The sequence below is a fragment of the Terribacillus sp. AE2B 122 genome, assembly GCF_902497585.1.
Taxonomy (GTDB): domain Bacteria; phylum Bacillota; class Bacilli; order Bacillales; family Amphibacillaceae; genus Terribacillus; species Terribacillus saccharophilus_A.
The window spans coordinates 217,901-263,800 of record NZ_LR700943.1 but is presented as its reverse complement, the minus strand read 5'-3'; the positions used below and the strand labels follow the sequence as shown (position 1 = coordinate 263,800).

General features: G+C 43.7%; 44 protein-coding genes. 16 read left to right on the top strand and 28 right to left on the bottom strand.

Translation table 11 applies throughout. The annotated features are described in order from the left end of the window. Positions 1 to 170: 170 nt before the first annotated feature. From AE2B122_RS06570 to rsgA, 5 genes are all read right to left on the bottom strand, one after another. The gene (locus tag AE2B122_RS06570) at positions 171 to 1,034 is read right to left on the bottom strand and encodes a class II fructose-bisphosphate aldolase (RefSeq protein WP_095219315.1); all 864 of its coding nucleotides are present in this window, start codon (positions 1,032 to 1,034) and stop codon (positions 171 to 173) included. Positions 1,035 to 1,157: 123 nt separating this feature from the next. Next, a complete protein-coding gene (locus AE2B122_RS06565; RefSeq protein ID WP_175073434.1) occupies positions 1,158 to 1,535 on the bottom strand; it encodes a response regulator in 378 nt (125 codons plus the stop codon). Between the two features lie 141 nt (positions 1,536 to 1,676). Further along, positions 1,677 to 3,284 (bottom strand): CTP synthase, encoded by a 1,608-nt coding sequence (locus tag AE2B122_RS06560; protein WP_175073433.1) that lies wholly within the window; start codon positions 3,282 to 3,284, stop codon positions 1,677 to 1,679. A 179-nt stretch (positions 3,285 to 3,463) separates the two neighbouring features. Beyond that, positions 3,464 to 4,009, bottom strand: coding sequence for a DNA-directed RNA polymerase subunit delta (rpoE, locus tag AE2B122_RS06555; RefSeq protein WP_095268285.1), 546 nt, complete (start codon positions 4,007 to 4,009; stop codon positions 3,464 to 3,466). Between the two features lie 109 nt (positions 4,010 to 4,118). Next, a complete protein-coding gene (gene rsgA / locus AE2B122_RS06550; protein WP_175073432.1) occupies positions 4,119 to 5,177 on the bottom strand; it encodes a ribosome small subunit-dependent GTPase A in 1,059 nt (352 codons plus the stop codon). A gap of 276 nt (positions 5,178 to 5,453) precedes the next feature. Between rsgA and AE2B122_RS06545 the strand changes: the two genes are divergently transcribed. Beyond that, positions 5,454 to 6,641 carry a phosphatidylserine/phosphatidylglycerophosphate/cardiolipin synthase family protein gene (locus tag AE2B122_RS06545; RefSeq protein ID WP_175073431.1) on the top strand — a complete coding sequence of 396 codons (1,188 nt, stop codon included), beginning with the start codon at positions 5,454 to 5,456 and terminating at the stop codon, positions 6,639 to 6,641. 41 nt (positions 6,642 to 6,682) lie between these two features. Here the strand turns inward: AE2B122_RS06545 and argS are convergent, their stop codons facing one another. From argS to speE, 3 genes are read right to left on the bottom strand one after another with little or no spacing between them, the layout of a single operon-like run. Further along, entirely contained in the window at positions 6,683 to 8,353 is a 1,671-nt protein-coding gene (gene argS, locus AE2B122_RS06540; protein ID WP_175073430.1) for an arginine--tRNA ligase, read from the bottom strand. Continuing rightward, entirely contained in the window at positions 8,350 to 8,790 is a 441-nt protein-coding gene (locus AE2B122_RS06535; RefSeq protein ID WP_095268281.1) for a DUF1934 domain-containing protein, read from the bottom strand. Before AE2B122_RS06535 ends, argS begins: the two co-directional genes overlap by 4 nt. A 55-nt stretch (positions 8,791 to 8,845) precedes the next feature. Further along, complete coding sequence (gene speE, locus AE2B122_RS06530) at positions 8,846 to 9,673, bottom strand: polyamine aminopropyltransferase (protein ID WP_175073429.1); 828 nt, start codon at positions 9,671 to 9,673, stop codon at positions 8,846 to 8,848. A 184-nt stretch (positions 9,674 to 9,857) separates the two neighbouring features. On the opposite strand from speE, the gene AE2B122_RS06525 reads away from it, so the two are divergent. Then, positions 9,858 to 11,891, top strand: coding sequence for a transglycosylase domain-containing protein (locus tag AE2B122_RS06525; RefSeq protein WP_175073428.1), 2,034 nt, complete (start codon positions 9,858 to 9,860; stop codon positions 11,889 to 11,891). Positions 11,892 to 11,932: 41 nt separating this feature from the next. On the opposite strand, the gene AE2B122_RS06520 is transcribed toward AE2B122_RS06525, so the two are convergent. Together AE2B122_RS06520 and AE2B122_RS06515 are read right to left on the bottom strand one after the other, a co-directional pair. Next, positions 11,933 to 12,433 carry a YwhD family protein gene (locus AE2B122_RS06520; protein WP_095268278.1) on the bottom strand — a complete coding sequence of 167 codons (501 nt, stop codon included), beginning with the start codon at positions 12,431 to 12,433 and terminating at the stop codon, positions 11,933 to 11,935. Between the two features lie 49 nt (positions 12,434 to 12,482). Further along, positions 12,483 to 14,447 carry an ABC transporter permease subunit gene (locus AE2B122_RS06515; protein WP_175073427.1) on the bottom strand — a complete coding sequence of 655 codons (1,965 nt, stop codon included), beginning with the start codon at positions 14,445 to 14,447 and terminating at the stop codon, positions 12,483 to 12,485. Between the two features lie 165 nt (positions 14,448 to 14,612). Here AE2B122_RS06515 and AE2B122_RS19150 point away from each other — a divergent pair, with 165 nt between their 5' ends. Both AE2B122_RS19150 and AE2B122_RS19145 read left to right on the top strand, forming a co-directional pair. Beyond that, a complete protein-coding gene (locus AE2B122_RS19150; protein ID WP_254593437.1) occupies positions 14,613 to 14,897 on the top strand; it encodes a hypothetical protein in 285 nt (94 codons plus the stop codon). A 214-nt stretch (positions 14,898 to 15,111) separates the two neighbouring features. Continuing rightward, the gene (locus tag AE2B122_RS19145; RefSeq protein ID WP_254593436.1) at positions 15,112 to 15,345 is read left to right on the top strand and encodes a hypothetical protein; all 234 of its coding nucleotides are present in this window, start codon (positions 15,112 to 15,114) and stop codon (positions 15,343 to 15,345) included. 39 nt (positions 15,346 to 15,384) lie between these two features. Here the strand turns inward: AE2B122_RS19145 and AE2B122_RS06505 are convergent, their stop codons facing one another. Continuing rightward, entirely contained in the window at positions 15,385 to 15,888 is a 504-nt protein-coding gene (locus AE2B122_RS06505) for a YwgA family protein (protein ID WP_175073426.1), read from the bottom strand. Positions 15,889 to 15,900: 12 nt separating this feature from the next. Further along, positions 15,901 to 17,196 (bottom strand): HD domain-containing protein, encoded by a 1,296-nt coding sequence (locus tag AE2B122_RS06500; protein ID WP_095219302.1) that lies wholly within the window; start codon positions 17,194 to 17,196, stop codon positions 15,901 to 15,903. A 186-nt stretch (positions 17,197 to 17,382) separates the two neighbouring features. Here AE2B122_RS06500 and AE2B122_RS06495 point away from each other — a divergent pair, with 186 nt between their 5' ends. Continuing rightward, on the top strand, positions 17,383 to 18,207 hold the full coding sequence (locus AE2B122_RS06495; RefSeq protein ID WP_254593435.1) for a lipoate--protein ligase family protein: 825 nt from the start codon (positions 17,383 to 17,385) through the stop codon (positions 18,205 to 18,207). Between the two features lie 23 nt (positions 18,208 to 18,230). On the opposite strand, the gene AE2B122_RS06490 is transcribed toward AE2B122_RS06495, so the two are convergent. Both AE2B122_RS06490 and pta read right to left on the bottom strand, forming a co-directional pair. Next, positions 18,231 to 19,034, bottom strand: a complete 804-nt coding sequence (locus AE2B122_RS06490; RefSeq protein ID WP_254593434.1) for a PAS domain-containing protein — start codon at positions 19,032 to 19,034, stop codon at positions 18,231 to 18,233. A gap of 113 nt (positions 19,035 to 19,147) precedes the next feature. Then, positions 19,148 to 20,122: a phosphate acetyltransferase gene (pta, locus tag AE2B122_RS06485; protein WP_175073424.1), complete on the bottom strand. Its 975-nt coding sequence runs from the start codon at positions 20,120 to 20,122 to the stop codon at positions 19,148 to 19,150. Between the two features lie 261 nt (positions 20,123 to 20,383). On the opposite strand from pta, the gene hemQ reads away from it, so the two are divergent. Further along, entirely contained in the window at positions 20,384 to 21,130 is a 747-nt protein-coding gene (gene hemQ, locus AE2B122_RS06480; RefSeq protein WP_095268271.1) for a hydrogen peroxide-dependent heme synthase, read from the top strand. Positions 21,131 to 21,364: 234 nt separating this feature from the next. After that, a complete protein-coding gene (gene gerQ, locus AE2B122_RS06475; RefSeq protein ID WP_095219297.1) occupies positions 21,365 to 21,859 on the top strand; it encodes a spore coat protein GerQ in 495 nt (164 codons plus the stop codon). A 31-nt stretch (positions 21,860 to 21,890) separates the two neighbouring features. Here gerQ and AE2B122_RS06470 read toward each other — a convergent pair whose 3' ends face one another. Next, the gene (locus AE2B122_RS06470; RefSeq protein ID WP_095219296.1) at positions 21,891 to 22,259 is read right to left on the bottom strand and encodes a DUF423 domain-containing protein; all 369 of its coding nucleotides are present in this window, start codon (positions 22,257 to 22,259) and stop codon (positions 21,891 to 21,893) included. 17 nt (positions 22,260 to 22,276) lie between these two features. Then, entirely contained in the window at positions 22,277 to 22,585 is a 309-nt protein-coding gene (locus tag AE2B122_RS06465; RefSeq protein ID WP_175073423.1) for a YwdI family protein, read from the bottom strand. Positions 22,586 to 22,730: 145 nt separating this feature from the next. Here AE2B122_RS06465 and AE2B122_RS06460 point away from each other — a divergent pair, with 145 nt between their 5' ends. Beyond that, positions 22,731 to 23,747 (top strand): serine hydrolase, encoded by a 1,017-nt coding sequence (locus AE2B122_RS06460; protein WP_175073422.1) that lies wholly within the window; start codon positions 22,731 to 22,733, stop codon positions 23,745 to 23,747. A 28-nt stretch (positions 23,748 to 23,775) separates the two neighbouring features. Here the strand turns inward: AE2B122_RS06460 and AE2B122_RS06455 are convergent, their stop codons facing one another. The 3 genes from AE2B122_RS06455 to AE2B122_RS06445 all read right to left on the bottom strand — a co-directional run bounded on the left by AE2B122_RS06455 (position 23,776) and on the right by AE2B122_RS06445 (position 25,987). Further along, complete coding sequence (locus tag AE2B122_RS06455; RefSeq protein ID WP_175073421.1) at positions 23,776 to 23,916, bottom strand: hypothetical protein; 141 nt, start codon at positions 23,914 to 23,916, stop codon at positions 23,776 to 23,778. A 113-nt stretch (positions 23,917 to 24,029) separates the two neighbouring features. Beyond that, on the bottom strand, positions 24,030 to 24,335 hold the full coding sequence (locus AE2B122_RS06450; protein WP_175073420.1) for a phasin family protein: 306 nt from the start codon (positions 24,333 to 24,335) through the stop codon (positions 24,030 to 24,032). 2 nt (positions 24,336 to 24,337) lie between these two features. Next, positions 24,338 to 25,987, bottom strand: coding sequence for an AarF/ABC1/UbiB kinase family protein (locus tag AE2B122_RS06445; RefSeq protein ID WP_095268267.1), 1,650 nt, complete (start codon positions 25,985 to 25,987; stop codon positions 24,338 to 24,340). Between the two features lie 223 nt (positions 25,988 to 26,210). Between AE2B122_RS06445 and AE2B122_RS06440 the strand changes: the two genes are divergently transcribed. Next, positions 26,211 to 26,948 (top strand): AraC family transcriptional regulator, encoded by a 738-nt coding sequence (locus tag AE2B122_RS06440; protein WP_095219291.1) that lies wholly within the window; start codon positions 26,211 to 26,213, stop codon positions 26,946 to 26,948. A gap of 36 nt (positions 26,949 to 26,984) precedes the next feature. On the opposite strand, the gene AE2B122_RS06435 is transcribed toward AE2B122_RS06440, so the two are convergent. After that, positions 26,985 to 27,944, bottom strand: a complete 960-nt coding sequence (locus AE2B122_RS06435; RefSeq protein ID WP_175073419.1) for an acyltransferase family protein — start codon at positions 27,942 to 27,944, stop codon at positions 26,985 to 26,987. 149 nt (positions 27,945 to 28,093) lie between these two features. Then, entirely contained in the window at positions 28,094 to 28,942 is an 849-nt protein-coding gene (locus AE2B122_RS06430) for a Ku protein (protein WP_095219289.1), read from the bottom strand. Positions 28,943 to 29,035: 93 nt separating this feature from the next. On the opposite strand from AE2B122_RS06430, the gene ligD reads away from it, so the two are divergent. Next, a complete protein-coding gene (gene ligD, locus AE2B122_RS06425; protein ID WP_175073418.1) occupies positions 29,036 to 30,817 on the top strand; it encodes a DNA ligase D in 1,782 nt (593 codons plus the stop codon). Here the strand turns inward: ligD and AE2B122_RS06420 are convergent, their stop codons facing one another. From AE2B122_RS06420 to AE2B122_RS06395, 6 genes are all read right to left on the bottom strand, one after another. Then, positions 30,818 to 32,062: an aminopeptidase gene (locus tag AE2B122_RS06420; protein ID WP_175073417.1), complete on the bottom strand. Its 1,245-nt coding sequence runs from the start codon at positions 32,060 to 32,062 to the stop codon at positions 30,818 to 30,820. It abuts the gene before it with no gap. A 210-nt stretch (positions 32,063 to 32,272) separates the two neighbouring features. Next, entirely contained in the window at positions 32,273 to 33,292 is a 1,020-nt protein-coding gene (locus tag AE2B122_RS06415) for a metal ABC transporter solute-binding protein, Zn/Mn family (protein WP_217468071.1), read from the bottom strand. 113 nt (positions 33,293 to 33,405) lie between these two features. Next, positions 33,406 to 33,819 carry a Fur family transcriptional regulator gene (locus AE2B122_RS06410; protein ID WP_038563964.1) on the bottom strand — a complete coding sequence of 138 codons (414 nt, stop codon included), beginning with the start codon at positions 33,817 to 33,819 and terminating at the stop codon, positions 33,406 to 33,408. 30 nt (positions 33,820 to 33,849) lie between these two features. Beyond that, positions 33,850 to 34,305 (bottom strand): OsmC family protein, encoded by a 456-nt coding sequence (locus tag AE2B122_RS06405; protein ID WP_095268263.1) that lies wholly within the window; start codon positions 34,303 to 34,305, stop codon positions 33,850 to 33,852. A gap of 118 nt (positions 34,306 to 34,423) precedes the next feature. Next, a complete protein-coding gene (locus AE2B122_RS06400; RefSeq protein WP_095219284.1) occupies positions 34,424 to 35,212 on the bottom strand; it encodes a TerC family protein in 789 nt (262 codons plus the stop codon). 258 nt (positions 35,213 to 35,470) lie between these two features. After that, positions 35,471 to 37,189 carry a phospho-sugar mutase gene (locus AE2B122_RS06395; RefSeq protein WP_175073416.1) on the bottom strand — a complete coding sequence of 573 codons (1,719 nt, stop codon included), beginning with the start codon at positions 37,187 to 37,189 and terminating at the stop codon, positions 35,471 to 35,473. A gap of 172 nt (positions 37,190 to 37,361) precedes the next feature. Here AE2B122_RS06395 and AE2B122_RS06390 point away from each other — a divergent pair, with 172 nt between their 5' ends. The 3 genes from AE2B122_RS06390 to AE2B122_RS06380 all read left to right on the top strand — a co-directional run bounded on the left by AE2B122_RS06390 (position 37,362) and on the right by AE2B122_RS06380 (position 41,056). Then, positions 37,362 to 38,456, top strand: a complete 1,095-nt coding sequence (locus AE2B122_RS06390) for an AI-2E family transporter (protein WP_095219282.1) — start codon at positions 37,362 to 37,364, stop codon at positions 38,454 to 38,456. Positions 38,457 to 38,467: 11 nt separating this feature from the next. Continuing rightward, entirely contained in the window at positions 38,468 to 39,676 is a 1,209-nt protein-coding gene (locus AE2B122_RS06385; protein WP_175073415.1) for an MFS transporter, read from the top strand. A gap of 318 nt (positions 39,677 to 39,994) precedes the next feature. Beyond that, positions 39,995 to 41,056 carry a bifunctional 3-deoxy-7-phosphoheptulonate synthase/chorismate mutase gene (locus AE2B122_RS06380; RefSeq protein ID WP_175073414.1) on the top strand — a complete coding sequence of 354 codons (1,062 nt, stop codon included), beginning with the start codon at positions 39,995 to 39,997 and terminating at the stop codon, positions 41,054 to 41,056. 37 nt (positions 41,057 to 41,093) lie between these two features. Here the strand turns inward: AE2B122_RS06380 and AE2B122_RS06375 are convergent, their stop codons facing one another. Continuing rightward, on the bottom strand, positions 41,094 to 41,930 hold the full coding sequence (locus tag AE2B122_RS06375) for a GNAT family N-acetyltransferase (RefSeq protein ID WP_175073413.1): 837 nt from the start codon (positions 41,928 to 41,930) through the stop codon (positions 41,094 to 41,096). Between the two features lie 63 nt (positions 41,931 to 41,993). Here AE2B122_RS06375 and AE2B122_RS06370 point away from each other — a divergent pair, with 63 nt between their 5' ends. The 3 genes from AE2B122_RS06370 to recQ all read left to right on the top strand — a co-directional run bounded on the left by AE2B122_RS06370 (position 41,994) and on the right by recQ (position 45,866). After that, entirely contained in the window at positions 41,994 to 42,173 is a 180-nt protein-coding gene (locus AE2B122_RS06370; protein WP_095219278.1) for an SE1832 family protein, read from the top strand. Between the two features lie 125 nt (positions 42,174 to 42,298). After that, positions 42,299 to 43,630, top strand: a complete 1,332-nt coding sequence (locus AE2B122_RS06365) for a hemolysin family protein (protein WP_095219277.1) — start codon at positions 42,299 to 42,301, stop codon at positions 43,628 to 43,630. Positions 43,631 to 43,745: 115 nt separating this feature from the next. Next, positions 43,746 to 45,866, top strand: coding sequence for a DNA helicase RecQ (gene recQ, locus AE2B122_RS06360; protein ID WP_175073412.1), 2,121 nt, complete (start codon positions 43,746 to 43,748; stop codon positions 45,864 to 45,866). Positions 45,867 to 45,900 lie beyond the last annotated feature (34 nt).

Below are 45,900 nucleotides of genomic sequence, written 5' to 3'. Positions count from 1 at the left end.
GCGAAAGCCAGAAACTGTGCCGGAAGTGATAAATCCCTGCGAAAGGAAAGACCGCCTTCCTCCGGGCTTTCTCTCTTCCTTCTCCGTTCCTAAACGGCTTTTTCTGCTTTTCGGTCTTAATAAAAAAAGAAAACTGTCCGTGGGGATCAGTTTTCTTTTTATGGTTTTACTTACGCTTTGCCTGAGGAGCCGAATTCGCGCATTTTGCCGATTACTGTTTCTTTAATCGCTTCGCGAGCTGGTCCTAGGTATTTACGTGGATCGTATTCATTTGGTTTTTCTGCCAATACTTCGCGGACGCGTTTAGCAGAAGAAATTTGGTTTTCTGTGTTCACATTGATTTTAGAAGTACCAAGCGTGATTGCTTTTTGGATATCTTTTGTCGGGATACCAGTACCGCCGTGCAATACCAATGGAAGGCTTGTTGTGTTGAAGATCTCTTCCATACGGTCGAAACCAAGGTTTGGTTCGCCTTTATAAGGGCCGTGTACAGAACCAAGCGCTGGTGCGAAGCAGTCAACGCCTGTTTCTTCCACTAGCTGTTTACATTCAGAAGGAATCGCATACGCTGCGTCTGCATCGTCTACGATAAGATCGTCTTCTTGTCCACCAATTCGGCCGAGTTCTGCTTCAACAGATACGCCGTGGAAGTGTGCAAGTTCTACTACCTTCTTCGTAAGTGCGATGTTTTCTTCCAATGGATGGTGGGAGCCATCGATCATTACGGAAGTGAAACCAGCATGGATCGCTTTCGCACATGTTTCGAAACTGGAACCGTGGTCAAGGTGAATTGCTACTGGGACAGTGATGTTATAGTCTTCCAAAAGACCTTTAACCATCAATACAACTGTCTTGAAGCCACCCATATATTTCGCTGCCCCTTCGGATACACCAAGGATGACAGGAGAGCTTTCTTCCTGTGCTGCTTGCAGGATTGCTTGTGTGAATTCAAGGTTGTTGATGTTAAACTGTCCTACAGCATAGTGATTATCTTTTGCTACATCTAGCATTTCTTTCATTGATACTAAAGGCATAACAAAAATCCTCCTTCAAATTTGCACGACGGTCGGCAACTATCTATGTGAAGTCGTGTATTTATCGCTTCCATACATAAGAATACCAACTCACCCGTCATGGTGCAACATTTCCTGCACTTTTTATACTTGATTCGACCCCTGTTTTACTGCTTGATTCACCAGTTTTCGCACATTTAGTATGTCAAAAGGCTTAGCAAGCACACAAATTAGAAAGTCATAATTCTGCAAGAAAGTTTCTGCTTCCTCCGCCAATCCACTCATCATGATTGTCGGGATAGACAAACCCTGTTCCTTCAGCCTATCTAGTACCGCTGGTCCATCGAGCACCGGCAGCTTATAATCGATTAGCAGTAAATCCGGCTTCTGTCTTTTTATCTGATCAAGAGCTTTTGCTCCTGTGCCGACGGAAATCACTTCATGTCCTTCTTCCCGGATGACTTCCTCCAGCAAAATTCTGATACCTGGCTGGTCATCCACGATCAACACGTGCTTACTCATCCGCATATCCCCCTAGAAAACGAAGCAAGCAACAGCTTGCTTCGACATAATGTTCACTGCTGTGACCCAATTACACCTTTTTCTAGTAAAAAGCTCCAAATTCCTGCTTCTCCACTCAAAATATTGTATACGGTCGTACAATCAGTTTTCTTTATGCTGTAAAGATGCTCCGACAAAACCATGGAACAAGGCGTGCGGGCGGTTTGGACGGCTCTTGAACTCCGGATGGTATTGAGAAGCAACGAACCAAGGATGATCCTTGATTTCGACAGTTTCAATCAGGCGACCATCAGGGCTTGTACCAGAGAAGACAAGGCCTTTTTCTTCCATCTGGGCACGGTATTGATTATTGAACTCGAAACGGTGGCGGTGACGCTCATAGATAACATCTTCATTAGCATAAGCTTCTTTTGTTTTCGTACCATCCTGCAGACGGCATGGATATACGCCTAAACGCAATGTACCGCCAAGATCGGAAATATCCTTCTGTTCAGGCAGCAAGTCGATAACTGGATGTGGAGTAAGCGGATCGATCTCACTGGAATGTGCACCTTCAAGATGCAACACATTACGTGCGAATTCGACAGTTGCCAGCTGCATACCTAGGCAGATACCCAGGAATGGAATTTTTCTTGTACGGGCATAGTGAATTGCTTCAATTTTACCTTGGATACCGCGATCACCGAATCCTCCCGGTACAAGGATACCATCTGCATTGCCAAGTAATTCCTCTGCATTATCAGTTGTTACATCCTCAGAATTGATCCATTTCACTTCGATATCTGTGTCATAAGGGTAGCCTGCATGCTTCAGAGATTCCACAACGGAAATGTACGCATCCTGCAGTTCCACATATTTTCCTACTAATGCGATCCGAACAGTTTTCTTAAGATTTGTTACATGCGCTGCCATCGCGGACCATTCTGTCATATCAGCTGGCGGACATTCCAATTTGAAATGATCGCAAACAAACTGATCCAAGTTTTGGCGCTGTAAAGCTAGCGGTACATCGTAAAGTGTATCGGCATCAATACATTCAACAACTGCATTGACTTCCAAATCGCAAGATGATGCAATTTTTTCTTTCATATCCTGACTGATAGGCATTTCAGAGCGAAGAACAATTGCATCTGGCTGGATACCAAGTGAGCGAAGTTCTTTTACGCTATGCTGTGTAGGTTTTGTTTTTAATTCTCCTGCTGCCTTGATGAAAGGTACAAGTGTACAATGCAGATACATCACATTGTCACGTCCGATATCGGATTTGATTTGACGAATCGCTTCCAAGAACGGCAAGGATTCGATATCCCCTACAGTTCCGCCGATTTCCGTGATGACAACATCTGCGTTCGTTTGTTTGCCGGCACGGAATACTTTGTCTTTGATTTCATTTGTGATGTGCGGGATAACTTGGACAGTCCCTCCAAGATAATCTCCGCGGCGTTCTTTTTTCAATACAGTAGAATAAATCTTACCTGTTGTTACGTTGGAATATTTATTCAAATCGATGTCGATGAAACGTTCATAGTGACCAAGGTCCAAATCCGTTTCTGCGCCATCTTCTGTAACGAAGACTTCTCCGTGCTGATATGGACTCATTGTTCCTGGGTCCACATTGATATATGGATCAAATTTCTGAATCGTCACCTGCAAGCCTCTATTTTTCAACAAACGGCCTAGTGACGCCGCTGTGATGCCTTTCCCTAGAGAAGATACAACTCCTCCTGTAACAAAGATATACTTTGTCAATGTAATCCCTCATTTCTAGCATTTATTTATAGAATACCCATGTCCTTAAAAAAGTTTGATAAAAAATAAAAAGCGTCCCCTTTGTTAAGGGAACGCGTCTTCGGACAATTAAAGAGCCCACATAAAATAATACTGATTCTACAGTGTAAAGTCAATAACATTCAGCGATTATAATTCGCTTAGCGGTCTTCCTCATCGTCATCTTCTTCACCAGTTATATGCATGTCTTCTCCGACGATTTCACGAGTATCTTCGTCTGTGTCCTCACTTTGATAATCACCTTCGTAATCATCTTCCGCGGCGTCATCGTCAGCTAGATCGTCATCTTCCTCTTCATCGCCGAAATCTTCGTCAAAGCCTTCTTCGTCCAGTGTGAAGTCTTCTTCAAGATCGTCAAGATCCTCATCTTCCTCCGCCACACGTTTCTTCCTTTTCTTCGTAGGTTCAACTGTAACATCTTCGTCAAATTGATCCACTGTATACCAGCTTTTCAATCCCCAAAGATTGGATCCTGCTGTCATGAAACGACCATCTACGTTCAAGTCCGTATAGAACTGAAGCAAGTATTCTTCACGTAGATTGGAGCTCAATTTTTTGATGTCAGCTACTTTATTGAATAACTCTTTATAATCGGTTGCTTTGTTTTCTTCCTCAAGAATCAGATTCGTCAATTCCACGAGGGAAAAGTCAGCAAGCTCTTCTTTGCTGTATTCTTTCAAACCCACTGTCACAGCACTCCCTTTATCCATAAGTTGGTTATGTTCACGTCTACCGTTTTAGAACCATACCTTACATTATATTGCCAGGCCTATCAAAATGCAATATTTCTTCAGATCAGCGGCGTTTTTTACCTTGTTTGACTTGCTTTGATAGCTGTTTGAACTGTTTTTTCTGTTCCAGCTGTGCTTTGGCAGATGTCTTATTATCAAGATACTGAAGCTCCCGCTGCAGCTTAAAATAGCTGCGGAGCCGCTCTTCCTCCAGCTCACCGGTCTGCACCGCCTCTTGCACTCGGCATCCAGGTTCATTGTTGTGTGTGCAATCACGGAAACGGCATGTTTCTCCCAATTGTTCAATATCGGTAAAAGCTGCTGACACACCAGTGTGCTGCGGATCCCATAGCTGCAGTTCACGCATGCCAGGGGTATCGATAATCATGCCGCCGCCTGGCAGCTGTACGAGCTCACGATGCGTTGTCGTATGCTTGCCTTTGCCATCATCTTCACGAATCCCCCCTGCCAGTTGTACATCTTTTCCATACAGCATGTTGACAAGGGTGGATTTACCTGCACCTGAAGAACCTAAGAAGGCCGCGGTTATACCGGGAGCTAGCTGCTTGCTGATCGCGTCAATTCCTCTTCTGTCAACTGCGCTCGTAACATGGATAGGCACACCTGGAGCTATTGCTTCCACTTCACTATATTTCTCCTCCAAGTTCCTACACAGGTCCCCTTTGCTTAAAACGATGACCGGTGATGCACCACTGTCATAAGCTGCCAATAAATAGCGTTCCAGTCTGCGAAGATTATAATCCTGATTTAACGCCATAACCAAATACACGTAATCGACATTCACTGCGACAATCTGTTCCTTTGTCACCGCTCCTGCCTCTTTGCGGGAAAACTTACTTTTCCGTGGCAGTAAAGCGTGTATTGTCGCTTTCCCTTCTTCATGCCGGGCATCGACTAACACCCAATCCCCGACAGCTGGAAAATCCCCAGTTTGCCGAAACTTCCCTGATGCTGTCGCAAGCATTTCTCCTCGGTCATCCAGCACTCTGTACATATGTTTATGCTCCAGCACGATACGAGCAGGCGTCAAAGCCTTATCATATATTTGCTTTACTGCTTCCAATTCGTCATTCCATCCTAATAAATTCAATGCTTCGTTCATGTTTTCCTCCTAGTGGTTGCTTTTTTAGCCATAATAAAAAGGACTGTTTGCACAGCCCTCCCACTAGAAGTTTAAATAGCAGAAATAATCTGCTACTCCAGACGAGCAGAAGGGATGTGCATAGTGACGGACGGCTTTTTCATCAACGTGTTTGTCAACATAATCATCATCCCTTTCTGCGTCCGGCTTTACCGTTCGCTCTGATTTGTTTATATGATACATGATATTGGCTATATTTGTAAAGCCTATTATTACTTGAGGAAAGGAGGTCAGTATATGTATATCTTTTTCCTCCTGCTGGCTCTCCTGTTCCTCATAATAGTACTTGTATGGGTGGACTTGTCGCTTGGCAGGAAGTACAGCAAAAGAAATGCAGTCAATCAGCTGGTCGGTCATAAGCATGCCTTTGTTTCCAAGTTCGATGACGGAGTCAACTTCTATGACGCGTTGATCCGTGACATAAAAGCTGCACAGATGTCAGTGGATATCCAGTTCTTTCTTGTAAAATGGGACGAACCTACACAGCAGTTGACAGAATTACTGCAAAAACGAGCACTGGAAGGAATCAAAATCCGCTTCCTGCTGGACAGAATCGGCGGCTACCGCTTACCCCGAAAAGAACGAAAGCGTCTGCGCCAATCGGGTGTTATGCTCCGATTTGCTAATATTCCACGTTTTCCTTATTTCCTGTATAACCTGAACTTCCGTAACCACCGGAAAGTGACCATCATTGATCAGCGCAGTGTCTATATCGGAGGATTCAATATTGGAAAAGAATACTTGAGTAAGGAGCCACGTTTTGGTTTCTGGCGTGATTGCGTCGTCAAGCTAGAAGGTGAGGCAGTATACACATTTGTACACTTATTTGCCTCTGACTGGGGAGATCCATTTCACGTATTACCGAAACAATCTCCTGCACTTGATGGAGCGCAGATAGAGGTTGTTATTACAGAGTCAGCTGGCTACGAAGATTGGCTGCTGCACCAAATACATCATGCGAGGGAATACCTTTATATCGGCACGCCTTACTGTGCTCCGACCAGACGTGTCGAGGCTGCCCTCAAACGAGCTTCAGAACGAGGTGTCGATGTCAGGCTGATGCTTCCTTCCAAAGTGGACCATTATGTTGTCAATCAAGTGTCTTTCCACTTTGCCCGACGTCTGCTGCAGCACGGCGTACGAATCAACTTGTATCAGAATGGATTTTATCATGCCAAAATCCTTCTTAGTGACGGATTATGGTGTGCTGTCGGTTCTGCCAATCTGGATGGACGGAGTCTGCTAATTAATAAGGAGCTTACTGTGACTATCAGGGAGAACGACCTCTTTTATGCCCAGCTGCTTGCTCTTTGGAAAAAAGATGAACAATCAAGCATTGCAGCTTCAGTTAAGACTATACAAAAACGCCCATGGATTGCTAAGGTGACCGGTATCCTCTTTAGGCCATTGCGTAATTACCTATAGAAAAAGCCCGCCAGCATTTCTGCTGACGGGCTTTTGTATTTTTACATTTTTTCTGGTGCTTCCACACTGATGAGACGCAGTGCATTTTTAATTGTGATACGAACAGACTTCATCAACGCGATCCGCGCTTTGGTTAGCTCTTCGTTATCTGGATTCAATACTTTCTCCGCATTATAGAAGCTGTGGAGTGCAGAAGCCAGGTCAAAGCTATATTGCGTGATGCGGTGCGGCATGCGTTTTTCAGCCGCGTCTGCGACTACTTGCGGGAATTCTCCAAGACGTTTTAAAAGATCCAATTCTTTCTCTGCAGTCAGAAGACTCGCATCATATGAACCTTCTGTCTGGAATCCTTTTTCAGCAGCCTGCGCGAGCATCGTGCTGATCCGGGCATATGCGTACTGCACATAGAAAACAGGGTTTTCGTTTGATTGTGATTTTGCCAAATCCATGTCGAAGTCAAGATGAGAGTCACTGGAACGCATAACGAAGAAGTAACGCATCGCATCGATGCCGACCTCTTCCATTAATTCACGCAGTGTAACTGCTTTTCCAGTACGTTTACTCATTTTCACCTTTTCGCCATTTTCGAACAGGTTGACCATCTGGATGATCGTAACTTCCAGTGTATCGGCGTCATAGCCTAGTGCTTGAATAGCAGCACGCATACGCGGGATATATCCATGGTGATCGGCTCCCCATACGTTGATTAGCTTGGAGAATCCACGATCCAGTTTTGTTTTATGATAGGCGATATCCGGAGTCAGATACGTATAGCTGCCATCTTGTTTAATAAGTACACGGTCTTTATCATCACCGAACTCTGTTGAACGGAACCAAACTGCTCCATCTTCTTCAAAGACATAGTCAGTTTTACGAAGTGTCGCCAATGCCGTATCGATCTTTCCGTCTTGATACAAAGAAGTTTCTGAATACCACACGTCAAATGGAACACGGAAATCAGCAAGATCCTTCTCCAGCTTTTTGAGTTCATACGTCAATCCATATTGACGGAAGAAAGCAAGGCGTTCCTCTTCTGGCTTCGCTGCATAGCTGTCCCCATACTCTTCGGCAAGCTGTTTCCCGATACCAATGATGTCCTTACCATGATAGCCATCCTCCGGCATCTCGGCATCTTGTCCAAGCGCTTGCAGATAACGCGCCTGCACACTGCGGGCAAGGTTGTCGATCTGGTTACCAGCATCATTGATATAATATTCGCGTCCAACCTCATAGCCTGCTGCATCGAGGATGTTGCAAAGAGAATCCCCTACTGCTGCACCGCGGGCATGTCCAAGGTGCAAGTCACCGGTCGGGTTCGCCGAAACGAATTCAACTTGAACTTTCTCTCCTTTACCTGCGTCCGTGCGGCCAAAATTATCGCCTGCTTCTAAAATAGTGGATACTAGTTCACCAAGATAGCTGTTACGCATGAAAAAGTTGATGAATCCTGGTCCGGCAATTTCAATCTTTTCTACAGGTGCTTGATTATAATCAAAGTTATTCTGCAAGTCCTCTGCAATTGCACGAGGTGCTTTTTTTGCAACACGAGCAAGCTGCATCGCAATATTCGTTGCATAATCGCCATGCGCTTTATCTTTCGGCTGCTCTAAAATGATAGCCGGAATTGTTTCTTTATCAGCTAAGCCAGCCTTTAAAACAGCATCCTGGATCGCCGTTTTTAATTTTTGTTCTGTTTGTTGTACGATATTCATCCGTTACTCTCCTCCTGCACACGCAACGTCAGTGCATGTCTTCTAGACTGCGCCTGATTTAAAGTTACTGTATAGCTTATCGTAAGTTCCGCCGGGCTGCCAGTTGCCAGTGGCGAGAACGTCATCGCGTGTGTGCTTGTTTCCATATGCATTGTACCATAAGGATGGCGGTATACGTTCTCTGTCGGCTGATTCTTTATGAAAACTTGCTTCATTTCAAATCCGCCTGAGCGTTTGATACTCACCTTATCAGCCGTGATGGTAATCAACGTCTTCGTTTCTCCGACTTCTTCGGATTCCTCGGTGAAATGGACGACTGTCAATCCCCCATTTGCGGAATAGGTACCGGCTGCCCGTAAAGTTGTGTATTCGGTGTCGTCTTCCTCCGTTATTGCCGTATTCATCTCGATCCATACCGGAATTTTTGTCTGGCGCATGCAGCTTTCCCCTTTCAGTAAGAAAAACGCTCCCCACGGAAGCGTCTCTCCATTTTTATTTCAATAAGTCCTGTACGAATTTCGGCAGGACAAAAGCAGCTTTGTGCAGCTCGGGTGTATAGTATTTTGTTTCGATTGGCTGGAACTGTTCTTCCTTCACTTCTGTCGGATGATGCACCTTGCTGCCCAACGTGAACGTCCATAGACCACTCGGATAAGTAGGGATATTCGCCGTGTATAGCTCTGTTACCGGGAAGATCTCCTTCACATCTTTGTACACTTGTGAAATCAAGTCAGCTTTGAACCACGGATTGTCTGTCTGCGCAACGAACAAGCCATCCTCTTTGAGCGCTTTTGCAATCCCAGCATAGAAGCCTTTCGTGAATAAGTTAACTGCTGGTCCTACTGGTTCTGTCGAATCAACCATAATGACGTCATAAGCGTTCTCACTTTCAGCTATATGCATGAAACCGTCACCGACGCGCACATCTGCACGAGGATCATCCATTTTACCTGCGATGGAAGGCAAGAACTTCTTGGAATACTCGATAACTTTGCCGTCGATATCAACAAGCGTCGCTTTTTTCACTTTGTCATGCTTGAGTACTTCACGGATAACACCGCCGTCTCCTCCGCCTACAATCAGCACGTTCTCAGGATTCGGGTGCGTGAACAATGGCACATGTGCTACCATCTCGTGATAGACGAACTCATCACGCTCTGTCGTCATAACCATGCCGTCCAATGTCAGCATATTACCCCATTCTTCGGTCTCGAGTATGTCCAATTTCTGAAAATCAGTCTGCTCACTATGAAGGGAACGCTTCACTTTTGCTGTGATACCAAAGCTATCTGTCTGCTTTTCTGTATACCAAAGTTCCATTAGCTGTCAAAACTCCTCTATGTGTAGAATCCTATATCATCTCGCAACTAGTGTTGGTCATTTTTATAGCTTTAAACAATCAAATTATAGAGAAAATCCGAAAAAAAGCAACCCTTTCCGATGTTTATTATCCTACTATAAGCCGATACTGTTTTTGACACCATGAAGGAAGCAGGCGATAGATTTGATTCGGATTCCGATAGCCAGTTGGCAGAAGTGGCTCCGGCCAAAAAGGCTGGCAGCCGTCATTCTCGGAGGCGTGATTACTGCCATCGGCGGACTGCTCCTCATCTGTTATCTGATGGGGCCTCCTCCGATGACAAATAAATGGAGTACGACATTTTATGCGAATGACAGCACAATCCTCGGTGAACAGTACGGCAACACACAAAAACGCTGGATAGCCTTGGATGAAGTCTCTCCTCACTTGATCCATGCAACTATTCTGGCAGAGGACAAGAACTTCTACAAGCATCATGGTTTTGCCTGGAAACGTATATTCGCTGCCGCCCTGCAGGACATCAAGGCTGGTGCCAAGGTTGAAGGAGCCAGCACCATTACCCAGCAATATGCCAAGAATCTTTACTTAACGAATGATAAGACGTGGGCACGAAAATTCAAGGAAGCAATATACAGTATCCGCTTAGAGATGTTTTATTCGAAGGATGAAATATTGGAAGGATATCTTAATACGATTTATTACGGGCATGGGATGTACGGTATCCAGGCAGCGAGCGATTATTATATGGATAAAGATCCTGGCAGTTTAACAGCTGCTGAAGCGGCACTGCTTGCCGGTATACCAAAAGGGCCCTCCTACTACTCCCCTTTTCAAAATAAAGAGCTTGCCGATGAAAGGCAGGAATATATTTACGGACTGCTGCAGAATGAAGGTTACATCACTGAACCCGAATCGCTTCCAGCTGTGTCGCTCTCAACAGAGCAGGAACGGGAAACAGTCAGACGTGCCGGTTACTTCCAGGATTATATTACAGACGAACTAGCCGATGTTCTGGAGATGGACGAGGATCAAGCTGCAACAGCTGGGTACCACGTCTATACAACGATGGATTCTGATCAGCAGCTTAAATTAGAAACACAAATAGCAGATACGATTCCGGCTGATACAGAGCTGCAGACAGGAGCAATTGCTATAGATCCAGATACTGGTGCAATCACAGCTATGGTCGGCGGAACTGATTACAAAGCGAGTACGTATAACAGAGCTACTACTTCTAAACGTATGCCAGGCTCCGCATTTAAGCCTTTTGTTTATTACACAGCCCTGAAAAACGGTTTTACACCGATGACACAGTTAAGAAGCGAAGAGACGACCTTTGAACTGCCGGATGGCGGAGAATATGCACCTGGTAATTTTCATGGCTATTATGCAAATGATGAAATCACAATGGTAGAAGCTATCGCGATGTCGGATAATATTTATGCAGTGAAAACGAATTTAATGGTTGGTGCAGAAAAGATTGCTGCAGATGCCAAGAAGCTCGGTATCACAAGTGAATTACAAGCAGTTCCATCCCTCGCTCTTGGAACTTCGCCGGTGTCTGTCGAAGAGATGGGTGTTGCCTACAGCCGGATAGCGAATGGCGGTAAACAGGTTGAAAGCTATACAATTGAAAAAATCGTCGATCGAAACGGTAAAACTATCTATACTCATAAACCGCAGAAAATCAAAAGCAAGCTGGATAAAAAAAGATTGTTCGTACTCACCGATTTGATGACAGGTATGTTCGATGACTCGCTTAGCAGCTATATGCGTGTCACAGGTGCCTCAATCAAGGATCAGCTAAGCCGGCCATATGCAGGAAAATCCGGTACAACAACGACTGATAGCTGGATGGTTGGTTTCAGTCCTGACTTGGTGACTGCCGTCTGGACTGGCTATGATAATAACCGCTCCATGGAGAAAGTAAAGGAGCTTGCATACAGCAAAGAGATTTGGGCCGGATTTATGGAAGCGGCGCATCAGGGCGAACCAATCAAAGCATTCCGGCCTCCTGCCGGCGTTCGAGGTATGTTTGTGGATCCTGATTCCGGCTTTCTTTCCACGTCATATTGCGAAAAGCGCCGATTCACTTATTTTGTACGAGGTACAGAACCTAAGCTATACTGCCGACCTGATTTAGATGAGTTCCCACTCCAGTCCGATCAGGAAGAACCGATGAATAGACGCAAACGCTGGTTTGATTGGCTGTTTTAATAAAAAAGCCGCTATCCCTTTTTGGGAAAGCGGCTTTTGATTTATTGCAATTGATTTTCTAAATCCTTTGGCGACCTGCTCCAGAATTCCGGCTTATATTCCTTAAGGAAATCCAGCAGCAATTCCTTCGATAGTTCATCCATATGATCGAGCACATACTTGCCTTTCATAGACTGCTCCATATGTTTCACATGCTCAGGCATCGACTTGTAGGCAATACGATTCGGCCGATCAACAAGAATTTCGCTGGCAGCAGCTCCAAAGTAATAAGGGCCATCGCCGCCATTTTGCACTGTCACCCAGACAATCCAATATAGCTTTCCATCTTGTACCTTTTCCTTCTCATGCTGAAAACGCACACGTCTTTCCACTTGACTGCGAGCATGCATCGCCGCCATATCAACATACGCCGTTTTCTCATTCGGATCAACGATGACAGGACTCATATTCTCGAGACTGATCGAACCTACGCCGTATCCGCCGTGACCATCTGTTGAATCATCCTTCATGATCGTGAAAGCATTATTTTTCTTCTTTTCCACGTATACCGCTCCCTCGACTTTTGCTTCTATAGTAGCATGTGTCGGATTATTACTTCAATTCAATTGTTTTATCATGGAAACGGAAAGCACCAGATGATGCAGTCAGACCAGCAGCTGCTTGCTTGTCTGACTCTTTTACTTTCAGCCTGCTATGCTTTGTCCCCTTAATACCCAGTCTGCTGTGTTCTACTTCCTTTAATCCCTCGACTATCATCTGCACACAGAATATGAGGAATAGAAATGCGGCAATGACAACTGCACTGTAATAACCTTCTGGCTGCATGAGCATGTACCGAAGAAATGGTATCTGAGACGACCATTCTGTTGTGGCTGGGTAAACTAAGTCTCCTTTAACAACTGTCCCTCCAAAATATACTGCGAAAATCCCTAGATGAATAAATAAAACAAGCACTTGGGCTGTTTGCTGTCCGAATAGAATGAAACATCTCATGCGTATCTGCGGCCATACATGTTTTCGTATGAGATGCAGTTTGCTTCCTCCAAGTACAGTCCCACTCGTAACAAAAGCAGTGGAAAGTGCTTGGTCAATTTCTTTGCTTAAAAGCGAAGTTGTAAGCGGGAGTACAAGTAAAAGCAAAATCAGCATCTGCCAAAAGATCTTTTCCATTATATTAAGATCATAATAAACACTTGGCCCAATAATTGGATTTAATAGGAAAAGAGCCAATAATGATTGCGGGATATAATGCAGAATGTCCGTGAACTTGTCCAAACTTTCCCTAACTTTCATTGGAACTAAGAGTACATAGGGGATAGCTAGTAGAAGTCCACCACCAATCCGAAAAGCCGCGAGAAGGATAGCAAAACCAATTGTGAATTTTGCACCTGTTATGAGCACATCATCTAAATGTTTTCCGCTCCTGTCAGTTCCGAGCCAGTAATCATCATCAGGTGGAAATGGTGCCCTATCCACCATTTTGCCATCCTCGTATCGATACTCTGACACTTGAATTGACGGATTAGCCCATACAGTATAAAGACAGCTCGAAAGGAACAAAAGCAGAATTAAAGCCGAACCAGTCATGAATTTCCAGTTACGGTATACTGGAGAATATTTGATATTTCCCTTGAGAAAAAGTGTACTCCCTTTCTGCCTTTTTCCGATTAAAGGTACCTTTCTCCAGACCGGCTGTTCCTGTTTGACTACACTTTTTCTCACAAGAACTCTGTCAGCAACTCCGTAAATAATATAAAAAGGAATAAAGAAAAACACCAATATAAAGAATATCTCGATGGCATTTGGTGCGTTCATTAACAGTAAGTCTTTCAATATACTAGTAATACCGTATAAATTCATAATATATTCAATGGCTGGAATAGTAGACATAGTTGCCCATGTAATTACCTTCGTATGCAGAAAAGCAGTAGGTAAAATGTTTCGCAGCATATGTACAAAAAGAATATAACTTTTGCTTAACCCTTTGCTTTGTGCCAGGACGACATAGTCTTTTGATCGTTCTTCCTCCAGCATGGACAAGACAATTCGGTAAAAGGAAAAGAACGGTAAAATAGCGATAATAAGAATTGGAAGAATATAAATCTCATCGTTACCAACTGAACTAAATTGCAGCAGGAGAAAGCCGAATTGTTTGTACAGGAAAACAACAAGCAGCTGGATTCCAAAAGCTATAAGTACATCAGGGATTGATTCCGCGATGTTGCCTAATCGTTTCATCGGCTCCACTACCTTTTTAGGCAGCAAAAAAGAAAACACTGCAAAAAGCATACCACCACCAAACCCTGTCACTAGGGCAAGAACCAAAATAGTCATAGAATAAGATATAGCATCACCAAAGAAATAGGTTATTGAATAGGTCCTATTAAATGGTGTTGTGTACACCCACTGAGTTGGATCCATTACTTGTTCGACTAAATGAATGACATTTTGCCAATACCCGAAAAAACCTGCGGAAAAGACAGATGGAATACAGCTTACTAGTAATATAGCTACCAGGCCTAATCCTAGATAACCAAAGAAAGAAACAATGCGCATACATGACCCACTTTCAACATATGTTTCCTTCTATTATATTACAATATTCTGTAAATTTACCAGAAAATTGAGAATCAATAATTATTAAATCCAGTCAAATACAAAACTATTAACACCCTACAGCCGATTAGGGAGCATTTTATCCGGGAAGAGTACCAACATCAAATGTCGAAAGGAATATTTCATGTATTTTGGCTCAGTTTGATTTTCGCAGCAGGATTCGCTCTTATCCATTACTTCTCTAAGTACATGAGTTTTCTGAGGGAGACACACCGGAGTAAATTTCTATCTGTTTCTGCAGGAATAGCTGTTGCCTACGTGTTCGTCCATCTTCTCCCTGAGTTAAATACTTATCAGGAACAACTGGAAACAAAACTTGGAGATAGTATTTGGCGCTATGCAGAACATCATATTTATATTGTTGCTCTAATTGATTGGAAAGAATGGTGACAGTATCAAAACGGACAGACAAACTCAAAAATCCTGAAGTTGCAGGTTCCGGTATTTTCTGGCTGCATATCAGCTCTTCTTTCTATATAACGCTATTATAGGCTACCTGCTCGTACGGGAAGAGTATGAATCTCCCTCGGAATGCTGTTTTACTTTCTCGCTTTAGGTGTCCACTTCATTACCAATGACCGGAGTCTTCGGAGTGACCACAAACATGTCTATGATAAGTACGGAAGATTACTTCTTACAGCTGCCATTCTATTTGGCTGGATCATTGGCGGATTTAACCGAATTGAACGAAGTAGCAATCTCGATACTCAATGCCTTTATTGCAGGCGGTATTGTATTGAATGTGCTGAAGGAAGAGCTTCCTGAAGAAAAGGAAAGCAGTATCGGAAGCTTTCTGCTTGGCGCAGTCGGCTATACCATATTGTTATTACTGGTGTAAGTAAAAGAGCGAAGGATCACAGAGATCCTTCGCTCTTTATTATACTTGCTGCTTTTTTAAAGAACTGATGAATTCCCAAGCTTGGGTCATCTCTTCATCGGTATAATTTTGTTTCTTCTTTACTGTCCGTACTTTATCTTCTACTTCTTCTTGCGGCAGTTCTTCAAAATACAACATCGTGGAAACCAGTTCCAGGAAACGAGAGCTTTTTTCTTTCAGCAGGCGGATAGCTTCCTGGTAATCCGGGAATTGATTATTATAATGTGTTAGGAACTGTTGGCCTTCCTCCGTAATTGTATAACGGTATTGGAAATAGCTGCTTTTATCCTCTTTTGTCTCTTTGATCAAACCGAGGTTGCTCAGTTCATCCACACGCAGGGATAATTCCTCCGAATAGGGACCGAATAGATGGAATTCATATTTTTCACCGAACGGAATACCATTTTTCTTCAGTATGTAAATCATCTTTTGCAGTTTCTTTCTTCCTACCACTTCTTCCACGGAAGAAAAGAATTGCAGGAGATTTGCGTGGTTGGCTAGCATAGCTGCTCCTCCTTATTGGAATAATATCTCATAAATCCGTTGCTTCTGTTGACTGTCATCCGGCAGGGCTTCCAGAATGTCCTGGGGGAAATACAACTTATGGTCTGTTCGTTTTTTACCCGAAATCGCTTCGACAATATCCGATTGGCGGGATAATTCCTTCAGTTTTCCATTTGGCAATTGTAAATGGATCGGCAAACGCTCTTCTTCCTCGCCGGGACGATAGAAGTCATAAGGCAAATCAGATGAAGAATCATCAATCAGATAATATTCCGGATCGATTCCGACTTCACTGAAGAGCCTGGACAGTTCGACCATCTCTTTTACATGCAGAAGCGGATTGAACTCGATATACTTAAACAGTCTTCGATTCAGGAATCTTTCACACAAGTCCCTTAGTATATCATCATCTTCTTCAAGCCAAGCCTGGAAATAGAAGGATGTTACATTTTCATCAAGCCGTATATAATCTTCCAAGGCTACCTTTTCATCAAACAAGGAGATAAAGTGCTCCGGCCGTAACTTGAATGTATAATCGCTTTTATAAAGTGCTTTTGCACGATGCAGGATTTTCGTCAGAATTACTTCCGCACTGCGTGTTACCGGGTGGAAATATACTTGCCAGTACATTTGGTAGCGGCTCATGATATAATCCTCGACTGCATGCATGCCGGATTCTTTAATAACGACCTGATCCTCACGCGGCCGCATTACCCGAAGTATACGTTCCATATCAAAATGGCCATAGCTTACACCTGTGAAATAGGCATCACGCTGCAAATAGTCCATTCTGTCTGCGTCGATTTGGCTTGAGATGATACTGACGATCAATTTGTCGCCATATGTCTTATTGATAACCTCAGCTACTTTCTTCGGGAAACTTGCACTCACTTTCCGCAGCACATGATTAACTCCGGTATTCCCTAGAATAATTTTGCGGGTGAATTCCTCATGATCCAAACCGAAAACCTTTTCGAAACTATGGGAATACGGTCCATGACCAAGATCGTGGAGCAAAGCAGCGCAGAGCAGAAGCAGCCGCTGTTCCTTTTTCCAGTTCTTGCGGTTCTCGAAGTTGTTCACGATCCGTCTGACAATCTCATAAACCCCTAAGGAATGATTGAACCGGCTGTGTTCGGCTCCATGAAACGTCATATAAGAGGTTCCCAGCTGCTTGATCCTGCGAAGCCGCTGGAATTCAGGCGTTGCTATCAGATCCCATATCACCCTGTCACGGACATGTACATAGCGATGCACAGGATCTTTGAAAACTTTTTCTTCATCTAGTTTTTCGTCTCGATACGCCATTTCCTCTGCCTCACTTTATGTCATTCTGTCTCGTAATTTTTTTGTCCAATAGAATTAGTTTATAAAATATCGGGTCCCCCGTAAACAACTAAAAGTAATTTTTACACGTTTCTTGTCTACCCTATTTTTTGCTATACTATGTATTGGCGTTTTAATGCCATTCAGCTGAAAAGGAGCGCGTTCTACGTGTTACATACATTATTAAAAGCACCTGAATTCCGCATTATCGATCATTCCGGTGAAGACGGCCCGGAACAGGCGATGGCTTCCTTCGCAATAGATGATGCCTTAGCCATTTCCGTCGGAGAAAATCTGGCTCCGCCAACTGCAAGACTTTGGGTTCATGACCTCACGATTATGCTCGGCATACCTGATTCCCGTCTTCCTTTTATAAAAGAAGGAATATCCTATTTGCAGGAAAAAGGCTACAAAGCTGTCGTACGAAACTCTGGCGGACTAGCTGTGCTGCTGGATAAAGGAGTTGTCAATCTATCCTTCATCTTCCCGGATGCCAAGCACATCGGAATCCATGACGGTTATCAAGCGATGGTTTCTTTTATCCAATATATCTTCCAGGATATCACAAATAAAATTGAAGCTTTTGAGGTAGTCGGTTCTTATTGTCCAGGAACCTACGACTTGAGCATAGACGGCCGGAAATTTGCAGGCATCTCCCAGCGCAGGGTAAAAGACGGTTCTGCTGTTCAAATTTACTTGTGTGTAGATGGAAGCGGCGCGTCACGAGCGGAAATTGTTCAAGGATTTTATAAAAGAGCTAAAAAAGATGCAGAAACTCGCTTCATCTTCCCTGATGTTGTACCGGAAACGATGGCATCACTGGCAGAATTGCTCCAGGTTCCCCTTACTAGCGAACAAGTTTGTAAGCGGATTGTTGATGGACTAGCCTCTATCACAGTTATAGCTCCTTCCTCTGAAATGACAGTTCGAGAAGTCCAACTGCAGCAGGAACGGATGAAGCTGATGCGCAGCCGTAATGAGAATCTACAATAAAAAAACCGCTGACCATTATCGGTTCAGCGGTTTTCTTCTTTTTCCAAGAAGGTTAATGCCTGTTTCACTGATGAATAAAACGTGATGTTTTGATCACTGAAATCTGCCTGGCGCACACTTTCCATGGCCATCTTTGGATGGAAGCCAGTGACTATGAGACGAGTACCCATCATATCCAACAGCTGATGCAAGCGCAGTACACCATTATGAACACCGCTATGAAAGCGGCTGATTCCTTGCAAATCAAGAAGGAAATTCCTCTCTCCTGACTTCTGAACATGTTCCCCTACTCGCTCCAATATTTGATTCAGTCTGCGATCATCGACGTCACCAATTAATGGTAAAATCGATGTCGTATCCGTAATTGGAACGATCGGCGTGGATAAGCGGGTTACTTCCTCTAAGTAATGGGAAACAAGCTCTTCATTCCGCTTCCTCTGTGTCACATCTTTTTGGACACCGACAAAGAAAGCCTTTTGCTCACTTTCCAAAAATATTGGATAAATCTCCAGCTCGTTCCAGAACATTTCGCCGTTTTTGCGGTAGTTCTTCAACTCTACCACGACAGTCTTTTCATCACGTATTGCATCCCGTACAGCTGCAACATCTTCTTTTCTCGTATCTTCACCTTGAAGAAAACGGCAATTATGGCCGAGAATTTCTTCTGAAGGATAACCAGTAAGTTCTTCGAAACCTTTGTTTGTATATATAATCGGATTATCAGGAAGTGAGGGGTCTGTGATTACCACTCCAGCTCCTACGTAATCGATGGCGTGCTTCACAAACTGATCTGTTACTTCGGATGAATAGCGGATATCATTGCCCAACAAATACTCACTCCTTTTGCATCTTAGACAAGGCTATTTTACTATAGTTGAACTGGAAAAACAAAACATACAAAAAAAGACGCCTTTCTTTAAGAAAGGCGTCTCTCCTATGCTTATTCTACGGACTGAGCAGCGGTGATAAGTGTAAGCTTGTACACATCATCTGCATTACAGCCGCGGGAAAGATCGTTCACTGGTGCGTTCAGACCTTGCAGGATCGGACCTACAGCATCAAAGTTACCAAGACGCTGGGCAATTTTGTACCCAATGTTACCTGCTTCAAGGCTAGGGAATACGAATACATTCGCATCACCTTTCAATACAGCATCCGGTGCTTTTTTCGCAGCAACAGATGGTACGAAGGCTGCATCGAATTGGAATTCGCCATCTACAACAAGGTTAGGATTTTTCTCTTTCGCAATCGCTAGCGCATCCGATACTTTTTCAGTTTCCGGAGATTTAGCAGATCCTTTAGTCGAGAAGCTTAGCAATGCTACTTTTGGATCGATACCAAACATAGCCGCTGTTTCAGCACTTGCTACAGCAATTTCCGCAAGATCCTGGCTGTCAGGTGCGATGTTGATAGCACAGTCACCGAAAACATAGCGCTCATCTTCTCTTACCATTACGAATGCACCGGAAGTCTTCTTAATCCCAGGTTTCGTTTTAATGATTTGAAGTGCTGGACGTACTGTATCAGCAGTAGAGTGTGCTGCTCCGCTCACAAGCCCGTCAGCTTCGCCTGTATAAACAAGCATTGTACCGAAGTAATTTTCATCTTTTAGTAATTTCTTTGCATCTTCTTCTGTCGCTTTGCCTTTGCGGCGTTCCACGAACGCTGCAACTAGCTCATCGAATTTCTCATAAGTATCTGGGTCAAGAATTGCTGCACCGCGCAAGTCGATAGACAATTCTTTTGCCTTTTGTTCCACTTGCTCTTTATTGCCGATCAAAATCGGTGCAATAATCCCCTCTTCGGCAAGCTTTGCTGCTGCTTCCAAAATACGTTCATCCAAGCCTTCCGGCAAGACGATCTTTTTATTTTGGCCTGTTACTTTTTCCCGCAATGTTTGAAATAAATCACTCATCCTAAAACCCTCCTAGAATATGTCTGCATTTCTATAGTAAATCTTTTTGTTTTACTTTTAAAGTCATATCAGCTGCTACTGATTTTTTTAATTAAAATAACCGACCTTTTAGATGTTCCCATTTCTGTCAAAGTATACACACGAAGCATGCTGATCAGTTGATATAATAGAAGTGGGAACTAGAAAGCAACGACAAGCATGGTGTGAAGTCGTTTGTGTTACACTATACAAAGAATGTGAACGAAAAAGGAGTGTTTAGGCATGGCAGAAGCAGTAGAAACCATGGACGGCTGGTATTGCCTGCATGATTTCCGTGTAATGGATTGGACAAGCTGGAAACTGGCTTCCGAGGATGTGCGTCAAGCAGCAATCGAGGAATATCAGAACTGGCTTTCAAATATGGAACAAGTTGAGGAAGCGAATAATGGCAGTCAGCTTGTCTATAAGATTATCGGTCATAAAGCTGACCTGATGTTTATGATTATGCGTCCGACAATGGATGAATTGCAGGAGATCGAAACAGCTTTCGATAAAATGCAGATCGCATCTTTCATGACGAAAAGCTTCTCTTACTTATCTGTTGTTGAGCTCTCCAAATATATGAGCAAACCTGGTGTTGATATCGAACAAAAACCAGAAGTACAAGCACGTCTGAAACCAATTCTACCTCGTTGGGATTATATGTGCTTCTATCCGATGGACAAACGCCGTATGAATGAAGACAACTGGTATTCACTTGAAAAAGATGCTCGCTCGAAACTTATGTATGAGCACAGCAAAACCGGCCGTAAATATGCTGGTCAAATCAAACAGATTATCACAGGATCGTTCGGTTTCGATGACTGGGAGTGGGGCGTTACATTATTCGCACACGATCCGCTGCCGATCAAGAAACTAGTATATGAGATGCGTTTCGATGAAGTTAGCGCACGATACGGCGAATTCGGTGATTTCTATTTCGGAAATAAGTTAGATAAAGAAGCAGTATCTACCTACTTCCATATTTAACGAAAGCTGGACCAATTTGGTCCGGCTTTTTTTATTCCCTTGTTCTACTCTCCTTCCAGGCTTCATATCATGTCAAAGAACAGGCATGAGTTCCTTGGACATGAGGTAAGGCGATAATCGGTTGTGAAGGCGCAGCGTGTCTTGTATTCATGGTAGTCGCACGATCGATCTCAATTCCCGCCTTCACAGTTTCAGCCAGCCCGATTGTCTTCTGAAAGGATATAGGAAAGGGGAATGAAAATGAGTAAGAATCCGAATCAAGAAAATCAGTCTCCAGGCACCCCGCAGTATCAGGAACAGAGCCAGGCCTATACTTACCCGCAAGTCCCGAATTATAGCTACCCAACTCGTCAGCAAAACCAGCCTTTTTTCCCGCAGCAGCAGCAACAACAGCAACAGCAAGTTCCGTCACAAGTTCAAGGCGGAGGGCCAGCAGGACCAGGACTGCCAGTTGAGCAATCTTATATCGAAAACATTCTGCGTCTGAATCGAAACAAGCTGGCCACCGTGTATATGACCTTCGAAAACAATGACCGCTGGAACGCAAAAATCTTCAAAGGCGTGATCGAGGCTGCCGGCCGTGACCATCTTATCTTACGTGATCCAGAGAACAACCGCCGTTACTTATTATTGATGGTATATCTCGATTATGTAACATTCGATGAACCGCTTAATTATAGTTACCCTTTTGGAAATCCAGGCGGCACTGCAACTTATCCACCACGATAAAAAAACCTCTGCTTCGGCAGAGGTTTTTTTCTTATAGATATTTGATTGCGGAATAGCCGAGCAGCACCCATCCGATCAGGAATGCCACTCCGCCTACTGGCGTAATGATAGCAAAGATCGTGATCCCGCTGACAGCATATATGTAAAGTGTTCCTGAAAATAGCAGGATGCCCGCGATAAAGAAACCGCCAGCAGTCGTCAAACTGCCTGCTTGAATCTTCTGGAGCAATAATGCTACCCCGATAATGACCACTGTATGGAACATTTGATATTGAACTGCTTTCTCCCACGTGGCAATTGCCTTCTCAGACAATCTCCCTTCTAATCCGTGCGCTCCGAATGCTCCAAGTGCTACAGTAATGAAACCACTTATGGCTCCGATTATGAGTAATGCTTTCATTTTTCTGCTCCTTTATATCAAAAATCGAACAATGACTTGCCGTTCGATTCGTCATCATCTTCTTCAAATGCTTTTTTGGGCGGCTGCTGGTCCGGCCATTCCCCTGTCATTGCTGCCCATTCTGCTGCAGAGGGGCTTACTGCTGCTTCTGACGGTTTAGACACCTGCGTTTTGACTGGACGCTCTGAACGCTCACCTTGCAAGAACAAGTCACACATCGAACGGACCGCCCGAACGTGCTCCCGCTGCTTTTGGACATCATCAAGGTCTAATGCCCGTTCTAGCTCCTCTTTCATATGCCGAAGCACTGCTTCTTCACTTAACAACTCGAACACCTCCATCGTTTTGCTACTACCTGCATTATAACAGATATAAAAGATAAAAATTAACCCCGCAAACAAGAACATATGTTCCTTTCTGTCAGAAACAAGTATACTGTACATAACATATACATATATAGGAGGACGAGAAATGAAGACAGATGATCTAGAAGAACTGATGACCTCTAACAGAATTACAGGATTCAGTATGGCTTATATGGAAGACGGTCATTCTTTGCAATCCTTTTGTATGGGGTATGCAGATCAAGTCATAAGGAGCCCGATTGACACTTCCACCGCCTTCCATGCCTGCTCTGTCAGTAAATTCGTTACAGCTTTGCTCAGCCTAATACTTTTTTCAAAGGACAATCTCTCATTAGACACCAATGTCAATGACCTGCTCCGCAAGTGGAAGTTGGACGATAGAATCTATAACGCACCTAGTCTGCGGCAGTTGCTTCAGCATCAAGGCGGCATCATTGATCCGGAGCACAGTTTCCCTACTCTACCTCACAATTCAGCTTCATTCAGCACCGCCAAGATTTTGGAAGGCACAACAATTGCATGTTCAAAGCGTATCGTGACAGAATACGAACCTGGCACAGTATTCTCCTATAGTGATGCAGGTTATATGATTGTACAGCTTGCATTGGAGGATGCGTATCAGCAGCCTTTCCATGTACTTATGAAAAAGCATGTCTTCGAACCCTTAGGCATGATGGACAGTTCCTATCACGAAACTCTGCGTCGACCGTTTTCGTATGGACATCAGAATCTGAACCCAATTCCTAATCTATACCCTTACTACCCATATGATGCTGCATGTGGATTGTGGACAACACCGATAGACTTAATGAAGCTTGTTGACGCATTCCACCGGGCCTTACAGGGATTTCCCTCCACTATTATTGACAATAAAGTCGCAACGGAAATGCTTCAGCCTAATGCAACGATTCCGCACGTCGGGTCCGGGGTCTTTTTGGATACTACAATGGGAGTTGCAGAATACTCTGCGCTCGGCTGGGGAGAAGGCTTCCAGTGCTTGCTGGCAGGAAAACCGGAAACTGGAGACGCACTTGTGTGCATGATCAATACGAATCCCGGCAAACATCAGATGGAAGGCTTTCTAGGCGACATATATAAACGTTCCTCCTTAGCCAGCATATAAAAAGACCCGCCACATGGCGGGTCTTCTGTTATTGCGCTTGCTTCAGTATATCTAATTGTTCGGCGACATATTGTTCATGCATCCATTTCAGGAAATCATATTCTGTGGCTGTGGAAGGGCGTTTCATTTCCTGTTCCACTTGGTCGACTAAAGATAAAAAGCTAATCATTGCTAATTACCTCCTCTGGTTATACCTCTACCATCATTCTAATCGAGAAATGTATGCATGACAACAAATTTTCAAAATATTCACGACAAATTAATAGTTCTTACTTAAATCTATTAATCTTCGTTATTCTGCAGACGCAGCTCCAAATGACTGATCCGCTGCTTCAGAGAATCAACATCTGCTTTCGTAGCAAGTCCTAGATCATTGACTTTCTTCTGCATGTGCTCTTGATTCTTCTCGTTCCACTCATTGGATTTCGCTTCTCCTTTATCTACAAAACGCTGAATCAAATCCTTCGCTTGCTGTGGCGTAATCTCTCCCTTTGCCACTAACTCTTTCAATTTTGCATCCAGCTTTTCCTTCCCAGCCAAAGCAGCACCAACACCTAAAAGAAATCCTTTGCGTAACAAATCTGCCATTATCATAACCTCCTAGTTTTATTTATGGATCTAAGCAGCAGAACATGCTTGATGAAGAGAATTAACCATAGTCCAAAGAATAGGAATGTCAGGATAAACCCGACGAGGACAAGCCATAATGTATGCTGAATGATTCCTTGGATGCCCGTGTATGCCGAACCTGCTGTCAAGACGAGTAACAGAACCGTGTAAAAGAAGTAGAAATGGTGCAGCAGCTGGTTCTTTTGTTTATCCCTTTCCCAGCCGCGCTGCTTCTCCCCGTCAGTGAGCCAGTCAACGAGTGCTCTGGGCATCGACAGGAATGGACGAAGTGAATTGGTGATGATACCAGTATAGATGGAACTATGTTTTTTCGATCCTCTCATCCAGCGCAGGATGACAGGTTTTCCCCATTCTACTAGATCTGCTTGCGGGTAAATGACAGCTACCAGGCCAATAGCCAAGAAAACTGCCCGCCCGAGGAAGGCAAAATCTGCCGGGAGTTGTATCGGCTGTTCCTTTACAATCACCTGCAGCTCCTCCATCAGCTTCAAGAAGGATTCCGTGTCTCCTACATCAAGCTGACCTCCTTTGTACAAATCCACTGTTTTCCGAAGAATCCGTTTCACTTTTTCCGAATCTGCGGATGGAAGCAAAAACTCCATTTTGTAGAGAGCTTGGATGACAGTCTCATAATCATCAAGCACAATTCCCTGGATTGCCTCCCGTAAGTATTCGGTATCTGCTGCTCTGATTTCACCAACCATACCAAAATCGAGCAGTACGATTTTCCCATCAGGCTGGACCATGATATTGCCTGCATGAGGATCGGCATGGAACATACCGCTGTTTAGAAACTGATCAGAAAAAAATTGGAAAAGTGCTTTAGCTACTTGCTCACGGGGAATCTTTTGGGCATCCAGATAATCTGTATCCGTCACTTTCCGCCCCTCAACCCAGTCCATTACAAGCACTCTGCCCGTGCAGAGTTCCGGATAATAATCTGGCACTTTGATGTCCGGATTTCCTTTGTACCGTTTCTTGAAATAATCCGCATGCTCCAGTTCTTTCTGGAAATCTAATTCCCGGCTGATGATTGTTACTACTTCCGCGTACAGAGCCTTCATATCCGATTTCTTTCCGATACTCGTAAATTTGCGGAGCAGGAAAAAAATGATTCGTAGTGCTTTAAAATCCATATGGAATATCTGTCTGACATTATGCCGCTGGACCTTAACCGCAATCTTACGACCGTTTTGCAAGTATGCTTCGTACACTTCACCGATAGAAGCAGAAGCAACAGCTTTAGGGTTTAAGTGCACAATCTCCGTCTCATAACGGCTGCCAAGCTCTTCCTTTAATATTGCTTCCGAATGTGTAAATGATGTCGGCTTTACCCTGTCGACGAGGCCTTCCATCTCCCGAATGAATATCTTTGGCAGCAAGTCAGCACGCGAACTGAGAAACTGACCTAATTTAATCAATAATCCGCCCTTTTTCTCCGCAGTTTTCCGATACTCCCGTGCCTGCTTTGTCAGTAATGCTTCCCATTCCTGTTTATCCTGTTCGTCCCACACGCGGCTATGCAGCAAATAAAACCAGTAGATCTGCAACATAAATCGGATGACCATCCAAACGATAGCCATAATACGACGGGTGGATTTGACACGCATTTGCACACCTCATTTTCAGACAATTGCCTTCTTTCTTGCTATTTTCTATTATAGCTAGTACTTCTCTTGCTTGTCTATTAACCTGCGGCTGTGTCGAAAAACGTAAAAATATCAGTTTTATAAATATTTTTTAATAAAACAGTTTATTTTTCTTCGGAAAACGCTTACAATATTGATATATAAGACTGATGGTAAAATCAAAAACCCTTAACGGAGGTATAGTATGTCTAGCATATCTAAAAATGCTGTTCTGCCTGAAAAACGTTCCGTCGAAAATAACAAGTCAAATAAACAATTTTTGTACCCATCTTACCTGCTTGAAAACCAGCTGATGGATGCTGTATCCGATGGTGATTTGAATGGGGCATTATCTATAATTGAAAGCCTTTCTACTTCTGAACGCCCGAAGTATGCCTTCCAACCGCTACGGTCAGCAAAAAACCAATTGATCAGTATCTGCACGCTGTACACGCGCGCTATCTTGAGAGGCGGCGCTTCTCAAGAAGTAGCATCAAGCCTCAATATGACTTATATGCTTGAAATCGAGAACTGCCAGACAGAGCAGGAACTTTCCGAATTGGAATATGATATGCTTGTTCGTTTTATCGAAGGCTTGAATAAGAGCAGAGCCACACAATACTCCAACATCATCAATGAAGCTATCGGCTATATCCAATCACATATTTTGGAGGATCTGAGCTTGCAGGCAATCAGCTCTCACTGTAATGTGAATCCAAGCTACCTTTCCCATTTGTTCAAAAAAGAAGTTGGTGTTTCCACAGTCCAATTCATCAATCAAAAGAAGATTGAGGAAGCTAAATACTTCCTGCTTCATACAAACCAATCAATTGCTGACTTGGCTAAGAAGTTCAACTTCTGCAACCAAAGCTATTTCACAGCTCAATTTAAATTCTATACATCCATGACACCAAAACAATTCCGCGACTCACGCGCAATTTAAAAAATACCGCACAGGTTCACACCTGTGCGGTATTTTTTATGGGCTTTTAAGCTCGATCAATGGTTTCCATATCCGCAGCATCCAGCGCTGGGAAAGCAGCATTACTATGCTTAACGTGACAATCAGGAGACCTAATACATCCAGGCTATTACTTACCTCAAATAAATCATCCACCCTAATCCACTGGATGAAAAATCCGTGCAGAAGATAGACATACAATGTCCGTTGTCCATATTTTGTAAACGGCATCTTTTTATTTGGAATAAGCGCCAGTACACTAATCATCATAACTCCTGAGAACAGATAAACTAGTAACCGAATCAGTCCTCCTGCTTCCCCGGCTCCTAAAACTGCATAAGATTTCGATCCGAGCAGCCAGTCAGTCGGGATGTCAGGATAAATATAGAATAAAGCACCTGCTGCAATTAGCAGCAGACCGCCTCCTATCCTTATCGGCATTTGCCGAAGTACAGCAAGCTGCTCCTTGGTCACCCAATAACCGATTAAGAAAAACGGAAAGAAAACAAACGTCCTGGAAAGACTTAATGCCCCTCCAATTTCATTAAAGTATCCAACTAACAAACCGATGAATACAGCTAGCAGAATACCGAGGCTAGGACGTACTCTTTTAAATAGAATCAGCAGTATATGCCAGCAGAACAAGCTAAGCAAAAACCACAGTGCCCATTGCGGCACAAGAATGGATTCCATCCAGCCATCTTTTCCGATCATAAAGTAGTAAATCGTGTAGATGACTTGAAAAAACAGAAACGGTAAAAGCAGCTTTTTCGCTAGCTTTTCAACAGCAGCCTTATTCCCAGCTCCCCTGGCAAAGAAACCAGCTAAAAAGATGAAAACGGGCATATGAAAGGTATATATCCATGTATAGCTCATCTGCAGGAACAACATGTCCTGATACGGCTGAATTAAATGTCCAAATACGACAAAGGCAATCATAAGCAATCTTGCATTATCAAAATACGCATCGCGTTCCATACTATCGCTTCCTTCTTCAGGATGTATTCTTCCATAGTAAGGAGCATGGAGCAGAAACGCTATAGCATATGCCCTTTCTTCATTGACTTGTTAGCAAGCTGTCAAGGCGCTGTCATAAACGACATGCATGTGTAAAATGACCGGAAGAATTATCCAGCTTCCGGTTTCTTTTTAGGTCGGCTTGCCGTTTTCTTCCTGGTTGTCTTCTTAGCTGCCGGCTTGTCCTTTTTCGCTTTATCGAGTGATGCCTGCAATGCGTCCATCAAATTCGTTACATTGTTCGGCTGTTTCTTAGCTGTCGGGATATGGACTTGTTCATGATCACGCTTAGCCTGAATCAAATCGAGCAAGGCTTCGCGATAATCATCATTGTATTTCTCCGGATCAAAGGTAGCTGTCAGCTGTTCAATAAGCAGCTTGGCTGTCTTGAGCTCTTTATCGACAATAGCATCTTCAGCAGGGATGTTTGGCACATCAGCGACGTTGCGAACCTCATCGGGATAATGGATGGTCTCTACAACTAGTACATTCTTATACACCCTGATGACAGCTAGCTGCTGCTTCGAACGGATGACCATAGAGGCAACGCCAATCTTCCCTGTATCCTCAAGTGATTTCCGCAATAAACTGTATGCTTTTGTTCCGCCTTCATTTGGAGACAAATAGTAACAGCGTTCAAAGTAGATAGGATCGATTTCCTCCAAGCTGACAAAATCGACGATCTCCACTGCTTTGTCTTCCTGCTCTTTCTGCAAAGCCTGTAACTCATCCTCATCCAGAACCACGAATTTATTTTTCGTGTATTCATAGGCTTTGACGATATCCTCCGTCTGTAATTCCTTCTCACAATGAGGACAAACTTTTTCATACTTGACCGGTGTGTTGCACTCTTTATGCAGCTGCCGCAGCTTCACATCTTTATTCTCTGTAGCAGCATGCATCTTTACGGGAATATTCACAAGCCCGAAGCTGATTGTACCCTTCCACATCGTATGCATGAACTGTTCACTCCTTTTTAGCTTAGTTTGTACGTCTGTTCCATGTTTAATTCCGGTGTATTTCCTCAAACTAAAGAAAAGGAGCGAGATACGATGCAAGTAATGAAACCGATCTATAGGGATACCTGTCCCTCCGGGGAAGGATGGATATATGAGGTGAAATATGACGGGTTTAGAGCCATTTTGACAGTTACGACTGACAATGTAACGCTGACAAGCAAGAATGGAATCGACTTATCCGAGCAATTTCCGGAGATCATCACGTATGCTGAGCAGCAGAAGCAGTTAGCTGATAAGCACATTCCTTTCTCGATTGATGGTGAACTAATCGTGCCGAAAAATGCACGAAGCGGAGATTTTGGCTTACTCCAAACACGTGGCCGATTAAAATCAGCTGATCGAATCAAGCAGGTTGCTTCTAATCGACCTGCTGTGCTGATGGCTTTTGATCTGCTGGTTGATGGCGGGAAAAGTCAGGGAAGACGGCGGCTGTCCTCCCGGAAACAAGCATTGCTGGAGCTAATCGATCTATTCGATGATCAAAAAGGAGCTATCCAATACGTGAGTTATTCCTTAGACTCAACTGTACTGATGGATTCTGTCATTTTGCATCAAGGTGAGGGTATCATAGCCAAACGCTCAGCCAGTACATATAAGACCGGTAAACAGCATCATGATTGGTATAAGATAAAGAATTGGCGTACAATCACCGCAGTCTTAACTGCTTATGATAAGGAAAATGATTATTTTCATGCGCAGCTGGCAGATGAAACAGGTCATTTTGTGCCGATTGGAAAATGTAAGCATGGGTTGGAAGAAACAGAGCGAAGCACACTTACTGCTTTTTTTAAGGAAAATGGAAAAACAGAACATAATCTCCTTCTACTCCCTCCAGCTGTTTGTGCCAAAATAAATTGTCTCGGGCAGGCGGACGAGGAATTACGTGAGCCTAGATTCCATAGTTTAGCCCCCACAGTGACAGCCGATTGCACAGAGCAACAAGCAGCTATAGATCTTGCCCAGTTTCCGCAATCAGTCGAGCTGAGCAAGCTGGACAAGCTATATTGGGAAGAAGCACATATTGATAAGCTGCGTTATCTGCTTTATATTCGGACGGTAGCTCCATTCATGCTGCCTCATATGATAAAACGGGAGATGACGATTATCCGCTGCCCTGACGGAATTGAAGCGGACTTTTTCTATCAGAAGCACAGACCGGATTATGCACCCGATTTTATACCTGATACGAAATCCTTGCAGTGCCCAGATTTGCAGACTTTGATTTGGTTCGCTAATCATGGGAGTATCGAATTTCATGCACCATTTCACCATATCGGAAATGATTTCCCGCGGGAAATCGCGATTGATCTTGATCCGCCAACGGAAAATGCACTTTCTCTGGCCATCAAGGCTGCTAATTTGCTAAAAGAATGGCTGGATCAAATGCAGCTCTCTGCATTTATCAAGACTTCCGGCAGCAAAGGTTTGCAGCTGTACATCCCGTTACCAGAAAACCAGCTAACCTATGAACAAGCAGGCACCTTCACGGAAGCTTTGGCAAGATTGCTCGTCCAGCAGCATCCAGATTTATTCACAATCGAAAGAATGAAAAAAAATCGGCAGGAGCGTTTGTATATCGATTACGTCCAGTTCGGGATGGGAAAAACACTGCCAGTTCCATACACAGCGCGAAAACGCAGCAGCGGCACCGTCAGTACTCCATTGTTTTGGGAGGAAGTTAGACAGGGTCTCTCACTTGAAGACTTCACCATTTTCACTGTGCCAGAGCGTATACGCCAAAAAGGCTGCCCCTTCACTTCCTATGAGGAAGCGAGGAACAGCCAAAGGCTGGATTCTATTATCCAATTAGTATGATCATTTGAATTCGAACGCCCATGCTCCTTGGCGGAAGACTGCGACTGTAGTGCCGTCTTCCTTCACGCCATCGATATCAAGATCGGCAGATCCAATCATAAAATCTTCATGCATGATACTATCATTCACGCCTGCTGCTTCGAGTTCTGCAGCTGTCATATCATTGCCGCCTGCAATACAAGTAGGATATGCCTTTCCTAATGCAAGGTGACAGGAAGCATTTTCATCAAACAATGTATTATAGAAAATCAACCCGGATTGTGAAACTGGAGACTTATGCGGAACAAGTGCTACCTCGCCAAGTCGTTTCGCACCAGCATCAGCTTCCAGAAGGTTTTTCAACGCTTCTTGGCCTTTTTCCGCCTTATAGTCTACCACTTCACCTTCCTTGAAAGTCAGTTGGAAATCCTCAATCAGCTGGCCATTGAAATTGTATGGCAATGTACTGGATACAGTACCATTCACACCATTCTTGTGCGGCATTGTGAATACCTCTTCAGTCGGGATATTGGCGTTGAAATCGACCCCTGCATCTGTCGGACCAGAACCACCGCTCCAAATATGCCCTTTCGGAAGCTCGATTGACAAATCCGTGCCCTTCGCTTTATAAATCAATTTTGTGAACTGCTGCTTATTCATATAATCTGCAGCTAGGTGCAGCTGTTTATTATGCGCCTTCCATGCAGCATTGGGATCCTCATTTCCCGTCACACGGCTGATGCGCAGGATTTCTTCCATCATTGCTTCCTGTGCTTCCTCGACCGATTTTTCAGGGAACACTTTCTTGGACCATGCTACAGTCGGATAAGCAACAATCGACCATTGCATTTTGTCTTTCATCATATAATCACGATATGGTGTTAATCCTTTTCCAGCAGCTTTCATATAAGCTGCAACTTTGGATCCATCTACTTTCTCCAAAAGATCCGGATTCTCTCCAAGGATATTTAGAACTGCGTAATTATCCTTGACCATTTCGTTACGAGCATGGAATTTCCAAGCAGGTACATTTTCTAAAGCTTCAATTGGAGCATGTGTATAACGCTGAACAACCAGCTCATCATCTAACCATTCTGTATGTACATCTTTAGCACCTGCTTTGTACGCCTCTTCCGCTACCATTCGTGTGAAACGTACCGATTCAATCGGTGCAACAAGCAGTAATCCTTGTCCTTTTTGAAGATTAACACCGGTCTGGATAGCCAATTTGGCAAATTGGCGCAGCTGTTCTTCGAATTTTTTCATTTGATTACCCCTCCATTAAAACAAATATACCCACCTATTATAACGTAAAATTAGAATATTCACGAAACATAAGCGAAGCTGAGACATAACTGAATGCTATGGCATAAAAACCAATAATGTTACTGAGCACCAATCAAAAAAACCGAACTTACGCAAGATTCACGTAAAGTTCGGGTTTTGATATAGCTGAAATAATTTTTATCCCAGCCTCTATTCGTTTGTCAAAGCTTGCTCCAACGTTTCGATATTTTTATTCATCAGGCTGAAGTAATCCTCGTCTGCATCAATTTCATCCTCGGTCACCGTCTCTAGGTTATGGATTCTGAGTACGTCAGCTCCGATTTCATCTTGAACAATGGTTGCAACCTTCGGCGAGATATTTTGTTCGAACAACACATAGTTCAGTTTGTTATCTTCTGCAGTATGGATAATTTCCTCCAGTTCTTTCTGTGAAGGTTCATTTGTCGGCGATAGACCGGTTATGGCAATTTGTTCGATCCCATAACGATCCTCCCAGTATCCATATGCTGCATGGGAAACGATGATCTTCTTGTTATCCTTACCTTCTACAGCCTGCTGGAATTTCTGATCAAGCTCATCTAATTCTTCTGCTACAACTGTATAGTTGTCTTCATATGTCGACTTATTATCTGGATCAAGCTCAACTAGCGTATTTTTCATATTCTCTGCCATCTGCTTTGCACGCTCTGGATCTAGCCAGTAATGTGGATCGATGCTGCCATGATCGTGCTCTTCTTCTGAAGCCTCTTCTTCTTCATGATCATGCTCTTCTTCAGTAGCTTCATGGCTATGATCATGTTCTTCCTCAGTAGCTTCATGACTATGATCATGTTCTTCATCGAAAGGAAGCAAGTTGATACCATCTGCTAATTGCGCAATCTTAACATCTTCGTCTCCTACCGCATCAGCAATCGTTTTGGCATATGTTTCTAACTCATCGCTCGAATAGAGAAATGCATCTGATTTAGCAATATCCACCATCTGATTCGACGTTGGTTCGAAGTTATGTGCGTCACTTCCTGGCGGCAGCACAGACTCCACTTCTACTTGGTCACCACCGATTCGCTCAGCAAAATACTGTATCGGATAAATTGTTGTATATATCTTCATTTTCCCGTCTTCACTGCTATTCTGACTGCCGCCATCAGAACAAGCTGCAAGCAGAACTAAAAGTAAGGCTGTGCTGATTAAAAATAATGATTTCTTCAAAATGATTTCCTCCCGTTACATCGTATAAGCTCTAATCGAGATTATATCGTAACCATTACTATTTGTAAACAGTAATAATTACGTTTCGACCACAAAAAAATACTGCCTATCAATTATTGACAGGCAGGGCAAATGCCATACACTTCGAAATTATGGTTTTCTATTGTATAGCCACCCGGTAGCACCGTTTTCACATCTGCTATCGGACAGACATCAATTGCTTTCGTAATGCCACATTGTTTGCAGATAAAATGATGATGATGGCCTTCTATATTGCAGTGAAAACGAAAATGTTTATCTCCGTCAATTGCAGTCATCTCCAGGATACCAAGTTCGGCCATTGTATAAAGATTACGATACACAGTATCATAGCTGGCACTTGGAAAATCCTCACGAAATTCTTTCCAAAGATCGGTCACCGCGGAATACTGGGATCGTTTCTGAAAAATATCCAGCAGTTTTTCGCGCTGCTTTGTCTGTTTAAAGCCATTTTCTTTCAGAATATGCATCGCACGTTCACTATTCATACACTTTCCGTCCTTTATCTTGCAAGATTATTAAGAGTTTTTCTCGATATTCAAGTCTGCCTCTAAGCTGACCTCCACATTACCTTTAATTGCTCTTGTGATCATACAGCTTTCTTCCGCTTTTACGGCTAGCTTCTCCAGCATCTGGAATTGCTTCTCAGTCGCTTCTTCTTTCAAGTATACTGTCGGCCGATGGATAATTTGCTTGTAAGTAATAACTCCATTCGTTTCATCGACGATACCTTCTGATTCCAATTTCATAGACGCTAATGGCAAATGCGCGCGTTCGATCATTGCCGCTAGCGTGATGATGTAGCAAGTAGCTGCTGCACCGAGCAGCATCTCATCCGGATTCGTACCAATGCCAGGACCACCCATTTCTGGCGGAATGCTGATTTCCGTCTTTAGGTTTCCTGTTTCAATCGAACCAGAGCTGTTTCTGCCTCCCGGCCAGGCTGCTGCTAAATGAAAGTGATGTTCTGACATGGTACTCGTCCCCTTCTTCTATCTGTATACTACCTTCTATTTTAACGCTTATGAGCTAGAAAAACAAAATGTCTGTTCAAAAAAAGACCTTCTACCATTTAGTAGAAGGTCTTCCTTTTTATTCAGTTCCTTCAGCAGAATCCTCTTTCTTATGCTCCACTTTGTTCTTGCCGGATACAATCCAGCCGATAACTGCGATTGCTACTAATATACCGTAGAATGTAATTTTCCACGCTGTAGAGTGTGCGAAATCATGCGGCAGTACGCCTAGTGCATCGTGGGAAAGCGTACTAACGACAAGCTTAATCCCAACCCATCCAACGATAATGAAAGCTGCTACTTCTAAAGCAGGTCTTGTATGGAGAAGATCTACAAATACATTCGCCGCAAAACGCATGATGATGATACCGATCATACCACCTGCTAGGACGACAGCGAATTGTCCAGTATCCAAGCTTCCTACATTACCTATTCCGGTTGGCGGAAGTGCGACAGCTAGTGCTACTGCTGCAAGAATAGAGTCGACAGCAAAAGCAAGGTCAGCAAGTTCGACTTTTAAAACAGTCATCCAGAAGCCACTTTCTTTTTTCGGCTTCTTATTTGCCACGTCATTATTCTTGGCACTGAATTTGTCGTACAGATTTTTTATGGATATAAACAATAGGTACGCCGCACCTATAGCCTGTACTTGCCATACATCAACAAGGAAGGAAATGACGAATAGAGAGGCGAAGCGAAGAACAAATGCTCCGACCAGTCCATAGAAAAGTGCTTTTTTACGTTGTTCTTCAGGCAAATGCCTTACCATGATTGCGAGAACTAGTGCGTTATCCGCGGCAAGAATACCTTCCAGCCCGACAAGGACGATTAGAACCCAGCCATACTCAAAAAGTAATTGTGCATCCATGTAGTTACGCTCCTTTAAGTGTAGTATGCGATTATTTTTGCAATCATACCCCAGCTTAGTAAAGGCGTAACACTTTTTATTAAAAAAAGCGAGACCTTTACCAAGAAGGTAAAGGTCTCGCTAACAACGTCTGAGTTGCCAATAAAGCCGGAGATTTCTCTCGGAATGACGACTTTACTGTACAGCTACTCCCCTTTAAAAGCATATTGCGCTTATCACACATTCAGTCTATTGGAATATCAGAAGAATGTCAACAAATTATTGCAGGTAGTTACCAAGATCTGCTTTCAGCTTTTCTAACAGCTCTAAACTGCTTTCGCGGCTTGCACTGTTAACGCCATAATAACTCTTGATTTTCGGTTCAGTTCCAGATGGACGCAAGCACACCCAGCTATCCTTCTCGAGGAAGAGCTTGATTACATTTTCCTTTGGAAGCGTCAGCTGCTCTTCTGTATCAGAATCAAGATTGTGCCGTGTCTGAGTGGAATAATCCTCCACTGCAAGTACCTTCAGACCGCCAAGCTCTTGTGGTGTATCTGCACGTACAGCGTCCATCATAGCGGCAATCTTCGCAGCGCCATCCTTACCTTTTAGCGTAATGGAATGAAGATCCTCCAAGAAGAAGCCATGCTTCTCATATAATACATGCAATGCTTCAAGCAATGTCTTGCCTTGTGCGCGCCAATGGGCAGCCATTTCGCAAGCAATCATAGCAGCCTGAACTGCATCTTTATCGCGAACAAAGTCACCAATCAAATAGCCATAGCTCTCTTCATAGCCAAACAAAAATTTCTCGTCTGTTTTTTCGAATTGCTTGATCTTTTCTCCGATATACTTGAAACCAGTAAGCGTATCAATTGTATCGACGCCATATGAAGCTGCTACTGCACGGCCCATTTCCGTCGTTACGATTGTTTTGACAAGTTTTCCGTTGCGCAGATCATCTTCTGAAGCATTCGCCAGCACATAATCCAGCATCAAAGTACCAAGCTGGTTCCCTGTCAGCACTTGATATGCACCTTTTCCGTCCTGTACTGCAACTCCTAGGCGGTCTGCATCCGGATCAGTTCCAATCAGTACATCCGCTCCAATTTCCTGCCCTTGCTCCATTGCAAGAGTAAAGGCTTGATGCTCTTCAGGATTCGGAGATTCAACTGTAGAGAACTCCGGATCAGGCTGCGCCTGCTCTTTGACCACATGTACGTTTTGGAAACCAAGCTGATCCAAGCCGCGCAAAACAAGATCATGAGATGTTCCGTGCAGCGGAGTGAATACGATTTGAAGCTTGTCCAATTGCTCTTTCGCGGAATCAGACATATTCGAGATCGTTTTCAGTTGCTGCAGGTAGGCATTGTCCACATCTTCTCCTATAACATGCAGCAAACCATTTGTACGAATAGTTTCCAGTTCTTCAACTTCTACAGCCAGTTCGTTTTCCACTTTCGCAATTTCAGCAATGATTGCTTCTGCCTGTTCAGGAGGAATTTGGCCACCATCTTCGTTATAAACCTTAAATCCGTTGTATTCAGGTGGGTTATGACTTGCTGTGATCATGATACCAGCAGCAGCTTTCAGATGCCGTACGGCAAATGATAGTAACGGAGTCGGTCGCAGGGACTCGAATACGTGCGCACGAATACCATGTGCTCCAAGAACACGTGCCGTTTCATCCGCGAACTCTGGAGACATGTAACGGGAATCATAAGCAACCGCCACGCCACGATCCTTGTAATCAGAAATGTTATTTTCCATATATACTGCTAATCCTTCTACAGCTTTGCGAACAGTATAGATGTTCATACGGTTCGTACCCGCACCAAGCACACCGCGCATACCGCCTGTACCAAATGTTAATTCTTTATAGAAAGCATCTTCCAAAGCTGCTTCATCATCAGCTAGCTTCGTCAGTTCCTCTTTATATTTCGGATCAAGTGTTTTAAATGTACTCCATTTTTTATATGTATCTTGCCATACCATGTGCTTTCCTCCTGAAAAATAAGTATAGTGACATCCTACCACATTATAAGTGGAAATGGCGCGAAATCCCATCCTGCTGGAAATTTAACAAATACTTGTGGAATGGGTTACGCCATAGCCTGGCTATGCTATGCTAGGCTATATCAATAATTGGAAAGGATACTGATCTAAGTTGACTCAGAAAAAATGGTTCCAAGGCCTTGTGGCCGCTGTTCTGACTTTCACACTTATACTGTTGATTGCGAAAGTCGATTTCATCTTCCAGCCTCTGGCTACATACATAGGAGCGATTGCATTCCCGATGATTGCGGCCGGCCTTCTATTCTACATCACTAAACCGCTCGTGCGGCTTCTGGAGAAGATCCGCTTCCCAAAATGGGTAGCCATCCTAACGATATTCCTGCTCCTGATTGGTCTTGTATATCTCGTCTACAAGTTCGCTGCACCAATCGTACAAAACCAATATCAGGCATTGGTAAATAACATCCCGGGCATCACGAATCAACTAACGTCGATTGTGGACTACTGGGAAGAGAATCACTCTGCATTGCCAGATCAAGTGGAGGAATCCATCCAAAATTTCGCAACAAACTTACAATCCAGCCTGCAGGATATTCCAGGTTATCTGATCGGATTCATCTCCAGCCTGGTCAACTTCCTGTTCACATTGGTTTTGATACCCTTTTTCTTATTCTTTATGCTTAAAGACGGGGAAAAATTGATTCCATTTATAACAAAATTTTTCGATAAGAGAAAAGGGGAAAGTGTGAAAAAGCTGATGGAGGATTTGAACCATACGTTAGCATCCTTCATCCAAGGCCAGTTTATCGTAGCGATGTGTGTCGGCACAATGCTATTTATCGGATATGCGATTATCGATCTCAAGTATGCCTTTACTCTCGCAATTATCGGGCTGGTCTTTAACGTTATTCCGTTTCTCGGACCATACCTAGCTGCTGTACCTGCTATTCTGGTTGCTTTATTCCAGGAGCCAAAACTAGCTATCTTAGCTGCAGTCGTCATGCTTATCGCACAGCAGATTGAAGGAAACCTGATTTCTCCAAATGTCATGGGAAAAGCACTGAGTATACATCCACTGACGGTTATTACGCTTATATTGGCAGCCGGAAACATCGCCGGTTTCCTCGGTCTTCTGTTCGTCATCCCATTCTATGCGGTGTGCAAAACTATCATCTCCCACTTCTACCATGAATGGGTCGATTATAGGATGAAGAAAAAATCTGCTGCTGGGATTCAGGCAGAATAGGAGGTCACAATATGGTAAACAATCAGCCTCCCTTATGGACAAAAGCCTTCATTTTCTTATTGCTGGGCAATTTGTTCACTTTTATGAGCTTCCAGATGCTGCTGCCGAATCTGCCGCCGTATATCGCCTCCATTGGCGGCAGCAGCTTGCAGGTTGGATTGGTAACAACAGCATTCTCGATTGCCGCTATTTTAATCAGGCCATTCATTGGTCATTTCCTGCTGACGAAGAAAAGGAAAACGCCGATACTGATCGGTTCTTTCCTTTTGCTCGTCTGTGCAATTCTTTATCCCTTCACTCAAATCGTTACGCTTCTATTAATTTTCCGCTTTCTGCATGGGGCTGCTTGGGGATGGAGCACCACTACAAACGGAACAGCAGCAGTTGATCTTGTACCGAGAAGGCGTGTCGGAGAAGGCATGGGATATTTCGGTCTCTCTATTACAATCGGTATGATCATTGCACCAAGTGTCGGCATCTTCCTCTATCAGACCTATAATTTTCGGACGCTCATATTTGTATCTATCATACTTGGCATGATTGCTTTTCTATTCCTGGCACTAACACGTTATGCTGAACCTGAAGCATTGGCACGAAACCAGGCCCAACCGCCAAAATTTTCATTTTTCAAGTCATTAATCGAAAAGAAAAGCGCCTATCCTGTATTCATTACATTCCTTACGTCATTCGGGTACGGTTCCATCGTTACTTATCTTGTTCTTTTTGGACAGGAACAGCAGCTTACCGGTACATTCCTCTTCTATTTGGCCAACGCTTTATGCGCAACAGTTTCCAGACCATTTACAGGTCGATTGTTCGATTCCAAAGGTCCATGGATTCTAATCATGGGTTGTTCCGTTATTGCTTTTCTTGCCATGTGGATACTCAGTGTAGCATCAGCTAATTGGTACTTCATCGTCTCCGGTGCCTTGTTCGGGCTCGGTTATGGGTCTATGATCCCCGCTTTGCAAGCGTGGACAATTTCTAAGACAGATGTCGAGAGAAGCGGCATAGCCAATGGGATGTACTATTCATCTATCGATTTTGGCATCGGCTTGAGTGCTGTTATCCTTGGCCTTCTGCATCAATTCGTTTCGACATCTACCCTGTTCCAAATGTCGAGTTTCTTGTTTTTGCTCGTATTTTTGTTCACGTTGACCGATTTTGTTATCAAGCGCCGAAAAGATCGGCAGCCTGCACTTAATGTAAATAAATTATAAAGAATACAACAAAAATGAGATAAATCGGCAAACGCGGGTAAATAGGTACTATCGTCCTTTTTTCTGCATACTTTGGAGCTTTCATTTGTATTTATTTATAAAAGCATGTAGTATAGGGATAATATTTTCAACATTGTATTTATTTCGAATAGCGATGTTGATGCTGTGTCTCTTCCATAACCTGTTTCAGAGCGGCAGCGGTTTGCAAGGGATTTCCCCGGGAACCGGGAATTCAGGCTTGCAAGATAACTGATTCCGCCTGAATGGGCTATTGAAGACTGATTTAGGGTATTCCATACTTAAAAGGAGGATCTACTTATGCAGACTACAAATGTTTTGGAGCTGAAAAAACAGTACGAACAAACACATTTCGAGCTGTTGAAATTGTTGAACGAACAGGCAAGCCTTAAGCAGCAGCTGAAGGATCTTCCTGAAAGTGAACGCAGCCAGTCTGAAAAACTTCTTCTGGCAGAACTGAAAGCACAGAATGAAGCTGGTGTGCTTGGAGAATCCACAATGGACTCTATCTTCAAGGCTGTTATGCAAGCTAAGACGAAAGAAGAAGAAGCTGCAAGCAAGCGCCCAATGCTTGTGTCCCGTGCTTATAAAAACGAAGATACAGTTATCGACTTGAAGGGTGAAAAAGTCGGTACTGGCAAAGCAAGCTTCGTCTTTGGACCATGTTCTGTGGAAAGCTATGACCAAGTGGCTGCGGTAGCGGAATCCTTAAAAGACAAAGGACTTAAATTACTTCGCGGCGGTGCCTTCAAACCCCGTTCTTCACCATATGACTTCCAAGGCTTAGGTGTAGAAGGCTTGGAAATTCTGAAGCGTGCAGCGGATGAATATGATTTGGCTGTTATCAGTGAAATCGTAACTCCGCATGACATCGAGAAAGCACTTGATTTTGTCGACGTGATCCAAATCGGCGCACGTAACGCACAAAACTTCGAGTTACTAAAAGAAGCAGGACGCACAAACAAACCTATTCTGCTTAAGCGTGCACTGTCTGGTACAATTTCAGAATTCATTGCAGCGGCTGAATATATCCACTCCGAAGGTAATGGTCAAATCATACTTTGTGAACGCGGTATCCGCACATATGAAACAGCAACTCGGAACACACTGGATATTTCGGCTGTACCGATTCTGAAACAGGAAACGCATCTTCCTGTCATGGTTGACGTAACACACTCTACTGGCCGAAAAGATATTATGCTTCCATGTGCAAAAGCTGCATTGGCTGTCGGTGCAGATGGAGTAATGGCTGAGGTTCATCCGAATCCTGCTGTTGCATTGTCTGATGCAGGTCAGCAAATGGATATTCCGGCATTCGATAAATTCTATAGTGAACTTGCTGCTTTCCAAGCCAAGATCTAAAACCAAAAGGACCGTCACTTTTTGTGACGGTCCTTTTTTATTGAAAGTCGATTGCGCAGCTTTCGGCCACATGACGATAGCCGATTTTCTGATATAGCTTGTTGGGACCAGGATTATCCGCGTTTGTGAACAGGCAGCAGAACTTTCCTTCATGAAGAAATTTCTCTGAAAGTGCTGCTACTAATCCTTGAGCATACCCTTTTCGCTGCTGTTCTTCCGGGGTAAAAACTGCGTTAATGACAATACCATTCCGGCTTTCTCTCGAGCACCCCGCCATACTTACGATATCTCCGTCCACCATCCAAAGATACATCCGCTCTTGCGCAATCATCCTGCCGATAACCGTGCCCGCTCGATCCTCTGTCATATGTTCTCCAGTAACTTCTCCGAATCGTACGAGCCAGTCACGCAACAGCGAAAAATCATCGTTATTGGCTGCACGCATCTCCCCTCTGTCAGCACCTGTATCTTTGACTGTATCGAGCTGATAAATGAACTGATTCATATGGACCTCAATTTGCTTTCCGTAAAGCTTCTGCCAAGCACGCGCAAACTGATTGGCCTGTTGCACAGGTCCGATGACACCTGGAAGATCGGGCGTCAATGTTTGTACGAGCTGAGCCAGCTCGGCAGCTTCTTCATCAGTCCATACTGTTTCATGAGAAAGAATGATTCGATTCCCTTTGGTATGCAAGAAGACTGTGCGAATGCTGTCATGATCCTCTCCATAACCAAAAACCGATCCCATATCATCTCCCCCAGCCATTCTGCCAAGCAAACCCAAAAGTAAGTTATTCTCTGCTTCATGCTTCAATAGAACTGATTCAGCTTTTACAAGCAACCTATTCACATCCTGCTCCAGAATAAAATGCATTCTTTCCCCTCCCGCTTGACGTTTAGACTTCTTCTTTTCTATTCTAAGTGTAGAGGTGATGATATGAATAAACAAGAGCTGGAAACCAAACTAGCTGAATTGAAAATGACGTATGCAAGTGTGCAGGCAGACGCTGATAAACTGGCATCAAGCGGTGCAGGCGCAGCCCACATGGAAAAACAGCTTGAGGCGATGGAAATCGAGATAAAATCGCTTCGCCAGCAACTCCGGACACTGGAATAATTCCCAAGTTCCCGGATATACTACAATACATGCACTGTATTTGGATTACACATAGAAAAAGCGTATAATGGATATAATGAAAACGCATTTTTTGCGTTTATTTTTTTAAGGGAGAGAATTTATACATGAATAGTCCGGATGATCCTGGGAGTCCAGTTTTACTCCAACTCGTATTGATTGGTATTTTAACAGTACTAAATGCTTTTTTTGCTGCAGCGGAAATTGCATTGGTCTCACTGAATAAGAACCGCATTTCACAGCAAGCAGATGAAGGCGATAAGAAAGCAGCCTTGCTGCAAAAGCTTATTGCTGATCCGAGTAAGTTTATCGCTACGATCCAAGTAGGTATTACGCTGGCAGGATTCTTCTCAAGTGCCTCAGCTGCTACCGGACTTGCAAATCGATTCGCTGGTGTATTGGGAGATATCCCTTACGCACAGCAAATTAGCGTTGTGGTCATCACTATCTTGCTGTCTTATGTAACACTTGTGTTCGGTGAATTGTTCCCAAAAAGGGTTGCCCTTCAAAACGCGGAGAAGATTGCCAGATTCTCTGTCACACCGATACTATTTATCAGTAAAATCGCAATGCCATTCGTTAAATTCCTTTCCTTCTCCACGAATGTACTTGTAAAAATCACTCGTGTAGGAAGTGATGCAGAAGCTGAGAAGGTCTCCAGGGAGGAGATCAAGCTTCTCGCTCAGACTGGACAACAGGAAGGTATCTTGAATGCGGATGAGTTCGGCATGATCAAAGGGGTTTTTGACCTTGATGATAAGATAGCGCGCGAAATCATGACACCGCGGACAGATACATTCACACTGAGCATTGATACCCCGGCAGAAGAGCTCGCAGATATTCTGCTGGAACAGAAGTACTCCAGAATTCCAGTCTACCAGACAGACAGCGATACAATCGTTGGTATATTGAACATGAAGGATTATTTCAAAGCAGTACGGGAGTATGGATTCGATGGAGTCCGACTCGAAGCGATTTTACGCGAAGCACATTTTGTACCTGAGACAAAATACATTGATGATCTTCTAAAAGAATTGCAGCAGACACATAATCATCTTGCTATCCTGATCGATGAGTATGGCGGCTTCTCTGGTATCGTAACAATGGAAGACATGATTGAGGAAATTGTCGGAGATATAGATGATGAATACGATGAGATAGAAGGAGAACTTACCCGTATCGATGACAATACGTATATGGCGAGCGGTTCCCTGCAGATCGATGAATTCAATGATTTCTTTGACACAGATATCGATGTTCCGAACTTCGATACGATTGCCGGCTTCATTCTAAGCCGCATTGGAACGATTCCAGATGAAGATGCCGATACAGTTGTGGAATATGAAAACATGCTCTTCACTGTAGAATCTGTACGGGATAATCGACTGGAAAAAATCAAAATTGAATTGAAACGCCCTCATAGTGAGGCAACTGTTTAAAATAAGAAACTGCCTGTTCCAATACAGGCAGTTTCTTATTTTTCCGACTAAAAAGCGATGAAGCACCTAATCATGTTATGCTGTACATAATGAGAAATAAGAAAGGATTTTGAACGTGGAAGCTACAGCGCAGCAAATATTGAAGGATTATTACGGCTATGACACTTTCCGAAGAGGGCAAGCCGAAGTAATTGAGCATGTGATGAAAAATGAAAATACGTTAGCCATCATGCCGACTGGCGGAGGAAAATCAATCTGCTATCAAGTGCCAGCATTAATGCGCCAAGGAACTGCACTGATCATCTCTCCGCTTATTTCCTTGATGAAGGATCAGGTCGATGCGCTGACGGCGATGGATATACCTGCTGCTTATATAAACAGCACACTGGAAGCTGCCGAAATGGAATGGACGATGCAGCAAGCCGCACAAGGTGCCTTCACCTTCCTTTACGTGGCACCAGAACGACTGGAAAATGCTCGTTTTCTGCAAATGGTTCGCCGTATTTCAATAAGCTTGATAGCTTTTGATGAGGCTCACTGTATTTCCCAATGGGGTCATGATTTTCGTCCAAGCTATCGATCTGCTACCAGCATACTTGATAAACTGACAGAGACACCTCCTGTAATGGCTTTAACCGCTACTGCAACGCCACAAGTAGCAGACGATATACAGAGACTATTGGATATCCAAGAAGACTTCACGACTCGCACAGGCTTTGCTCGTGATAATCTACGCTTTCAAGTAGTGAAAGGAGCAGATAAAGAGCGCTACATCCTGGATTTCATTCAAAAGCGCAAGCAGGATACTGGTATCATCTATGCACCAACTCGGAAGCTAGTCGATCAGCTTTCCTTGTTCCTGGATCGACAAGGAATCAAAACAGCCAAATACCACGCTGGTATGAGCGAGGCAGATCGTCAGGCAGCACAATCTTCCTTCATCCAAGATGAAGTCAGTGTTATGATCGCAACGAATGCTTTTGGAATGGGAATCGACAAAAGTAACGTGCGTTATGTACTGCACTATGCCTTGCCTATGAATATGGAAGCCTATTATCAGGAAGCGGGACGTGCAGGTCGTGACGGAGAACCGAGTGACTGTGTTTTGCTCTTCTCAGGACAGGACGTACATTTACTGAAGTTCCTAATTGAAAATTCATCTTCCGATACACAAGCGGAATATCAGAAGCTGCAGCAAATGATGAATTACTGCCATACGCAGAGCTGCTTGCAGACGTATATGCTTCACTATTTTCAAGATCCTCATATACCGGAGGATTGCGGCAGATGCAGCAACTGTCTGAATGAATTCGAAAAAACAGATATGACGCGAGAAGCGCAAATGGTACTTTCCTGTGTCAAACGAATGGATGAGCGCTTCGGTGCCGTATTGGTTGCAAAGGTACTTAAAGGATCCAAGGACAAACGAATCAAGCAATTCGGACTCGAGAATCTTTCCACGTACGGCATCATGAGAAACCGAACAGAAAAAGATATAACACAATTCATCCATTATCTTTCAGCCGAAATGATCCTTGCACCAACCGATGATAAATATCCTGTTCTGACACTTACAGATGAAGCTGTCCAAATTCTCAAAGGCGAAAAGAAAGTAATGATGCAGATTGCTAAAGCGACTGAGACAGCCGAAGCAGACTATGATGAAGCATTATTCCAAGAATTACGGGAATTACGCAAGGAGATTGCTCAGGCAGAAGGGCTTCCTCCTTATGTCATCTTTTCGGATGCAACACTGAAGGAGCTATGCCGATACGTTCCGCATAGTCAAAGTGAGATGCTTGGAATTAAAGGTATCGGAGAAAGGCGGATGGATCAGTATGGAGAGCAGTTCCTTGAAGTGCTAAAACAGCATGAACTGACAGCAACGGTTCCTAACCGTGATCAAAAGCCATTACTAGAGGAGAAGCAAGATACTCCAAGTCATCTAATTAGCTTTGAAGCGTTTGAGAAAGGCAGTTCCATGGAAGAAATAGCGAAAGAGCGGGGCTTGACTCCGATGACTGTCAGCAATCATCTGTTCAAAGCCTATGCTGATGGAGAACCGCTCGATCTTCAGCAATTTTTCACAGCAGAGCAGGAGACAGCCGTTCTGGATGTACTGAAGCAGCATGATGAACTTCCAAAGCTTCGGGAAATCAAAGAAAAAATGGATGTAGCGTGCGACTATCATGCTATCCGTGCTGTACTCGTGCACCAAGGTATTTTAGAACAATAAAAAAAGAGGCTGGGACAAAAGTGTTTCAGCCATT

Bases quoted from the DNA above. Each gene is read 5' to 3' on its own strand.
- AE2B122_RS06570 (WP_095219315.1), bottom strand. From the start codon at position 1,034: ATGCCTTTAGTATCAATGAAAGAAATGCTAGATGTAGCAAAAGATAAT.
- gerQ (WP_095219297.1), top strand. From the start codon at position 21,365: ATGAAAATGAGTAAGAATCCGAATCAAGAAAATCAGTCTCCAGGCACC.
- AE2B122_RS06400 (WP_095219284.1), bottom strand. From the start codon at position 35,212: ATGGATGCACAATTACTTTTTGAGTATGGCTGGGTTCTAATCGTCCTT.
- AE2B122_RS06470 (WP_095219296.1), bottom strand. From the start codon at position 22,259: ATGAAAGCATTACTCATAATCGGAGCCATAAGTGGTTTCATTACTGTA.
- AE2B122_RS06420 (WP_175073417.1), bottom strand. From the start codon at position 32,062: ATGAAAAAATTCGAAGAACAGCTGCGCCAATTTGCCAAATTGGCTATC.
- argS (WP_175073430.1), bottom strand. From the start codon at position 8,353: ATGAATATCGTACAACAAACAGAACAAAAATTAAAAACGGCGATCCAG.
- AE2B122_RS06565 (WP_175073434.1), bottom strand. From the start codon at position 1,535: ATGAGTAAGCACGTGTTGATCGTGGATGACCAGCCAGGTATCAGAATT.
- AE2B122_RS06455 (WP_175073421.1), bottom strand. From the start codon at position 23,916: ATGATTAGCTTTTTATCTTTAGTCGACCAAGTGGAACAGGAAATGAAA.
- speE (WP_175073429.1), bottom strand. From the start codon at position 9,673: ATGGAACTTTGGTATACAGAAAAGCAGACAGATAGCTTTGGTATCACA.
- AE2B122_RS06505 (WP_175073426.1), bottom strand. From the start codon at position 15,888: ATGCTAGCCAACCACGCAAATCTCCTGCAATTCTTTTCTTCCGTGGAA.
- AE2B122_RS06445 (WP_095268267.1), bottom strand. From the start codon at position 25,987: ATGCGTGTCAAATCCACCCGTCGTATTATGGCTATCGTTTGGATGGTC.
- AE2B122_RS06370 (WP_095219278.1), top strand. From the start codon at position 41,994: ATGAATAAACAAGAGCTGGAAACCAAACTAGCTGAATTGAAAATGACG.
- AE2B122_RS06405 (WP_095268263.1), bottom strand. From the start codon at position 34,305: ATGTCAGAACATCACTTTCATTTAGCAGCAGCCTGGCCGGGAGGCAGA.
- AE2B122_RS06545 (WP_175073431.1), top strand. From the start codon at position 5,454: ATGTATATCTTTTTCCTCCTGCTGGCTCTCCTGTTCCTCATAATAGTA.
- AE2B122_RS06410 (WP_038563964.1), bottom strand. From the start codon at position 33,819: ATGAATAGTGAACGTGCGATGCATATTCTGAAAGAAAATGGCTTTAAA.
- AE2B122_RS19150 (WP_254593437.1), top strand. From the start codon at position 14,613: ATGTCGAAAGGAATATTTCATGTATTTTGGCTCAGTTTGATTTTCGCA.
- AE2B122_RS06380 (WP_175073414.1), top strand. From the start codon at position 39,995: ATGCAGACTACAAATGTTTTGGAGCTGAAAAAACAGTACGAACAAACA.
- AE2B122_RS06385 (WP_175073415.1), top strand. From the start codon at position 38,468: ATGGTAAACAATCAGCCTCCCTTATGGACAAAAGCCTTCATTTTCTTA.
- AE2B122_RS19145 (WP_254593436.1), top strand. From the start codon at position 15,112: ATGTCTATGATAAGTACGGAAGATTACTTCTTACAGCTGCCATTCTAT.
- AE2B122_RS06460 (WP_175073422.1), top strand. From the start codon at position 22,731: ATGAAGACAGATGATCTAGAAGAACTGATGACCTCTAACAGAATTACA.
- AE2B122_RS06365 (WP_095219277.1), top strand. From the start codon at position 42,299: ATGAATAGTCCGGATGATCCTGGGAGTCCAGTTTTACTCCAACTCGTA.
- AE2B122_RS06430 (WP_095219289.1), bottom strand. From the start codon at position 28,942: ATGCATACGATGTGGAAGGGTACAATCAGCTTCGGGCTTGTGAATATT.
- AE2B122_RS06435 (WP_175073419.1), bottom strand. From the start codon at position 27,944: ATGGAACGCGATGCGTATTTTGATAATGCAAGATTGCTTATGATTGCC.
- pta (WP_175073424.1), bottom strand. From the start codon at position 20,122: ATGAGTGATTTATTTCAAACATTGCGGGAAAAAGTAACAGGCCAAAAT.
- hemQ (WP_095268271.1), top strand. From the start codon at position 20,384: ATGGCAGAAGCAGTAGAAACCATGGACGGCTGGTATTGCCTGCATGAT.
- AE2B122_RS06500 (WP_095219302.1), bottom strand. From the start codon at position 17,196: ATGGCGTATCGAGACGAAAAACTAGATGAAGAAAAAGTTTTCAAAGAT.
- AE2B122_RS06535 (WP_095268281.1), bottom strand. From the start codon at position 8,790: ATGCGCCAGACAAAAATTCCGGTATGGATCGAGATGAATACGGCAATA.
- AE2B122_RS06375 (WP_175073413.1), bottom strand. From the start codon at position 41,930: ATGCATTTTATTCTGGAGCAGGATGTGAATAGGTTGCTTGTAAAAGCT.
- AE2B122_RS06515 (WP_175073427.1), bottom strand. From the start codon at position 14,447: ATGCGCATTGTTTCTTTCTTTGGTTATCTAGGATTAGGCCTGGTAGCT.
- rsgA (WP_175073432.1), bottom strand. From the start codon at position 5,177: ATGAACGAAGCATTGAATTTATTAGGATGGAATGACGAATTGGAAGCA.
- AE2B122_RS06440 (WP_095219291.1), top strand. From the start codon at position 26,211: ATGTCTAGCATATCTAAAAATGCTGTTCTGCCTGAAAAACGTTCCGTC.
- AE2B122_RS06450 (WP_175073420.1), bottom strand. From the start codon at position 24,335: ATGGCAGATTTGTTACGCAAAGGATTTCTTTTAGGTGTTGGTGCTGCT.
- ligD (WP_175073418.1), top strand. From the start codon at position 29,036: ATGCAAGTAATGAAACCGATCTATAGGGATACCTGTCCCTCCGGGGAA.
- AE2B122_RS06395 (WP_175073416.1), bottom strand. From the start codon at position 37,189: ATGGTATGGCAAGATACATATAAAAAATGGAGTACATTTAAAACACTT.